This window comes from Mycobacterium paraseoulense (assembly GCF_010731655.1).
GTDB lineage: Bacteria > Actinomycetota > Actinomycetes > Mycobacteriales > Mycobacteriaceae > Mycobacterium > Mycobacterium paraseoulense.
Genome location: NZ_AP022619.1, coordinates 5,711,447 through 5,767,812, shown reverse-complemented (window position 1 = coordinate 5,767,812; position 56,366 = coordinate 5,711,447). Strand labels below are relative to the sequence as shown.

At 68.4% G+C, this 56,366-nt stretch carries 56 protein-coding genes and 2 tRNA genes (2 of these 58 running past the window's edge); 23 read left to right on the top strand and 35 right to left on the bottom strand.

Features of this window, described 5'->3' with window-relative positions; genetic code table 11:
• On the top strand, positions 1–1,123 hold the 3' portion of the coding sequence (locus G6N51_RS27055; RefSeq protein ID WP_083174046.1) for an RNA degradosome polyphosphate kinase. The gene continues 1,067 nt to the left of window position 1, outside the view; 1,123 of the gene's 2,190 nt are visible here — the last part of the coding sequence; the start codon falls outside the window, past its left edge; it ends in the stop codon at positions 1,121–1,123.
• Between the two features lie 86 nt (positions 1,124–1,209).
• Positions 1,210–2,151, top strand: coding sequence for an 8-oxo-(d)GTP phosphatase MutT1 (gene mutT1 / locus G6N51_RS27050; protein WP_083174047.1), 942 nt, complete (start codon positions 1,210–1,212; stop codon positions 2,149–2,151).
• Between the two features lie 70 nt (positions 2,152–2,221).
• Here mutT1 and G6N51_RS27045 read toward each other — a convergent pair whose 3' ends face one another.
• The 3 genes from G6N51_RS27045 to leuC all read right to left on the bottom strand — a co-directional run bounded on the left by G6N51_RS27045 (position 2,222) and on the right by leuC (position 5,127).
• The gene (locus G6N51_RS27045) at positions 2,222–2,863 is read right to left on the bottom strand and encodes an HU family DNA-binding protein (protein ID WP_083174048.1); all 642 of its coding nucleotides are present in this window, start codon (positions 2,861–2,863) and stop codon (positions 2,222–2,224) included.
• A gap of 212 nt (positions 2,864–3,075) precedes the next feature.
• A complete protein-coding gene (gene leuD / locus G6N51_RS27040) occupies positions 3,076–3,672 on the bottom strand; it encodes a 3-isopropylmalate dehydratase small subunit (protein ID WP_083174049.1) in 597 nt (198 codons plus the stop codon).
• A 24-nt stretch (positions 3,673–3,696) separates the two neighbouring features.
• On the bottom strand, positions 3,697–5,127 hold the full coding sequence (leuC, locus tag G6N51_RS27035) for a 3-isopropylmalate dehydratase large subunit (protein WP_083174050.1): 1,431 nt from the start codon (positions 5,125–5,127) through the stop codon (positions 3,697–3,699).
• 88 nt (positions 5,128–5,215) lie between these two features.
• On the opposite strand from leuC, the gene G6N51_RS27030 reads away from it, so the two are divergent.
• Positions 5,216–5,917, top strand: coding sequence for an IclR family transcriptional regulator (locus G6N51_RS27030; protein ID WP_083174051.1), 702 nt, complete (start codon positions 5,216–5,218; stop codon positions 5,915–5,917).
• Positions 5,918–5,987: 70 nt separating this feature from the next.
• A complete protein-coding gene (locus tag G6N51_RS27025) occupies positions 5,988–6,500 on the top strand; it encodes a PPOX class F420-dependent oxidoreductase (protein ID WP_083174052.1) in 513 nt (170 codons plus the stop codon).
• 8 nt (positions 6,501–6,508) lie between these two features.
• Here the strand turns inward: G6N51_RS27025 and G6N51_RS27020 are convergent.
• The 4 genes from G6N51_RS27020 to G6N51_RS27005 form a co-directional block, all read right to left on the bottom strand.
• A tRNA-Glu gene (locus tag G6N51_RS27020) sits at positions 6,509–6,581 on the bottom strand.
• Positions 6,582–6,654: 73 nt separating this feature from the next.
• Positions 6,655–6,726, bottom strand: a tRNA-Gln gene (locus G6N51_RS27015).
• A 146-nt stretch (positions 6,727–6,872) separates the two neighbouring features.
• Positions 6,873–8,342, bottom strand: a complete 1,470-nt coding sequence (gene gltX / locus G6N51_RS27010) for a glutamate--tRNA ligase (RefSeq protein WP_083174053.1) — start codon at positions 8,340–8,342, stop codon at positions 6,873–6,875.
• On the bottom strand, positions 8,339–9,136 hold the full coding sequence (locus tag G6N51_RS27005; protein ID WP_083174054.1) for a fumarylacetoacetate hydrolase family protein: 798 nt from the start codon (positions 9,134–9,136) through the stop codon (positions 8,339–8,341). The genes gltX and G6N51_RS27005 overlap by 4 nt, the downstream gene beginning before the upstream one ends.
• Positions 9,137–9,340: 204 nt before the next feature.
• Here G6N51_RS27005 and G6N51_RS27000 point away from each other — a divergent pair, with 204 nt between their 5' ends.
• Positions 9,341–10,645: an MFS transporter gene (locus tag G6N51_RS27000; protein WP_083174055.1), complete on the top strand. Its 1,305-nt coding sequence runs from the start codon at positions 9,341–9,343 to the stop codon at positions 10,643–10,645.
• Here the strand turns inward: G6N51_RS27000 and G6N51_RS26995 are convergent.
• Positions 10,545–11,555: a 3-isopropylmalate dehydrogenase gene (locus G6N51_RS26995; RefSeq protein ID WP_083174056.1), complete on the bottom strand. Its 1,011-nt coding sequence runs from the start codon at positions 11,553–11,555 to the stop codon at positions 10,545–10,547. The genes G6N51_RS27000 and G6N51_RS26995 overlap by 101 nt on opposite strands.
• A 73-nt stretch (positions 11,556–11,628) precedes the next feature.
• A complete protein-coding gene (gene serA / locus G6N51_RS26990; RefSeq protein ID WP_083174057.1) occupies positions 11,629–13,215 on the bottom strand; it encodes a phosphoglycerate dehydrogenase in 1,587 nt (528 codons plus the stop codon).
• 109 nt (positions 13,216–13,324) lie between these two features.
• On the opposite strand from serA, the gene wrbA reads away from it, so the two are divergent.
• Positions 13,325–13,924 (top strand): NAD(P)H:quinone oxidoreductase, encoded by a 600-nt coding sequence (gene wrbA, locus G6N51_RS26985; protein WP_083174058.1) that lies wholly within the window; start codon positions 13,325–13,327, stop codon positions 13,922–13,924.
• Between the two features lie 12 nt (positions 13,925–13,936).
• On the opposite strand, the gene ilvC is transcribed toward wrbA, so the two are convergent.
• From ilvC to G6N51_RS26970, 3 genes are read right to left on the bottom strand one after another with little or no spacing between them, the layout of a single operon-like run.
• Positions 13,937–14,938 carry a ketol-acid reductoisomerase gene (gene ilvC, locus G6N51_RS26980; RefSeq protein WP_083174059.1) on the bottom strand — a complete coding sequence of 334 codons (1,002 nt, stop codon included), beginning with the start codon at positions 14,936–14,938 and terminating at the stop codon, positions 13,937–13,939.
• Between the two features lie 51 nt (positions 14,939–14,989).
• Entirely contained in the window at positions 14,990–15,490 is a 501-nt protein-coding gene (gene ilvN, locus G6N51_RS26975; protein ID WP_083174060.1) for an acetolactate synthase small subunit, read from the bottom strand.
• Positions 15,490–17,292 carry an acetolactate synthase large subunit gene (locus G6N51_RS26970; protein WP_232078593.1) on the bottom strand — a complete coding sequence of 601 codons (1,803 nt, stop codon included), beginning with the start codon at positions 17,290–17,292 and terminating at the stop codon, positions 15,490–15,492. Before G6N51_RS26970 ends, ilvN begins: the two co-directional genes overlap by 1 nt.
• Before the next feature lie 375 nt (positions 17,293–17,667).
• Here G6N51_RS26970 and G6N51_RS26965 point away from each other — a divergent pair, with 375 nt between their 5' ends.
• Positions 17,668–18,024, top strand: coding sequence for a PH domain-containing protein (locus G6N51_RS26965; RefSeq protein ID WP_083174062.1), 357 nt, complete (start codon positions 17,668–17,670; stop codon positions 18,022–18,024).
• A 3-nt stretch (positions 18,025–18,027) separates the two neighbouring features.
• Here G6N51_RS26965 and G6N51_RS26960 read toward each other — a convergent pair whose 3' ends face one another.
• Positions 18,028–18,888 (bottom strand): DoxX family protein, encoded by an 861-nt coding sequence (locus G6N51_RS26960; RefSeq protein ID WP_083174063.1) that lies wholly within the window; start codon positions 18,886–18,888, stop codon positions 18,028–18,030.
• Positions 18,889–19,149: 261 nt separating this feature from the next.
• Between G6N51_RS26960 and G6N51_RS26955 the strand changes: the two genes are divergently transcribed.
• Positions 19,150–20,271 carry a PQQ-dependent sugar dehydrogenase gene (locus G6N51_RS26955; protein WP_083174064.1) on the top strand — a complete coding sequence of 374 codons (1,122 nt, stop codon included), beginning with the start codon at positions 19,150–19,152 and terminating at the stop codon, positions 20,269–20,271.
• A gap of 16 nt (positions 20,272–20,287) precedes the next feature.
• Here G6N51_RS26955 and gatB read toward each other — a convergent pair whose 3' ends face one another.
• From gatB to gatC, 5 genes are all read right to left on the bottom strand, one after another.
• A complete protein-coding gene (gene gatB, locus G6N51_RS26950; RefSeq protein WP_083174065.1) occupies positions 20,288–21,799 on the bottom strand; it encodes an Asp-tRNA(Asn)/Glu-tRNA(Gln) amidotransferase subunit GatB in 1,512 nt (503 codons plus the stop codon).
• 33 nt (positions 21,800–21,832) lie between these two features.
• Positions 21,833–23,044 (bottom strand): MinD/ParA family ATP-binding protein, encoded by a 1,212-nt coding sequence (locus G6N51_RS26945; protein ID WP_174814346.1) that lies wholly within the window; start codon positions 23,042–23,044, stop codon positions 21,833–21,835.
• A 158-nt stretch (positions 23,045–23,202) separates the two neighbouring features.
• Positions 23,203–24,234, bottom strand: coding sequence for an ATP-dependent 6-phosphofructokinase (locus G6N51_RS26940; RefSeq protein ID WP_083174165.1), 1,032 nt, complete (start codon positions 24,232–24,234; stop codon positions 23,203–23,205).
• 45 nt (positions 24,235–24,279) lie between these two features.
• Complete coding sequence (gene gatA / locus G6N51_RS26935; protein WP_083174166.1) at positions 24,280–25,761, bottom strand: Asp-tRNA(Asn)/Glu-tRNA(Gln) amidotransferase subunit GatA; 1,482 nt, start codon at positions 25,759–25,761, stop codon at positions 24,280–24,282.
• Positions 25,758–26,057 (bottom strand): Asp-tRNA(Asn)/Glu-tRNA(Gln) amidotransferase subunit GatC, encoded by a 300-nt coding sequence (gene gatC, locus G6N51_RS26930; RefSeq protein ID WP_083174167.1) that lies wholly within the window; start codon positions 26,055–26,057, stop codon positions 25,758–25,760. The genes gatA and gatC overlap by 4 nt, the downstream gene beginning before the upstream one ends.
• A 117-nt stretch (positions 26,058–26,174) precedes the next feature.
• Here gatC and G6N51_RS26925 point away from each other — a divergent pair, with 117 nt between their 5' ends.
• On the top strand, positions 26,175–26,831 hold the full coding sequence (locus G6N51_RS26925) for an ACT domain-containing protein (protein ID WP_142275164.1): 657 nt from the start codon (positions 26,175–26,177) through the stop codon (positions 26,829–26,831).
• Here the strand turns inward: G6N51_RS26925 and G6N51_RS26920 are convergent, their stop codons facing one another.
• The 7 genes from G6N51_RS26920 to G6N51_RS26890 form a co-directional block, all read right to left on the bottom strand.
• A complete protein-coding gene (locus tag G6N51_RS26920) occupies positions 26,832–29,729 on the bottom strand; it encodes an MMPL/RND family transporter (RefSeq protein ID WP_083174169.1) in 2,898 nt (965 codons plus the stop codon).
• Complete coding sequence (locus G6N51_RS26915) at positions 29,726–30,172, bottom strand: MmpS family transport accessory protein (protein WP_197747128.1); 447 nt, start codon at positions 30,170–30,172, stop codon at positions 29,726–29,728. The genes G6N51_RS26920 and G6N51_RS26915 overlap by 4 nt, the downstream gene beginning before the upstream one ends.
• A gap of 170 nt (positions 30,173–30,342) precedes the next feature.
• Positions 30,343–30,951, bottom strand: a complete 609-nt coding sequence (locus G6N51_RS26910; RefSeq protein ID WP_142275165.1) for a TetR/AcrR family transcriptional regulator — start codon at positions 30,949–30,951, stop codon at positions 30,343–30,345.
• A 50-nt stretch (positions 30,952–31,001) separates the two neighbouring features.
• Entirely contained in the window at positions 31,002–33,083 is a 2,082-nt protein-coding gene (gene ligA, locus G6N51_RS26905) for an NAD-dependent DNA ligase LigA (RefSeq protein ID WP_083174172.1), read from the bottom strand.
• 38 nt (positions 33,084–33,121) lie between these two features.
• Entirely contained in the window at positions 33,122–33,445 is a 324-nt protein-coding gene (locus tag G6N51_RS26900) for an ArsR/SmtB family transcription factor (protein WP_083174173.1), read from the bottom strand.
• Positions 33,442–33,924: an SRPBCC family protein gene (locus G6N51_RS26895; protein ID WP_083174174.1), complete on the bottom strand. Its 483-nt coding sequence runs from the start codon at positions 33,922–33,924 to the stop codon at positions 33,442–33,444. The genes G6N51_RS26900 and G6N51_RS26895 overlap by 4 nt, the downstream gene beginning before the upstream one ends.
• A gap of 67 nt (positions 33,925–33,991) precedes the next feature.
• Positions 33,992–35,017, bottom strand: coding sequence for a uroporphyrinogen decarboxylase/cobalamine-independent methonine synthase family protein (locus tag G6N51_RS26890; RefSeq protein ID WP_083174175.1), 1,026 nt, complete (start codon positions 35,015–35,017; stop codon positions 33,992–33,994).
• A gap of 106 nt (positions 35,018–35,123) precedes the next feature.
• On the opposite strand from G6N51_RS26890, the gene G6N51_RS26885 reads away from it, so the two are divergent.
• Complete coding sequence (locus G6N51_RS26885; RefSeq protein WP_083174176.1) at positions 35,124–35,759, top strand: sensor domain-containing protein; 636 nt, start codon at positions 35,124–35,126, stop codon at positions 35,757–35,759.
• Here G6N51_RS26885 and mnmA read toward each other — a convergent pair.
• The 4 genes from mnmA to G6N51_RS26865 all read right to left on the bottom strand — a co-directional run bounded on the left by mnmA (position 35,756) and on the right by G6N51_RS26865 (position 39,869).
• Positions 35,756–36,832 (bottom strand): tRNA 2-thiouridine(34) synthase MnmA, encoded by a 1,077-nt coding sequence (gene mnmA / locus G6N51_RS26880; RefSeq protein ID WP_083174177.1) that lies wholly within the window; start codon positions 36,830–36,832, stop codon positions 35,756–35,758. The two genes, G6N51_RS26885 and mnmA, sit on opposite strands and share 4 nt — an antisense overlap.
• Positions 36,833–38,011, bottom strand: coding sequence for a cysteine desulfurase family protein (locus tag G6N51_RS26875; protein WP_083174268.1), 1,179 nt, complete (start codon positions 38,009–38,011; stop codon positions 36,833–36,835).
• A gap of 152 nt (positions 38,012–38,163) precedes the next feature.
• Positions 38,164–39,012, bottom strand: coding sequence for a lysophospholipid acyltransferase family protein (locus tag G6N51_RS26870; RefSeq protein ID WP_083174178.1), 849 nt, complete (start codon positions 39,010–39,012; stop codon positions 38,164–38,166).
• Positions 39,009–39,869, bottom strand: a complete 861-nt coding sequence (locus tag G6N51_RS26865) for a GNAT family N-acetyltransferase (protein ID WP_083174179.1) — start codon at positions 39,867–39,869, stop codon at positions 39,009–39,011. Before G6N51_RS26865 ends, G6N51_RS26870 begins: the two co-directional genes overlap by 4 nt.
• Before the next feature lie 136 nt (positions 39,870–40,005).
• Here G6N51_RS26865 and G6N51_RS26860 point away from each other — a divergent pair, with 136 nt between their 5' ends.
• A complete protein-coding gene (locus G6N51_RS26860; protein ID WP_232078491.1) occupies positions 40,006–40,401 on the top strand; it encodes an SRPBCC family protein in 396 nt (131 codons plus the stop codon).
• Between the two features lie 68 nt (positions 40,402–40,469).
• Here G6N51_RS26860 and G6N51_RS26855 read toward each other — a convergent pair whose 3' ends face one another.
• Together G6N51_RS26855 and G6N51_RS26850 are read right to left on the bottom strand one after the other, a co-directional pair.
• Entirely contained in the window at positions 40,470–41,426 is a 957-nt protein-coding gene (locus tag G6N51_RS26855; protein WP_083174180.1) for an electron transfer flavoprotein subunit alpha/FixB family protein, read from the bottom strand.
• A 39-nt stretch (positions 41,427–41,465) separates the two neighbouring features.
• A complete protein-coding gene (locus G6N51_RS26850; RefSeq protein WP_083174181.1) occupies positions 41,466–42,257 on the bottom strand; it encodes an electron transfer flavoprotein subunit beta/FixA family protein in 792 nt (263 codons plus the stop codon).
• A gap of 229 nt (positions 42,258–42,486) precedes the next feature.
• Here G6N51_RS26850 and G6N51_RS26845 point away from each other — a divergent pair, with 229 nt between their 5' ends.
• The 5 genes from G6N51_RS26845 (at position 42,487) to G6N51_RS26825 (ending at position 48,550) form a co-directional block, all read left to right on the top strand.
• Positions 42,487–43,296, top strand: coding sequence for a class I SAM-dependent methyltransferase (locus G6N51_RS26845; RefSeq protein ID WP_083174182.1), 810 nt, complete (start codon positions 42,487–42,489; stop codon positions 43,294–43,296).
• 26 nt (positions 43,297–43,322) lie between these two features.
• On the top strand, positions 43,323–44,873 hold the full coding sequence (locus G6N51_RS26840) for a 1,4-alpha-glucan branching protein domain-containing protein (protein WP_142275169.1): 1,551 nt from the start codon (positions 43,323–43,325) through the stop codon (positions 44,871–44,873).
• A gap of 13 nt (positions 44,874–44,886) precedes the next feature.
• Positions 44,887–46,131 (top strand): glycosyltransferase family 4 protein, encoded by a 1,245-nt coding sequence (locus tag G6N51_RS26835; RefSeq protein WP_083174273.1) that lies wholly within the window; start codon positions 44,887–44,889, stop codon positions 46,129–46,131.
• A gap of 8 nt (positions 46,132–46,139) precedes the next feature.
• The gene (locus G6N51_RS26830) at positions 46,140–47,495 is read left to right on the top strand and encodes a TIGR01777 family oxidoreductase (RefSeq protein ID WP_083174184.1); all 1,356 of its coding nucleotides are present in this window, start codon (positions 46,140–46,142) and stop codon (positions 47,493–47,495) included.
• Between the two features lie 119 nt (positions 47,496–47,614).
• Entirely contained in the window at positions 47,615–48,550 is a 936-nt protein-coding gene (locus tag G6N51_RS26825) for a hypothetical protein (RefSeq protein ID WP_083174185.1), read from the top strand.
• On the opposite strand, the gene G6N51_RS26820 is transcribed toward G6N51_RS26825, so the two are convergent.
• The 4 genes from G6N51_RS26820 to G6N51_RS26805 form a co-directional block, all read right to left on the bottom strand.
• Complete coding sequence (locus G6N51_RS26820) at positions 48,505–48,654, bottom strand: hypothetical protein (RefSeq protein ID WP_158086252.1); 150 nt, start codon at positions 48,652–48,654, stop codon at positions 48,505–48,507. The genes G6N51_RS26825 and G6N51_RS26820 overlap by 46 nt on opposite strands.
• An 8-nt stretch (positions 48,655–48,662) precedes the next feature.
• On the bottom strand, positions 48,663–49,340 hold the full coding sequence (locus tag G6N51_RS26815; protein ID WP_083174186.1) for a phosphodiesterase: 678 nt from the start codon (positions 49,338–49,340) through the stop codon (positions 48,663–48,665).
• A 101-nt stretch (positions 49,341–49,441) separates the two neighbouring features.
• Entirely contained in the window at positions 49,442–50,167 is a 726-nt protein-coding gene (locus tag G6N51_RS26810; RefSeq protein WP_083174188.1) for an Rv1815 family serine proteinase, read from the bottom strand.
• A 140-nt stretch (positions 50,168–50,307) separates the two neighbouring features.
• Positions 50,308–50,802 carry a MarR family winged helix-turn-helix transcriptional regulator gene (locus G6N51_RS26805; RefSeq protein WP_083174191.1) on the bottom strand — a complete coding sequence of 165 codons (495 nt, stop codon included), beginning with the start codon at positions 50,800–50,802 and terminating at the stop codon, positions 50,308–50,310.
• Between the two features lie 342 nt (positions 50,803–51,144).
• Here G6N51_RS26805 and G6N51_RS26800 point away from each other — a divergent pair, with 342 nt between their 5' ends.
• The 7 genes in view from G6N51_RS26800 to G6N51_RS26770 are tightly spaced (at most 27 nt apart) and all read left to right on the top strand, a layout consistent with a single transcriptional unit that may run on beyond the window.
• Positions 51,145–52,266 (top strand): polyprenyl synthetase family protein, encoded by a 1,122-nt coding sequence (locus G6N51_RS26800; protein WP_083174276.1) that lies wholly within the window; start codon positions 51,145–51,147, stop codon positions 52,264–52,266.
• Positions 52,267–52,293: 27 nt separating this feature from the next.
• Positions 52,294–53,826: a phytoene desaturase family protein gene (gene crtI / locus G6N51_RS26795; protein ID WP_083174194.1), complete on the top strand. Its 1,533-nt coding sequence runs from the start codon at positions 52,294–52,296 to the stop codon at positions 53,824–53,826.
• A complete protein-coding gene (locus G6N51_RS26790) occupies positions 53,823–54,779 on the top strand; it encodes a phytoene/squalene synthase family protein (RefSeq protein WP_083174197.1) in 957 nt (318 codons plus the stop codon). Before crtI ends, G6N51_RS26790 begins: the two co-directional genes overlap by 4 nt.
• Entirely contained in the window at positions 54,776–55,099 is a 324-nt protein-coding gene (locus G6N51_RS26785) for a lycopene cyclase domain-containing protein (RefSeq protein WP_083174200.1), read from the top strand. The genes G6N51_RS26790 and G6N51_RS26785 overlap by 4 nt, the downstream gene beginning before the upstream one ends.
• Entirely contained in the window at positions 55,096–55,407 is a 312-nt protein-coding gene (locus G6N51_RS26780; protein WP_083174203.1) for a lycopene cyclase domain-containing protein, read from the top strand. The genes G6N51_RS26785 and G6N51_RS26780 overlap by 4 nt, the downstream gene beginning before the upstream one ends.
• Positions 55,394–56,119 carry a class I SAM-dependent methyltransferase gene (locus G6N51_RS26775; RefSeq protein WP_083174206.1) on the top strand — a complete coding sequence of 242 codons (726 nt, stop codon included), beginning with the start codon at positions 55,394–55,396 and terminating at the stop codon, positions 56,117–56,119. The genes G6N51_RS26780 and G6N51_RS26775 overlap by 14 nt, the downstream gene beginning before the upstream one ends.
• Positions 56,116–56,366, top strand: partial view of an NAD(P)/FAD-dependent oxidoreductase gene (locus tag G6N51_RS26770; RefSeq protein ID WP_083174209.1) — the 5' portion only. The gene runs 1,285 nt beyond the window's last position; the window shows 251 of its 1,536 coding nt (coding positions 1–251); its start codon is at positions 56,116–56,118; its stop codon lies beyond the right edge, outside the window. The genes G6N51_RS26775 and G6N51_RS26770 overlap by 4 nt, the downstream gene beginning before the upstream one ends.

Sequence of the window (56,366 nt, the reverse complement as noted above, 5' to 3'; positions counted from 1 at the left end):
CAAAGACCCGGCGTTCGTCCCGGCGACCAGTCCCGCGTTCGTCGACCGCGAGACGCCCAGGAGCATCTTCTCGACGCTGCGCGAAGGCGATGTGCTGCTTCATCATCCGTATGAGTCGTTCTCCACCAGCGTGCAGCGATTCATCGAGCAGGCCGCCGCCGATCCCAACGTGCTGGCGATCAAGCAGACGCTGTACCGCACCTCCGGTGACTCGCCGATCGTTCGGGCGCTCATCAACGCCGCCGAAGCCGGCAAACAGGTGGTGGCAATGGTGGAGATCAAGGCGCGCTTCGACGAGCAGGCCAACATTCGCTGGGCGCGCGCGCTGGAGCAGGCGGGCGTGCATGTGGTGTACGGGTACGTCGGACTCAAGACCCACTGCAAGACCCTCCTGGTGGTCCGCCGGGAGGGTTCTACGATCCGGCGCTACTGCCACATCGGGACCGGGAACTACAACGGGAAGACGGCACGACTGTACGAGGACGTCGGCCTGCTGACGGCCTCTCCCGAGATCGGGGCCGACCTGACCGACCTGTTCAATTCGCTGACCGGCTACTCGCGCAAGGTCTCCTACCGCAACCTGCTGGTCGCCCCGCACTCAATTCGCACCGGCATCATCGAACGCGTCGAGCGCGAGATCGCCGCGCACCGCGAACACGGCGGCGGCCGGATCCGCCTCAAGATGAACGCCCTCGTCGACGAACAGGTCATCGACGCGCTGTATCGCGCGTCCCGGGCGGATGTGCGGGTGGAGGTGGTGGTGCGCGGGATCTGTGCGCTGCGCCCCGGCGCGGAAGGGTTCTCGGAGAACATCGCGGTCCGTTCCATCCTCGGCCGCTTCCTGGAACATTCCCGCATCATGCATTTCAATCGCATCAACGAATTCTGGATCGGCAGCGCGGACATGATGCACCGCAACCTCGATCGTCGCGTCGAGGCGCTGGTTCAGGTGAAGGATCCGAGGCTGACCTCATACCTGGACGACTTGTTCGAGTCCGCGCTGGATCCGTCCACCCGATGCTGGGAACTGGGACCCGACGGGCAGTGGATCGCCTCGCCGCAGGACGGCCACAGCGTGCGCGATCACCAGGTGTCGTTGATGGAGCGGCACCGCAATCCGTAGCCCCCTGCGTGGTGATTTACGGTTGTCTTCCCGGCCGCACCGAAACCGTGCGCGCGGCCAGACCGAATTGACCTGCAGGAGTTGACTTGCCGACCAAGAGCTCGTCCACCGCTCGGCGTCCGGGAAGCCGTATCGTGTATGCCGCCGGTGCGGTCCTGTGGCGACCGACCGATTCGTCCAACCCCGGCCTCGAGATAGCGGTGATCCACCGTCCCCGCTATGACGACTGGTCACTGCCGAAGGGAAAAGTGGACCCGGGCGAGACGGCGCCCGTCGCCGCGGTGCGGGAAGTCTGCGAGGAGACGGGTCACCACTCCCTCCTGGGCAGGCGGCTCGACATGGTGAGCTACCCGATCGAGGCAGGCGTCAAGAAGGTCTACTACTGGGCGGCCCGCAGCACTTGCGGGGACTTCACCCCCGGCAACGAGGTCGACGAATTGGTGTGGCTGCCGGTGCCGGACGCGCTGAAGAAGCTCACCTATTCGCATGACCGAAAAATGTTGCGCCACTTCATGAAACATCCCGCTGACACGCATACCGTGTTGGTGGTCCGGCACGGCACCGCGGGCCGGAAATCCCGCTTCAAAGGCGACGACACCCAGCGGCCGCTGGACAAGCGAGGCCGTGCGCAAGCCGAGGCGCTGGTTCCGCAGCTGCTGGCCTTCGGCGCCACCGACGTGTACGCGGCCGACCGACTGCGCTGCCACCAGACGGTCGAACCGCTGGCCGCCGAATTGGGCGTGGCCATACACAATGAGCCGGCCCTCACCGAGGAGGCCTACGCCAAGAGCCCGAAACGCGCCCGGCACCGGATGCTGGCCATCGCCGAGCAGCAAGGGACACCGGTCATTTGCACACAGGGCAAGGTGATCCCGGACCTGATCGCCTGGTGGTGCGAACGCGACGGGGTGCGTCCCGACAAGTCGCGCAACCACAAGGGCAGCGCCTGGGTGCTGTCACTGTCGGGCGGCCGACTGGTGGCGGCCGACCACATCGGCGGCCCGCTGGCCGCCAACGTGCGGGCATAACACGCGAATACCCTTCGGGTGCATCGCTGCGACCCGAAGGGTTTTCGCGTCGAGAGCGCGACTGCTGCCGTTAACGGCGACCGCGACGCGCGGTGGCCTTCTTGGCGGGAGCCTTGCTGGCCGGCCTCTTTGCCGCGGCCTTCTTGGCGGGAGCCTTGGTAGCGGCCTTCTTCGCCGCGACCTTCTTGGCGGGGGCCTTGGTCACGGCCTTCTTCGCCGGAGCCTTGGTCGCCGCCTTCTTGGCGGGAGCCTTCTTCGCCGCGACCTTCTTCACCGGAGCCTTGGTCGCCGCCTTCTTGGCCGGAGCCGCCTTCTTGGCGGGGGCCTTCTTCGCCGCGGCCTTCTTGGCGGGAGCCTTCTTGGCGGCGGTCTTCTTGGCCGCGCCGGTTGCCACTACACCACGCTTCACTGCAGGTCCTTCCGACGGGAGACGCTGTGCGCCAGACACAACCGCTTTGAATTGAGCACCGGGACGGAACGCCGGGACGGAGGTCGGCTTCACCTTCACCGTCTCGCCGGTACGCGGGTTGCGGGCCACCCGAGCCGCGCGGCGCCGTTGCTCGAACACACCGAACCCGGTGATGGTGACGCTGTCGCCCTTGTGCACCGCACGCACAATGGTGTCGACGACGTTCTCGACGGCGGCGGTCGCCTGCCGTCGGTCGGTGTTCAATTTCTGTGTGAGCACATCAATGAGCTCTGCCTTATTCATCCAATCCCTCCGACGCTAGTGGTCCTCGATTTGAACCGACTAGTGGACACGGTAAACCCTCACCCAGCAAATTTCCAAGAGCCACGCGCAATTTCAGGGTCGGACATTCGGCGGTTTCGCAATCCGGTTGCCGCCCTTGACCGGTGGCGCCACCTGGAAATGGGCCCGGTTTAGTTAGGTGAGCGAGAAGAAATTCCGGCCTTCCCGACCGTTCAGGAGGCGGGCAGAGTGCGCGGTTTCCACTGCGGATAGGCGGCCTCGTATGATTCGATTTTGTCGAGTTTCCGCAGCGTAAGGGCTATATCGTCGAGCCCTTCGAGGAGCCGCCAGGCCGTGTGGTCGTCAATCTTGAACGGCAACACCGCCGTTCCCGCGGTGATATTTCGATCTTGAAGATTGGCAGTGATTTCCAGTCCCGGACTCTGCTCGATGAGCTTCCAAAGCAGTTCCACGCCGTCTTGGGAGACTTCGGCCGCCAGGAGCCCCGCCTTGCCGGCGTTGCCCCGGAAGATGTCACCGAATCGAGATGAGATGACCACCCGGAACCCGTAGTCCATGAGTGCCCACACGGCGTGCTCGCGCGACGAGCCGGTGCCGAAATCGGGCCCGGCGACCAGAACCGACCCCCGGTCAAAGGGACTGAGGTTGAGGATGAATGAGGGATCCGAGCGCCAGCTGGCGAACAACCCGTCCTCGAAACCGGTGCGGGTGACCCGCTTCAAATACACCGCCGGAATGATCTGGTCGGTGTCGACATTGGACCGCCGCAACGGCACGCCGATACCGGTGTGCGTGTGAAATGCTTCCATGGTCGTCCGTTCTTCTCGATTACGTCAGTTCAAATCGGCCGGGGCGGACAATGTGCCGCGAACTGCGGTCGCGGCGGCGACGGCCGGAGACACCAAGTGCGTGCGGCCGCCTTTCCCCTGGCGCCCTTCGAAGTTGCGGTTGGACGTCGCCGCGCACCGTTCCCCCGGCGCCAGCTGGTCCGGATTCATGCCCAGGCACATCGAGCAGCCCGCCTGTCGCCATTCGGCACCCGCTGCGGTGAAAACCTCGCCGAGCCCTTCGGCTTCGGCCTGCGCACGCACCCGCATGGACCCGGGGACCACGAGCATGCGCATGCCGGGGGCCAGCTTGCGGCCGCGCAGCACGTCGGCGACCACCCGCAGGTCTTCGATACGACCGTTGGTACAAGAGCCCACAAAAACGGTGTCGACCGCGATGTCGCGCATCGGAGTCCCCGGCCGAAGGTCCATGTAAGCCAACGCTTTCTCGGCGGCCTGCCGCTCGGCGTCGCCGCTCATCAGCTCCGGGTCGGGCACGGCCGCCGCCAGCGGCACGCCCTGCCCGGGATTCGTTCCCCACGTCACGAACGGGCTCAACGACGTCGCGTCGAGGTGGACCTCGGTGTCGAAGGCGGCGCCGGGGTCGGTGTGCAGCTGCTGCCAATAGTGCATCGCCGCGTCCCATTGCGCCCCCTGCGGCGCGTGCGGCTTGTCACGCAGGAATTCATAGGTGGTGGCGTCCGGGGCTACCATGCCCGCCCGGGCGCCGGCCTCGATGCTCATGTTGCAGATCGTCATGCGGCCTTCCATCGACAGCGATTCGATGGCGCTGCCGCGGTATTCGATGACGTGCCCCTGCCCTCCGCCGGTGCCGATCTTGGCGATCAACGCGAGGATGATGTCCTTGGCCGTCACGCCGGCGGGCAGTTCGCCGTCGACGTTGACCGCCATCGTCTTGAACGGCCGCAGCGGCAGCGTCTGGGTGGCCAGCACGTGCTCCACCTCGGAGGTGCCGATGCCCATCGCCAGCGCCCCGAACGCGCCGTGCGTCGACGTGTGACTATCACCACAGACGATCGTCATTCCCGGTTGGGTGAGACCCAATTGCGGCCCTACGACATGCACGATGCCCTGCTCGATATCGCCCATCGGATAAAGGCGGACACCGAATTCGGCGCAGTTCCGGCGCAACGTCTCGACCTGGATGCGCGACACCGGGTCGGCGATCGGCTTGTCGATGTCGACGGTGGGCACGTTGTGGTCTTCGGTGGCCAGCGTCAGATCGGGCCGTCGCACCGGCCGGCCCGCCAGGCGCAGCCCGTCGAAGGCCTGCGGGCTGGTGACCTCGTGCACCAGATGCAGATCGATGTAGATCAGGTCGGGCGCCCCGCCTTGTTCGGGGTCATCCGCCCCGCGATCCACAACGTGGTCGTCCCACACCTTTTCGGCCAGGGTGCGCGGCTTGCCGGATCCCATCTGAAACCTCGCCTCGATTCGCCTCGTGCGCGGCTCGCCGACAGACCATGGGCTGTGATCTCATAATGCGAGACGCTAGTATCTTCTTGTGAGACAGCATAGCGGCATCGGCGTCCTCGACAAAGCCATGGGTGTCCTGCAGACGATCGCCCAATCCCCCTGCGGATTGGCCGAACTGTGCGAGCGAACCGGATTGCCCAGGGCGACCGCCTACCGGCTGGCCGCCGCGCTCGAAGTCCATCGCCTGCTGGCCCGCGACGACGAGGGGCGTTGGCTACTGGGTCCGGCCGTCACCGAGCTCGCCGCCCATGTCAACGACCCGCTGCTGACCGCCAGCGCGGGGGTGCTGCCCCTGTTGCGCGAGACCACCGGTGAGAGCGTGCAGCTCTACCGCCGCGAGGGCACCACACGGGTCTGCGTGGCCGCCCTGGAACCGGCTGCGGGCCTTCGCGATACGGTTCCGGTCGGGGCCAGGCTGCCGATGACGGCGGGTTCGGGCGCCAAGGTGCTGCTGGCCCACAGCGACGCCGCGACTCAAAAAGCGGTGTTGCCGACCGCGAAGTTCACCGAGCGCACCCTTGCCGAGGTGCGGCGCCGCGGCTGGGCACAAAGCGTCGCCGAGCGCGAGCCCGGGGTGGCGAGCGTGTCGGTTCCCGTGCGCGACGGTCGCGGTGCCGTCGTCGCCGCCATCTCGGTGTCGGGTCCCGTCGACCGGATCGGTCGGCGCCCGGGAGCGCGCTGGGCCGCGGACCTGATCTCCGCGGCCGAAGCGCTCACCCGCCGGCTCTGAACGTCGCGCGCGAACAGCTCGCGGCCACCAGCGCACCGGCTTTCCGGCGTGGCCTGACAGACTGACCGCCATGGGAACCAATCAGCGCGCGAGCATCGTCATGTCCCCCGACGAGATCGCCGACTTCGTCGTCAAGAGCCGCACCGGGACGCTGGCCACCATCGGCCCCGACGGGCAGCCGCATCTGACCGCGATGTGGTACGCCGTCGTGGACGGTGAAATCTGGCTGGAGACGAAGGCCAAGTCGCAGAAGGCGGTCAACCTCAAACGTGATCCGCGGGTGAGCTTCCTGATCGAGGACGGCGACACCTACGACACGTTGCGCGGAGTGTCGTTCGAGGGCGTCGCGGAGATCGTCGACGATCCCGACGTCTCGCACCGGGTCGGGGTCAGCGTGTTCGAGCGCTACACCGGTCCCTACAGCGACGAGATGAAGCCCTTCGTCGAGCAGATGATGAACAAGCGCGTCTGCGTGCGCATCGTCGCCCGGCGCTCGCGCTCGTGGGACCATCGCAAACTCGGCTTGCCGGCCATGCCGGTGGGTGGGTCCACGGCACCGGCCGCGTTGGGAACCGGTCAATAGTGGTTTTGTAGCCCCGATGGGATTCGAACCCACGCTACCGCCGTGAGAGGGCGGCGTCCTAGGCCGCTAGACGACGGGGCCAGACACGATCCGAGGTGTCAGCATAGCTCACACGTCAGAAGCCCACCTAATCGCTTGAGGTGGCGAGATTTTGCTGGGGTACCAGGACTCGAACCTAGAATGGCTGAACCAGAATCAGCTGTGTTGCCAATTACACCATACCCCATCGGCTGCCTAAAACCGCTGGTCAACGGTCATCCCGAGCCGCATCACGCCGCCCGGAGGACCGCCACCGCCAGCCGTTGCCGGCCTTTGTGAGCCGCAGTGCAGACTACCAAAGACTGCGCACACAATCCGCACGCGAGTCTCGGTCTAGCCGGCGACCGTTTCTCGTGCGGCCCGTAGCCGGAGCAAGCTGCGGTCAGGGCCCAACAGCTCCAGCGATTCGAACAACGGCGGGCTGACCGTCGTTCCCGTGGCGGCAACCCTGATCGGGCCGAAGGCCTTGCGCGGTTTGAGGCCCAGGTTGTCGATGAGCGCGGCCTTGAGGGCGGACTCGATATCGGCAGTGGTCCAGCCGGTCACGCCGTCGAGCGCGGCCAGCGCGGCGTCCAGCACCGCGGCCGCGTCCGCGCCGAGCTCCTTGGCGGCGGCCTTGGGATCGATCGCGTATTCGTCGTCGTTGAGGAACTTCAGCAGGTCCCACGCGTCGGCGAGCACGACGATGCGGGTCTGGACCAAGTCGGCCGCGGTGGCGAACGCGGCGTCATCCAACCCGAGCCGATGTCCGTGGGCGTCGAGGTAGTCGCGCAGCCGGCCCGCGAAGTCCGCCGATTCGAGCATTCGGATGTGCTCGGCGTTGAGCGCGTCGGCCTTCTTCTGATCGAACCGAGCCGGGTTGGAGTTGACGTCGACCACGTCGAAGGCGGCCACCATCTCGTCGAGACTGAACAGGTCATGGTCGTCGGCGATCGCCCAGCCCAGCAGCGCAAGGTAATTGAGCAGCCCCTCGGGGATGAAGCCACGGTCGCGGTGGGCGAACAGGTTGGACTGCGGGTCGCGCTTGGAGAGTTTCTTGGTGCCCTCCCCCAATACCGTTGGCAGGTGGGCGAACTCCGGGACCCGCTCGGCGACGCCGACCCGGATCAGCGACTGGTACAGCGCGAGCTGGCGCGGAGTTGACGGCAGCAGGTCCTCGCCGCGCAACACGTGTGTGATTCTCATCAACGCGTCATCGACCGGGTTGACCAAGGTGTACAACGGGTCTCCGTTGGCGCGGGTCAACGCGAAGTCCGGCACGGAGCCCGCGACGAAGGTGGTGGCTCCGCGCACCAGGTCGCTCCAGCCGAGGTCTTCGTCGGGCATCCGCAGCCGCACCACCGGCTTGCGGCCCTCCGCGAGGAATGCGGCGCGCTGGGCGTCGGTCAGGTGCCGGTCGAAGTTGTCGTATCCCAGTTTGGGGTTGCGGCCCGCCGCGATATGGCGCGCCTCAACCTCTTCCGGGGTCGAGAAGGCGTAGTAGGCCTCGCCCGCTTCGAGCAGCTTGGCGACGACGTCGCGGTAGATCTCCTTGCGCTGCGACTGCCGGTAGGGGCCGTAAGGTCCGCCGACCTCGGGCCCCTCGTCCCAGTCGAGGCCAAGCCAGCGCAGCGCGTCGAGCAGCGCCAGATAGCTTTCCTCGCTGTCGCGTTCGGCGTCGGTGTCCTCGATGCGAAAGACGAAGGTGCCACCGGTGTGCCGGGCATAGGCCCAGTTGAACAACGCGGTGCGGACCATGCCGACGTGCGGGGTGCCCGTGGGAGACGGGCAGAACCGGACCCGGACTTTCGTTTCGGCTGTCACGACTTTCCCTTACGGACCACGGGATTGGTGAGCGTGCCGATCCCTTCGATGGTGATGGACACGGTGTCGCCGTCCTCGATCGGGCCGACGCCCGCCGGCGTTCCGGTGAGGATGAGGTCGCCTGGCAGCAGGGTCATCACTGCCGAGATCCATTCGACGATGGCGCCGACGTCGTGGATCATCAGCGAGGTACGGCTGTGTTGCTTGACTTCGCCGTTGACCTCGGTTCGTATCTCGAGGTCCGCCGGGTCGACGTCGGTGACGATCCACGGCCCCACCGGGCAGAAGGTGTCGTGCCCTTTCGCCCGAGTCCATTGGCCGTCCGACTTCTGTTGGTCCCGGGCCGACACGTCGTTTCCGATGGTGTAGCCGAGGATGCTGTCGGCGGCCTGGGCGGCCGAGACGTCCTTGCAGGGCCGGCCGATGACCGCGGCCAGTTCGCCCTCGAAATGCACGGGTGATGCGTTGGCGGGCAATCTGATCGGCACATTCGGGCCGACGATGGCGGTGTTGGGTTTGAGGAAGATGATCGGGTCCGGCGCCGCCGGGCCGGTGAGATCGGTCATCTCGGCGATGTGGTCGGCGTAGTTCTTGCCGATGCACACCACCTTGCTGGCCAGTATCGGAGCCAGTAGCCGCACATCGGCCAGCGGCCAGGAACGGCCGGTGAAGTTCGGCGTGCCGAAGGGATGCTCGGCGATCTCGCGGGCGACCATCGCGGTGGGATCGGCGAGTTCGCCCTCGATGCTGACGAAGGCGACACCGTCCGGGCTGGCGATTCGACCAAGGCGCATTCCATTGAGCCTAGTGACGGTCGCGAGCGCGGCGAAGCCGGGCGCGGCGGGCCGTCACCCAAACCCCCTCACGGTCGCGAGCGCGGCGAAGCCGGGCGCGGCGGGCCGTCACCCAAACCCCCGCGACGGTCGCGAGCGCGGCGAAGCCGGGCGCGGCGGCACGAGTATTACCAGCGGCTCCACCGGCCTGTGCAAGCATGGGGGATGCGAACGGGGCCGGCCACCGCGCGCACGCTGGGCGCGGGCGCCCGCTGGTCCGTCATGGGCATATCGCTGGTGGCCACGGCGAGTTCGTTCCTGTTCATCAACGGCATCGCGTTCCTCATTCCCTCGCTACAAACGGCGCGCGGCATCCCACTCGACGAAGCCGGTCTGTTGTCGTCGATGCCCAGCTGGGGCATGGTGGTCACGCTGGTGCTGTGGGGTTACGTGCTGGACCGCGTGGGCGAGCGCGTGGTCATGACAGCGGGTTTGGCGCTCACCGCAGTGGCGGCGTACGCCGCGGCGTCGGCGCATTCGATGGTGCTGATGGCCGTCTATTTGTTTCTCGGGGGCATGGCCGCGGCCAGTTGCAATACCGCCAGCGGTCGGTTGGTGTCGGCGTGGTTTCCGCCGCAACAGCGCGGTGTGGCCATGGGTGTCCGGCAAACCGCGCAGCCCCTCGGAATCGCCGTGGGAGCGCTGGTGATTCCCGAGCTGGCCGAGCACGGGCCGGGTGCGGGGCTGAAGTTCGCGGCCTTGGCGTGCGCGTTGGGAGCGGTGGCGAGCGCGGTCGGCATCATCGACCCGCCCCGCAAGCCGCGGGAGAAGGCCAGCGACAACGAACTCGCCAGCCCGTACCGAGGGTCGTTGGTGCTGTGGCGAATTCACACGGTGGCGGGGCTGATGATGGTTCCGCAGACGGTGACCGTCACGTTCATGCTGGTGTGGCTGATCAGGAATCTGCACTGGTCGGTGGCGGCCGCCGGCAGCCTGGTCACCCTTTCGCAGGTGCTCGGCGCGATCGGCCGGGTCCTCGTGGGCCGCTGGTCTGACCGCGTCGGCTCGCGAATGCGACCGGTCCGCGTCATCGCGGCCGCCGCCGCGGTCACCCTGTTCCTCTTGTCGTGGGCCGACTTTCTGAACTCGATGTATCAAGCGCCGCTGATGGTCGCCATCTCGGTGATCGCCATGCTCGACAACGGTTTGGAGGCCACGGCCGTCACCGAATTCGCCGGGCCGTTCTGGAGCGGGCGTGCCCTGGGCATTCAGAACACCACCCAGCGGGTGCTGGCGGCCGCCGCGCCGCCGCTGTTCGGCGCCCTGATCACCGCCGCGAAATACCCCAACGCGTGGATATTGTGTGGACTCTTCCCGGCGGTCGCGGTGCCGATGGTGCCGGCGCGGTTGCTCCCACCCGGGTTGGAACCTACAGCCCGGCGGCAATCCGTTCGCCGACTTCGCTGGTGGCGGGCCGTTCGTTCCCGCGCGTTGCCAGGTAGGCCTCGACAGCCCGATCCACCCGCCTAGCGGCATCGTCCTCGCCGAGATGGGCGAGCAACAACGACACCGACATGATCGCCGCGGTCGGATCGGCGATGCCCTGACCGGCGATGTCCGGCGCGCTGCCGTGCACCGGCTCGAACATCGACGGGTTGGTCCGGGTGGCGTCGATGTTTCCGCTGGCCGCCAAGCCAATTCCGCCACACACCGCCGCCGCCAAGTCGGTGATGATGTCGCCGAAGAGGTTGTCGGTGACGATCACGTCGAAGCGTCCGGGGTCGGTGACCATGAAAATGGTGGCGGCGTCGATGTGTTGATACGCGACCTCGACGTCGGGGTAGTCCTCCCCGACTTCGGCCACGATCCGCGACCACAGCTTCCCGGCGAAGGTCAGCACGTTGGTCTTGTGCACCAGCGTCAGGTGTTTGCGCCGGCGCTGGGCGCGCTCGAAGGCGTCGGCCACCACGCGGCGCACGCCGAAGGCGGTGTTCAGGCTCACCTCGGTCGCCACCTCGTGCGGCGTCCCGGCGCGGATCGCGCCGCCGGTACCGGTGTAGGGGCCTTCGGTCCCCTCGCGGACCACCAGGAAATCGATGTGGGGGTTTCCGGCGAGCGGGCTGCTCACACCGGGGTACAGCCGCCCCGGTCGCAGGTTGACGTGGTGATCGAGCTCAAAACGCAGGCGCAGCAACAGGCCCCGCTCCAGCACGCCGCTGGGTACCGACGGGTCGCCGATCGCCCCGAGCAGAATGGCGTCGTGCTGGCGCAGCTCGGCCAGCACCGTTTCCGGCAGCAGCTCACCGCTGGCGTGAAAACGCCGCGCACCCAGGTCGTAATCGGTCTTCTCGACGCCGGGCAACACCGCGTCAAGGACTTTGAGCGCCTCGGCCGTCACTTCCGGCCCGATACCGTCGCCGCCGATAACCGCCAACTTCATGAGCGTCGCTCCTGCTCATCGCTTCGCCCCGCGCAAGCGGGTGGTGCCCCCACTGCATCGTCGCCGGCGCACTTCACGAGAGATCTACCACCTCAAGCTTGTTGGCGCCTACCGCGGCACCGATCGCCGACCGGACCTCGCTCGGAACGTCCTGGTCCAGGCGCAGCAGGATCGTCGCACCGGGGCCCTCGGCATCCTCGGACAGTTGAGCCGCCTGGATGTTCACGCCCGCCGAACCGAGCAGGGTGCCGATCTTGCCCAGCGCCCCGGGCGCATCGACGTAGTTGATCACCAGGTTGGTGCCCCGGGCCCGCAGATCGAAATTGCGGCCGTTGATCTGAACGATCTTTTCCACCAACTGCGGACCGGACAGCGTGCCGGCCACGTTCACGGCGCTGCCGTCGGGGGCGACGGCGCGCACGTCGACGACGCTGCGGTGGTTCGGGCTCTCCGAGGCCGTGATGAGCTCGGCGGTGACGCCGCGCTCCTCGGCCAGCGCCGGCGCGTTGACGAAAGTCACCGGGCCCTCGACCACCGCCGAGAACAGGCCGCGCAGGGCCGAAAGCTTCAGCACCTCAACGTCTTCGGAGGCCAGTTCGCCGCGCACCTGCACCGACAAAGACACCGGCGGCCCGGCGGACAACGAGGCGGCCAGCACCCCGAGCTTGCGCACCAGGTCCAGCCAGGGCGCCACCTCTTCGTTGACCACGCCGCCGCCGACGTTGACGGCGTCGGGAACGAATTCCCCGGCGAGCGCGAGCTTCACGCTTTCGGCCACGTCGGTGCCCGCGCGGTCCTGCGCCTCGGCGGTGGACGCGCCCAGATGCGGCGTGACCACCACTTGCGGCAGCTCGAACAGCGGGCTGTCGGTGCACGGCTCCTTGGCGAAGACGTCGATACCCGCCGCGCGGACGTGTCCGCTGCTCACCGCTTCCGCCAACGCGGCCTCGTCGACCAGGCCGCCGCGGGCGGCGTTGACGATGATGACGCCCGGCTTGGTCTTGGCCAGCGCCTCCTTGCCGATCAGGCCCGCCGTCTCGGGCGTCTTGGGCAGGTGCACCGAGATGAAGTCGGCGCGGACGAGGAGGTCGTCAAGGGGCAGCAGCTCGATGCCCAACTGGGCGGCCCGGGCGGGCGAGACATACGGGTCGTAGGCGACGAGATGGGTGCCGAAGGCCGTCAACCGTTGGGCGACCAGCTGGCCGATCCGGCCCAGCCCCACCACGCCGACCGTCTTGCCGAAGATCTCAGTGCCGTTGAACGACGAGCGCTTCCAGGCGTGCTCGCGCAGCGAGGCATCGGCCGCCGGGATCTGCCGGGCGGCGGCCAGCAGCAGCGCCAACGCGTGCTCGGCGGCGCTGTGGATGTTCGAGGTGGGCGCGTTCACCACCAGCACGCCGCGCTCGGTCGCGGCGTCCACGTCGACGTTGTCCAGGCCCACCCCGGCCCGGGCGACGATCTTCAGCTTGGGGGCGGCCGCCAGCACCTCGGCGTCGACCGTGGTGGCCGAGCGCACCAGCAGCGCGTCGGCTTCCGGCACCGCGGCCAGCAGCTTCTCCCGGTCCGGCCCGTCGACCCAGCGCACTTCGACCTGGTCTCCCAGGGCGGCGACGGTCGATTGGGCGAGTTTGTCGGCGATCAATACAACAGGCAGATTCACCCGGCCAGCCTAACGGCTGCCTTCTACGGCCATTGACGGGCTCACCACTGCGCTAACCTGCGCCGACGCAGGTTTGGGAGGGGGCTCGTCGCGGTCCTACGATGCGCTGGTGACCAAACTCGCGATCATCTACTATTCGGCCACCGGTCATGGCACCGCGATGGCGCAGCGCGTCGCCACCACGGCCGAGTCCGCGGGCGCCGAAGTCCGCCTGCGGCACGTCGCCGAAACCCGCGACCCCGAATCGTTCGCCCAGAACCCGGCCTGGACCGCGAATTACGAAGCGACCAAGGACCTTCCGGCGGCGACGGGCGAGGACATCGTCTGGGCCGACGCGGTGATCTTCGGCTCACCGACCCGCTTCGGCTCTCCCGCTGCGCAATTGCGCACCTTCCTCGACTCGCTCGGCGGACTGTGGGCCGAAGGCAAGCTCGCGGACAGGGTCTACGCGGCCTTCACGTCGTCCAACACCCTGCACGGCGGCCAGGAGACCACGCTGCTGTCGCTCTACATCACGCTGATGCATTTCGGCGGCATCATCGTGCCGCCGGGATACACCGACCCGGGCAAGTTCGTCGACGGCAATCCGTACGGGGTGAGCCTGGTCTCCACCCACGACAACATCCACGAGTTCGACGAGGTGACCGGCAACGCCTTGGATCACCTGGCCCGCCGCGTGGTTCTGACGGCCGACCGGCTGGGTTCTTGACTCGAGGGCGAGCTACGCCGTCTCGGTGATCGGTCGGTCGACCCAGCTCATCAGGTCGCGCAACTTCTTGCCGGTCACCTCGATGGGGTGCTCGGCGTTCTCCTTGCGCAGTCGCTCGAGCTCCTTGTTGCCGCCCTCGACGTTGGCGACCAACTTCTTGACGAATTCGCCGTTCTGGATGTCGCGCAGGATCTCCCGCATCCGCTCCTTGGTGCCGGCGTCGATGACGCGCGGACCCGAGAGATACCCGCCGAACTCCGCGGTGTCGGACACCGAGTAGTTCATCCGGGCGATGCCGCCCTCGTACATCAGGTCGACGATGAGCTTGAGTTCGTGCAGCACCTCGAAGTACGCCATCTCCGGCGGGTAGCCCGCCTCGACCATGACGTCGAAACCTGCCTTTACCAATTCCTCTGTGCCACCGCACAACACGGCCTGCTCACCGAACAGGTCGGTCTCGGTCTCGTCCTTGAAGGTGGTCTTGATGACGCCGGCGCGGGTGCCGCCGATGCCCTTGGCGTAGGAGAGCGCCAGCGCCTCACCGTTGCCGGTCGGGTCCTGATCCACCGCGATCAGGCAGGGCACGCCCTTGCCATCGACGAACTGGCGGCGCACCAGGTGGCCGGGGCCCTTCGGGGCGACCATCGCGACCGTGACGTCGGCGGGCGGCTTGATGAGTCCGAAGTGGATGTTGAGTCCGTGCCCGAAGAACAGTGCGTCACCGGGCTTGAGGTTGGGCTCGATGTCGTTCTTGAAGATGTCCGCCTGCGCGGTGTCGGGCGCCAACAACATGATCACGTCGGCCCACTTGGCCACCTCGGCGGGGGTGTCGACCTCCAGGCCCTGCTCTTCGACCTTGGCCCGCGACTTCGAACCCTCCTGCAGGCCGACGCGCACCTGCACGCCGGAGTCGCGCAGGCTCAGCGAGTGCGCGTGGCCCTGGCTGCCGTAACCGATCACGCCGACCTTGCGGCCCTGGATGATCGACAGGTCTGCGTCGTCGTCGTAGAACATCTCTAATGCCTCGGATGGCACTTCTCATCTCCTTCGTGTTGCAGCTGAAACTTACTTGGCCGTGGTGATGCCGCGCGGACCGCGGGACAACGACACCACTCCCGATTGGACGATCTCGCGGATGCCGAACGGTTCCAGGACCCGCAGCAGCGCTTCGATCTTGCCGCGGTCGCCGGTCGCTTCGATCGTCAGCGCCTCCGGCGACACGTCGATCACCTTGGCGCGGAACAGGTTCACCGCTTCGATCACCTGGCTGCGGCTGCCCGCGTCGGCGCGCACCTTGATCAGCGCCAACTCTCGCGACACCGCTGCCCCGTCGTCCAGCTCGACGATCTTGATGACGTTGATCAGCTTGTTGAGCTGCTTGGTGATCTGCTCGAGCGGGGTCTCCTCCGCGCTGACCACAATGGTCATGCGCGACATGTCCTTTTGCTCGGTGGCGCCGACGGCCAGCGACTCGATGTTGAAACCGCGCCGGGAGAACAGCGCCGCCACGCGGGCGAGCACACCGGGTTTGTCCTCCACCAGCACCGACAAAGTGTGCGTGTGCATCAGGCGTGCCCTTCGCTCTCGTCGTCGAACAGCGGGCGAATCCCGCGGGCGGCCTGAATCTCGTCGTTGCTGGTGCCGGCGGCCACCATCGGCCATACCTGCGCGTCCGCGCCGACGATGAAGTCGATCACCACCGGACGGTCGGTGATCGCGCGGGCCGCGTTGATCACGTCCTCGACGTCTTCCTCACGCTCGCAACGCATTCCGACGCACCCCAGCGCCTCCGCCAGCTTCACGAAGTCCGGGATGCGATGCGAATGCGTGGCCAGGTCGGTCTGCGAGTACCGCTCCTCGTAGAACAGCGTCTGCCACTGGCGCACCATGCCCAGGTTGCCGTTGTTGATCAGCGCAACCTTGATCGGCACGCCCTCGATGGCGCAGGTGGCCAACTCCTGGTTGGTCATCTGAAAGCAGCCGTCGCCGTCGATAGCCCACACCTCGGCGTCCGGGCGGGCCATCTTGGCCCCCATCGCCGCGGGGATGGCAAACCCCATGGTGCCCAGCCCGCCGGAATTGATCCAGGTGCGCGGGTTCTCATACGAGATGAATTGCGCCGCCCACATCTGGTGCTGGCCCACCCCGGCGACGTATACCGCGTCCGGGCCGGCGATCTGGCCGAGCTTCTCGATGACGTATTCCGGGCCGAGGCTGCCGTCGCTCTGCGGGTCGTAACTCAGCGGATAGGTCGACTGAACGCTGTCCAGATAGGCCCACCATTCGGTCATGTCGACGTTGCCCGGAATGTCGTAGTGCCGCAGCATCGCGATCAGGTCGGTGATGACGGCCTTGACGTCGCCGACGATCGGCACGTCGGCGTGGCGGTTCTTGCCGATCTCGGCCGGGTCGATGTCGGCGTGAATGACCTTGGCCTCCGGCGCGAAGGTGTCCAGTTTCCCGGTCACCCGGTCGTCGAAGCGGGTGCCCAGCGCAATCAGCAGGTCGCTGCGTTGCAGTGCCGCCACCGCGGCGACCGTGCCGTGCATGCCGGGCATGCCCAGGTGCTGGCGATGGCTGTCGGGGAACGCGCCGCGCGCCATCAGCGTGGTGACGACGGGGATTCCGGTCAGCTCGGCCAGCTCGCGCAGCTGCTCGGTCGCCTCGCCACGGATGACGCCGCCGCCGACGTAGAGCACCGGTTTGCGGGCGTCCGCGATGAGCTTGGCGGCCTCGCGGATCTGCCTGTTGTGCGGTTTGGTGTTCGGCTTGTAACCGGGCAGGTCCATTCGCGGCGGCCAGTGGAACGTGCACTGCCCCTGCAACACGTCTTTGGGGATGTCGACGAGCACCGCACCGGGACGACCCGAGGCGGCGATGTGGAAGGCCTCGGCAAGCACCTGCGGGATCTCGTCGCCCGAGCGAACCAGGAAGTTGTGCTTGGTGATCGGCATCGTGATGCCCGAGATGTCGGCTTCCTGGAAGGCGTCGGTGCCGATCAGCGTGCGACCGACCTGGCCGGTGATGGCGACGACGGGCACCGAGTCCATCTGGGCGTCGGCCAGCGGTGTGACGAGATTGGTGGCGCCGGGACCCGACGTCGCCATGCACACACCCACCTTTCCGGTGGCGTGGGCGTAGCCGCTGGCCGCGTGTCCGGCGCCCTGCTCGTGCCGAACCAGCACGTGGCGAAGCTTTTTCGAGTCGAACAGCGGGTCGTAAACCGGCAACACGGCGCCGCCGGGGATACCGAAGATGACCTCGACATCGAGCTCCTCCAGCGACCGGATCACCGACTGGGCACCGGTAAGCTTCTCGGGCCCAACGCGTTTCGGCTTGGCGGTCGAGGATTTCGCGGCCGGCTTGATCGCGTCGGAGGCGACGTCGGCGGCACGCTGCGGCTGTGTGGCGTGCTGCCTGGTGGGTGCGCTCAAGGTCTTTGTTCCTTATTCACTCTGGGAGTCTCGCTGGGGCAACAAAAAACCCCCGACAGCTCATCTGCTGCACGAGGGTTGCGCGTTGGTCTGGATAGCTTCAAATGCCGAGAGGCTAGTCAGGCACCAACGCGCCGACTAATTACTACGAGCATCCCGGGCTGTCCGGCGGTATCCATAACGTCCGACGGTAGCCTTCGCACAGCTCAGCAGTCAAATCCGGCCCCCCGTGGTCTCGGGGATCCCCTCGCCCAGGCCGGGTGAAATGATGGTCGGGTGGCTACCGGTTCGTCTTCGGACACACCCGTCGTGATCAAGGTCTCCCCGATCGCTCACCTGGCCGTCGCATTCTTCACCCTGGGGTTGCTGATACCGGTGATGCTGTGGCCGCCGTCGGCGCCGCTGCTGGTCGTTCCCGTGCTGCTGTCGGCATTGATCGTCCGCCTACGCACCGTCGCCGACGATCGCGGGGTGACCGTCCGGACACTGCTGGGCAGCCGGACGGTGGAATGGGACGACATCGACGGGCTCCGCTTCCACCGGGGTTCCTGGGCCCGCGCTCACCTCAAGAGCGGCGCGGAGTTGCGCTTGCCCGCGGTGACGTTCGCGACGCTGCCGCAGCTGACCGAGGCGAGCTCCGGGCGGGTCCCCAACCCCTATCAGTGAGGGTCAGGCGATCGGGTTGACGCCGTTGAGCAGCACCCACACCGCGATCCCCGCGGCGATGCCGGCCAGCAGCGCGACGAACGACCCGATGAAGGGCCGATGGGCCCAGCCCCGCCGCGCGTCGAGACCGTAGCGGCCGGGCCCACAGAGGATGACCGCGACGGCCAGGAGGATCAGGGTGATTTGGTATTCGTGCCCGTCCGGCAGGAAGTACGTGAAGGTGTGGGGATGCGGCCGGGCGGTGATGGTGGCCAGCATGCCGTTGATCAGAAACGCCAGGGCGCCGGCCGCGGCCACCGGGGTGAACAGCCCCAGCACCAGGAGCACACCCGCGACGAGCTCGCCGCCGGCGCTGACGTAGGCGAGGATGTCGGCGTGCTGGTAGCCGACGTCGGACAGTGAGTTCTTGAACCCACCGACTCCGGAGCCGCCCCACCAGCCGAACAGCTTCTGCAGTCCGTGCGCGGCCAGCACAACTCCGAGGCCGACGCGCAGAACCAGCAAACCCAGATGCTGGGTTCCGCGCCGCCCGACCTCGTGCAGCCGGCCGTGGTGGTCGTCGGCGTCGATCTCGGCGGGCTCGACGGCCGCGTGCCGCGCGGGCTGCGGCTGCACATACGGCAGGGGCTCCTGCTGATCGAGCACGTGGTAACCCGTCGCACTGGCACCGCCCGCTGCGGCGTGGTCGCCCATGTAGGGGATGACGGTGGTGGTTCCGGTGGAGGGGTTGAAGTCGCCGGGGTAACCGACGGGCGTCAAGTCATCTTCGGGGTCGACCACGCGCGCCGTGGCGGGACGTCCCGGGGTCGGTTCCGGGGATTCGCCCGGGCGCTGCCAATGTCCGTCATTCGATTGACTGGTCACGGGTGTCAGGGTAAGGGCATTTCGCGCTGAATTTGGGATTTGAACGGCGCTTTTCGCCAGGCAATCGGTGGTTTGCCCGTCAAATGGGCCCAGATTGACCCGAAACTACCTTGCTCGCGGGTTCGGCGAGTCCCCAACGGCGGAATTCCGGCCCCCCGAGGCGGCGCGCGCCGACGCGAAAGGTGTTCCGATGGTGCCGCACCCGGCGGGCGGGCGCATGCGTGTGGCGGGGGCGGCCGCTCTGTCCGTAGCCTGTCGGTCATGCGACTACGGCACTCGGTTCGGTGCGGCTTCGCCGCGCTTTGCGCGGTGGTGCTGGTCGCGAGCGGGTGCGCGCGGTTCAACGACGCCCAGTCGCAGCCCTTCACCACCAATCCGGAACTCAAGCCCCAGCCCAGCTCGACGCCTCCCCCGCCGCCGCCGTTGCCGCCCACGCCATTCCCCAAGGCGTGCCCGGCTCCCGGGGTGATGCAGGGCTGCCTCGAGAGCACCAGCGGACTGATCATGGGGCCGGACAGCAAAACCGCGCTGGTCGCCGAGCGGACCACCGGCGCGGTCAAGGAGATCTCGGTCAGCGCCGAGCCGAAGGTGAAGACGGTCATCCCGGTCGACCCGTCCGGGGACGGCGGTTTGATGGACATCGTGCTGTCGCCGACCTACACGCAGGACCGGCTGATGTACGCCTACATCAGCACGCCGACCGACAACCGGGTGATCCGGGTGGCCGACGGCGACATCCCCAAGGACATCCTCACCGGCATCCCCAAAGGCGCCACCGGAAACACCGGCGCGTTGATCTTCACCAGCCCCACCACGCTGGTCGTGATGACCGGCGACGCGGGCAACCCCGCGTCGGCCGCCGACCCCAAATCGCTGGCGGGCAAGGTCCTTCGCATCGAGCAGCCGACCACCATCGGTCAGGCGCCGCCGACGACGGCGCTGTCGGGAGTCGGCTCGGGCGGCGGCCTGTGCATCGACCCCGTGGACGGCTCGCTCTACGTCGCCGACCGCACGCCGACCGCGGATCGATTGCAGCGCATCACCAAGACCTCGGAGGTCTCCACGGTGTGGACCTGGCCGGACAAGCCCGGCGTGGCCGGCTGTGCCGCAATGGACGGGACCGTCCTGGTCAACCTGATCAACACCAAACTGACGGTCGCCGTGCGGCTGGCGCCGGCGACGGGTGCGGTCACCGGTGAACCCGACGTGGTCCGCAAGGACACGCACGCCCACGCCTGGGCGCTGCGGATGTCGCCGGACGGAAACGTCTGGGGCGCAACCGTCAACAAGACCGCCGGGGACGCCGAGAAGCTGGACGACGTCGTGTTCCCGCTCTTCCCGCAGGGCGGCGGGTTCCCGCGCAACAACGACGACAAGACCTAGCGGAAGCCGGTCTTCGTCAACTCTGGCCGCAGGCCGCCAAAACCAGCTCGCGCACCCGGGCGGCATCGGCCTGCCCTCGCGTCGCCTTCATCACCGCGCCGACGATCGCGCCCGCCGCGGCCACCTTGCCGCCCCGGATCTTCTCCGCCACATCGGGATTGGCGGCCAGCGCCTCGTCGACCGCGGCCTGGGTCACCGAATCGTCGCGCACCAGCTCGAGGCCGCGGGACGCCATCACCTGCTCGGGCTCGCCCTCGCCGGCCAGCACCCCCTCCACGACCTGGCGGGCCAGCTTGTTGGAGAGCTTCCCCTCGTCGACCAGCGCGATCACCGCGGCCACCTGTGCCGGGCTGATGGCCAGTTCGTCCAGTCCGACGTTCGCCTCGTTGGCCTTCTGCACCAAGAAGTTGCCCCACCAGGCGCGCGCCGACTCGCTGGCCGCGCCGTGCTTGACGGTCTCGATGACCAGTTCCACCGCGCCGGCGTTGACCAGGTCGCGCATCACCTCGTCGGAAACACCCCACTCCTGCTGAATCCGCTTGCGGCTCAGCCACGGTAGCTCCGGGATGGTCTGGCGCAGCTGCTCGACCAGTTCACGGCTGGGCGCGACCGGTTCCAGGTCGGGCTCGGGGAAATAGCGGTAGTCCTGGGCGGTCTCCTTGGCCCGACCCGGGCTCGTATACCCCGCCTCGTGAAAGTGTCTGGTCTCCTGGATAATTCGTCCACCGGACGCCAGGACCGCTCCCTGCCGCTGCATTTCGTAGCGCACGGCGACCTCGACGCTCTTCAGCGAGTTGACGTTCTTGGTCTCGGTGCGCGTCCCGAACTCGGTCGTTCCCGTCGGCATCAGCGACACGTTGGAATCGCAACGCATCGAACCCTGGTCCATCCGTACATCGGATACACCCAAGGCGCGCAACAGGTCTCGCAATGCCGTGACATAGGCGCGAGCGATCTGCGGTGCGCGGGCGCCAGCACCCACGATCGGCTTGGTCACGATCTCGATCAACGGCACGCCGGCGCGGTTGTAGTCGAGCAGCGACGTCGTCGCGCCGTGGATGCGGCCGGTCTCGCTCCCCAGGTGGGTCAGCTTGCCGGTGTCCTCCTCCATGTGCGCGCGCTCGACCTCGACCCGCCAGGTGGTGCCGTCTTCCAGCGGCGCGTCCAGGTACCCGTTGATGGCGATCGGCTCGTCGTACTGGGATATCTGATAGTTCTTCGGCATGTCCGGGTAGAAGTAGTTCTTCCGGGCGAACCGGCACCAGGGCACGATCTCGCAGTTCAGCGCCAGCCCGATCCGGATGGCCGACTCGACCGCCGTGCGGTTGAGAACCGGCAGCGAACCGGGCAACCCGAGGCACACGGGGCATACCTGGGTGTTGGGTTCGGCGCCGAAGGCGGTGGAGCAGCCGCAGAACATCTTGGTGACGGTCGACAGTTCGACGTGTACCTCGAGGCCCAGTACCGGGTCGAAGCGCGCGATGACGTCGTCGTAGTCCATGAGATCGGCGCTGGCAGCAACACTCATGCCGTCGATCGTAGACGGCGGCGCCGGGCGGTATCAGGGCCAGTGCGGCGAGCGCGGTCGCGGGAACCGGTCGCGGTCCTCGCCTCTGCCGGGGAACATGTCGGCCAGTACGGCCGCCATCTCGAGGTAGCTGCGCCGGCTCTCCTTGCTCAGTCGGTCCAGCTCGATCTGCTTGCCGTTATGTATGTGCCGGTCGAACGGCAACACCACCGTGCCGGCGACGCGCGCCGACAATCGCTCGAGCTCCTTGGCGGCGACCAGCTCCACCTTCGCCGGCTCGACGTGGTTGATCGCAAGTATCGTCGACCGCACCAACACTTGATATCCGTTGTTGCCCAACCAGTCCAGCGTGGTGGCGGTCTTTCGTATCGCATCGATCGAGGTGCTCGTCACCACGACCAGCGCCCGCAACTCCGGCAGGACCGCTTCCATCACACCCGAATTCAGCGCCTTGGCGCAGTCCACCAGCACCACGGAATAGTGGTTTCGCAAAAGCGAGAACGCCTTGACCACGTCGTGTCGCTCGAGCCGCCAGTCGGTGTGCGCGTAATCCGGTAGTCCGAGCACTTCCAGACCGAAATTGTTCATGTAGGTGTGCGCGCGGACATCCTCATAACTGGTGATCGCCTTGCCGGAGAGCAGGTCGGCCATGCCCAGGGGGTTGGGACGGCCATGCCGCTCGGGGAGGTCGCCGGCGTCGATGTCGACGGCGATGACCCGGTCGTGGCGCACCTCGGCAAACGTCGACCCCAACGCCTCCACCACCGCGGTCTTGCCGACGCCGCCTTTGAGGTTGAGGACGGCAACGGGGAACGCGCCGCCCAGCGCCGCACGGATGCGGTTGCGCAGTTCTTCCTTGTACCGCGCGTCCTTGCCGGGGCCCACATCGACGCCGGTCACGCGGTGGACCACGTCACGCCAGCTGAACCCCGAGGAACTCTCGCGCCCCTGCTGGTCAAGCCCGTCGAGGGCCATCCCGCCCGGCAGTCGCGGCGGTCGAGGCGGGGACGGGGATCGCCTCACCGGCGCCGGCGCGGGCGTGGGTGGGCTCGAGGGCGGGGGCGGCCGGAACGGCGGCCGGCGGATAGCCGGGTCCTGGCGCTGGGGCCGGGCCACCGTCGCGGCCGACGGATCGGCATCGATGCGCCGGCCGGGCGAACGCGGCGGGACGACCGGCGGGCCCGGTGGCCGCGCCGACGTCGCGGGGCGCTGAACGACTCCGCGAATCGAATCGCGGTTGCTCACCCCCCCGGTATAACCACTGGGAACCGGTCCGGAAACCACGAATCTGCCCCGACCGGTCCGCAGCTGGTCAAAGGGTGCGCAGATTCAGCCCCTGGTCGGCCAGGAGTCGGATTGGGGCCAGATCGGCGTCACCCGTCGTTTGCCGAATCCACCGGGAGTTAACCGAAGAAGGCGGCGGCGTCGTCGTAGCGGCTTTCGGGCACCAGTTTGAGCTGGCGCACGGCGTCGGCCAGCGCCACCCGGCCGATGTCCTGCCCGCGCAGCGACACCATCTGACCATATTCCCCCGCGTGCGCGGCATCGGCCGCGTTGACACCGAACCGGGTGGCCAGCACCCGGTCGTAGGCCGTCGGGGTCCCGCCGCGCTGGACGTGGCCGAGCACGGTCACCCGGACGTCCTTGTTGATCCGCTTCTCCACCTCGGCACCCAGTTGGGCCGCGACACCGGTGAACTTTTCGTGACCGAACTCGTCAATTCCGCCTTCGCGCAACGAGATCGAGCCCGGGATGGGTTTCGCACCCTCGGCGACCACACAGATGAAGTGCGAATCCCCGCGCTGGAAGCGCCGTTTGACCAGCCGGCACACCTCCTCGACGTCGAAGGGCTGCTCGGGGATCAGCGTCATGTGCGCGCCGGAGGCCAGGCCGGAGTTCAGCGCGATCCAGCCGGCGTGTCGGCCCATCACTTCCACGAGCATCACCCGCTGGTGTGATTCGGCGGTACTGTGCAACCGGTCGATCGCTTCGGTGGCCACCGTCAGCGCGGTGTCGTGACCGAAAGTCACATCGGTGCAATCGATGTCGTTATCGATGGTCTTCGGCACCCCGACGACGGGAACGTTCTCGTCCGACAGCCAGTGCGCGGCGGTCAGGGTGCCTTCCCCGCCGATCGGGATGAGCACGTCGATGCCGTTGTCGTCCAGGGTTTGCTTGATCTGGTCCAGCCCGGCGCGCAGCTTGTCCGGATGTACCCGGGCGGTGCCCAGCATCGTGCCGCCCTTGGCCAGCAGCCGGTCGTTGCGGTCGTCATTGTGCAGTTGAATGCGCCGGTTCTCCAGCAATCCGCGCCACCCGTCCTGGAAGCCGACCACCGACGAGCCGTACCGGGCGTCGCAGGTGCGCACCACCGCCCGGATGACGGCGTTCAGCCCCGGGCAGTCGCCACCTCCGGTGAGAACTCCGATCCGCATGCCCTTATCTTGCCCTGCGGAAGGCCCGCCGCGCCTCGCAGACGCCTAGATCGCGCTCGGCAGCGGTCCGCGCGCGGCCTCGTAGGCGGCGCCCACCCGGTACAGGCGGTCATCGGCCAGCGCGGGCGCCATGATCTGCAGGCCGACCGGGAGGCCGTCATCGGGCGAGAGCCCCGAGGGCACCGACATGCCGCAGTGCCCGGCGAGGTTCAGCGGCAGCGTGCACAGGTCGAACAGGTACATCGCCAGCGGGTCGTCCACCTTCTCACCCAGGCCGAAGGCGGTGGTCGGAGTCGCGGGCGACACCACCACGTCGACGGACTCGTACGCCCTGTCGAGGTCGCGGGCGATCAGGGTGCGCACCTTCTGCGCCTGGTTGTAATAGGCGTCGTAGTAACCCGCCGACAGTGCGTAGGTGCCGATCATGATGCGCCGCTTGACTTCCGGCCCGAAACCGGCGGCGCGGGTCAGCGCCATCACCTCCTCGGCGCTGTGCGTCCCGTCGTCACCGACGCGCAGCCCGTAGCGCATCGCGTCGAAGCGGGCCAGGTTGCTCGACACCTCCGACGGCAGGATCAGGTAGTAGGCGGCCAGCGCGTATTCGAAGTGCGGGCAGTCGACTTCGCTCACCTGGGCGCCCAGTTCGGTCAGCCGCTTCACCGCGGCCTCGAACGAGGCCAGCACGCCCGGCTGGTAGCCGTCGCCGCGCAGCTGCTTGACGACTCCGACGCGCACGCCGTTGAGGTCGCCGGCCGCGCCGGCTTTGGCGGCGCCGACGACGTCGGGAATGGCCGCTTCGACGGAGGTGGAGTCGCGGTGATCGTGCCCGGCGATGACCTGGTGCAGCAGCGCGGTGTCCAGCACGGTCCGCGCACACGGGCCGCCCTGGTCCAGCGACGACGCGCACGCCACCAGGCCGTAGCGCGACACGGTGCCGTAGGTCGGTTTGACACCGACAGTCGCGGTCAGCGCCGCCGGCTGCCGGATGGAGCCGCCGGTGTCGGATCCGATGGCCAGCGGCGCCTGGAACGCGGCCAGCGCCGCCGCGCTGCCTCCCCCGGAACCGCCGGGCACGCGGTCGAGGTTCCACGGGTTGCGGGTGGGGCCGTAGGCGGAGTTCTCCGTCGACGAACCCATCGCGAACTCGTCCATGTTGGTCTTGCCCAGGATCGGGATGCCCGCGGCGCGCAACCGCGTGGTGACGGTGGCGTCGTAGGGGGAACGCCAGCCCTCGAGGATCTTGGAGCCGCAGGTGGTGGGCATGTCGACGGTGGTGAAGACATCTTTGAGCGCCAGCGGCACCCCCGCCAGCGGCGACGGCAGCCGTTCCCCCGCGGCCACCGCCTCGTCGACGACGGCCGCCGCGGCCAGCGCCTCGTCGGCGGCGACGTGCAGGAAGGCGTGGTACCGGTCGTCGGTCTCCGCGATCTGGTCCAGGCACGCCCGGGTGACCTCGACCGACGACAGCTCCCCGGCGGCGATCCCGGCGGCCAGGGTGGCGGCGTCGGACCGGATGATCTCGTTCACTCGCTGTCCCCCAGGATCTGGGGCACCGCGAAGCGGCCGTCGGCGGCCTCCGGCGCCTCGGCCAGCGCCTCGGCCTGGGTGAGGCAGGGTGTCGGCTGGTCCGGGCGGGTGACGTTCACGTCCTTCAGTGGGTTGCCGGTCGCTTCGACGCCGGTGACGTCGACGGCCTGCACCTGGCTGACGTGGGTCAGGATGGCGTCGAGTTGACCAGCGAAGCTGTCCAGCTCGCCGTCGGTCAACGCCAGGCGGGACAGCCGGGCCAGGTGCGCCACCTCGTCGCGGGAGATTTGAGACACGACAGGAAAGCCTAACGCGCTCGTCCGGGCGACCTCCGGCCGCTCGGGCCCGGCGAGCGTGGCCCGCCATTCCGAGCCGAAATGCCGTCGACACATCGCTGTGTAACAGTGTTGGCCGTGCCGTCGTATCTGTTGCGCATCGAGCTGGCCGACCGCCCCGGCAGCCTGGGCTCGCTGGCAGTCGCGCTCGGTTCGGTGGGAGCCGACATCTTGTCCCTCGACGTGGTGGAGCGCAGCTCGGGGTACGCGATCGACGACCTCGTGATCGAGCTGCCGCCGGGGGCGATGCCGGACACGCTGATCACCGCCGCGGAAGCGCTATCCGGTGTGCGGGTGGACAGCGTGCGTCCGCACACCGGGTTGCTGGAAGCGCATCGCGAGCTGGAACTGCTCGACCACGTCGCCGCGGCCGTCGACAACGCGTCCCGGTTACAGGTCTTGGCCAACGAGGCGCCCAGGGTGCTGCGCGTCAGCTGGTGCACCGTGCTGCGCGGCTCGGGCGATGAGCTGCAGCGCCTGGCCTCCAGCCCGGGCGCGCCGGAGACGCGGGCGGATTCCGCACCGTGGCTGCCCATCCACCGCGCCGCGACGCTGGACAGCACCGGCGACTGGGTACCGCAGGCGTGGCGCGAGATGGACACCACGATGGTCGCGGCCCCGCTGGGCGATCCGCACACGGCGGTGGTGCTGGGCCGCCCGGGCCCCGAATTCCGGCCGTCGGAGGTGGCTCGCCTGGGTTACCTGGCCGGGATCGTTGCCACCATGCTGCGCTAGCTAGTGCGCTTTCGCCGCCACCACGGGGTCGTCGTCTTCCCACAGCAGGAGCTGGCGGACCGCGGGGCGCGGCCCATACGGCCGCAGCATGGTGCTGGCCGGACGGGGACGAATGTGCTGCGGCCACCAGAACCACCGACCCAGAATCCTTGCGACGGAAGGGGTCATGAATGAACGCACGATCAGCGTGTCGAACAGCAAGCCGAGGCCGATCGTGGTGCCGATCTGACCGAGAACCTGGAATCCGCTGAAGACGAACGCGCACATGGTGACGGCGAAGACGATGCCGGCCGAGGTGACCACCGATCCGGAGCCCGCCATCGCCCGGATGATGCCGGTGTTCACACCGGCATGGATTTCTTCCTTGAACCGCGAGATCAACAGCAGGTTGTAGTCGGACCCGACCGCCAGCAGCAGGATCACAGCAAGCGCGAGCACGACCCAATACAACTGGATGCCGAAGAGGTACTGCCACACCAGAACTGACAACCCGAACGAAGCTCCCAGCGACAGGGCCACGGTGCCCACGATGACAAGCGCGGCGATCAGGCTGCGCGTGATGATCATCATGATCAGCAGGATGAGACTCAGTGCGGCGAACGCCACGATCATCAGGTCATACTTGGCGCCATCCTGGATGTCCTTGTACGTCGAGGCGGTCCCACCGAGATAGATCCCCGCGCCCGCCATCGGCGTCCCCTTCAGGGCCTCGTGCGCAGCCTTGGCCATCGGATCGATGTGCGAAATGCCCTCGGGCGTCGCGGGATCGCCTTCGTGGGTGACGATCATGCGGGCGGCCTTACCGTCGGGCGAGAGGAACAGTTTGAGCCCACGCTTGAAGTCGGGGTTGTTGAAGACCTCGGGCGGCAGGTAGAACGTGTCGTCGTTCTTCGCGGCGTCGAAGGCCCGCCCCAGGGCCGTGGCGTTGTCGATCGCGGCCGCGGTCTGTGCGTAAATGCCGGACAGCGTGGCGTAATTGGCGAGCGTCAGATCCCGATTGGTCTGCTGACTGTCGATCTGCGGCGGTATCAGCGCCACCAGTTTCGGCTGCAGCGCGTCGAGCTTGTCCAGCGAAGCCGTGAGGCTTTCGAACTTCTCGGTGAGTTGGTCGATGCCGTCGAGCGCGTCGAAGAGTGATCGGAACGCGAAGCAGACGGGAATGTCGTAACAGTGCCTCTCCCAATAGAAGTAGCTGCGGACGGGCCGGAAGAAGTCGTCGAAGTTCGCGATCTTGTCGCGCAGATCCTGGATCGTGCCGAGGGTGTCATGAAAGCTTTGCGTCTCGTCGTGGGTGGTGCCGGCGAGCTGCTGCTGCAACACGTACTGCTGCCTCAGGATGTTGATGGTTTTGTTCAGTTCGTTGGCCTGCTTGAGGGCATCCTCGGCCCGATCTCGTTGGTACGTCAGGTTTTCCTGCTGCGCCGCGCTGGAATTGCTGACCACGAACGCGAGTGAACTGTGGACGAGCGGGGTGCCCAGGGGGCGGGTGATGGTCTGCACCTGCGCGACGCCGGGAACGTGAAACACCGCCTTGGCCACCTTGTCCAGGATGAGCATGCTTTCCGGGTTACGCATGTCGTGGTCGGTTTCGACCATCAGCAATTCGGGCTCCAGCCGGGCCCGCGAGAAATGCTTCTCGGCGGCGGTGTACCCGACGTTGGCCGGCGCGCTCGCGGGCATGTAGGGACGGGTGTCGTAACTGGTCTTGTATCCGGGCAAGGCGATGAGCCCGACCAGTGCCAGCGCGCAGGCCGCGGCGAGAACCGCACCCGGCCAGCGGACGATGGCCGTCCCGATCCGCCGCCATCCGCGGGTTCTGATCGCGCGCTTGGGCTCGAAGACGCCTACCTTGGAGCCCAAGGTGAGGATCGCCGGCCCCAGGGTGAGCGCGGCGAAAAGTGCGACGAGAATGCCCAACGCCGCTGGTATGCCCAGGCTCTGAAAGTACGGCAGCCGGGTGAAGCTCAGGCAGGCGACCGCGCCGGCCACGGTGAGCCCGGACCCCAAGACGATGTGCGTCGTGCCGTGATACATGGTGTAGAAAGCTTTTTCGCGGTCCTCGCCGGTCCCGCGCGCTTCCTGGTAGCGGCCCACGAAGAAGATCGCGTAGTCGGTGCCCGCGGCGACCACCAACAGCGTCAACAGGTTCGTCGCATAGGTCGACAACCCGATGACTCCGGCGTTACCGAGAAACGCGACCAGGCCCCGTGCGGCCGACATCTCGATCAGGACCGTGGCGAGCACCAGCAGGGTGGTCAGCACCGACCGGTAAACGAAGAACAGCATCAGGGCGATCACCCCGATGGTGATCGTGGTGACCTTCGCGGTCCCCTTGCTGCCGACGTCGAACTGATCGGAGATCAGGGGCGCCGCGCCGGTCACATAGGCCTTGACGCCGGGCGGCGGCTTCAGCCGCTCGACAATGTCGCGGATCGCGCCGACGCCCTCGTTGGCCAGCGCGGAACCCTGATTGCCCGCGAGGTTCACCTGGACATAAGCGGCCTTGCCGTCGCTGCTCTGCGATCCCGCCGCGGTCAGGGTGTCGCCCCAGTAGTCCTGGACATGCTCGACGTGCTTCTTGTCCTGCTCGAGTCTGCGGACCATCTCGTCATAGAAACGGTGCGCGTCCGCACCGAGCGGCTTGTCGCCTTCCAGCACGATCATGGCCGAGCTGTCGGTGTCGAACTCGTGGAACTTCTCACCGATGCGCTTGATTGCCTTGAGCGACGGGGCGTCGGGCGAGTTCAGCGCCACATTGTGCGTCTTGCCAACCTCTTCCAACTGCGGCACCGCGATGTTGGTGATCGCGGCCAGCGCCACCCAGAACAGCAGGATGGGCAGTGCCAGCCTGCGGATGGTGCGCGGGACGCCGGCCCGCGGCTTTTCGTGGTTGCTCATCCCGACTTGTCCAGGCAGAAGGTGTAGGCGTCGACTTTGTTGACGGTGCGTTGGTCTTTCACTTCGCCGTTGACGGTGATGCGGCAGCCGAGGGTATCCCCGTTGCCCTGCGCGACGACGTTGCCGAGGACGGCCGGCTCCGTCGTGGTGATGGTGAACGACCACGGCAGCGCGGCGTCCTTGACTTGCTGCGGCTGGGCGTTGACGTCAAGGTAATTGATGGTTGCGGTCGCCCCGGGCGCGCCGAAGACTTCGAGCACCACCCGTTTGGGGTTGAACGGGACGATTTCGTTGGCCAGGCCGCCGTTGGCCGACGTGTTGTCGTTCGAGCCGAAGATTCCGTGCAGGCGGTAAATCGCGAATCCGGCGAGCGCGACAACCAGCACCGCGACCAGCACCATCCACCGTCGCCTTACCAGGGCGCCCACCGAAATCCCTTTCACCCGTTCACCTTTCGATCATCGGGCGATACGACACCCTCGGTGCGAGGGTCGCTGCCGACCCGCCTAGGCACGATCGACAGGTATGACAGTACGGTACGGGACCGTACTGTACAAGAGACGCGCGCGTACACATTCCGCGAAAGTTGGCTTGCCCACCGCTGGCCTCGCCGTCACCCGGTGGTTCTGGTCAACCCAGGGATCAGGAACCCGTCGACGAGGGCTTCGACGGTACGGCGGGTGGGCGGCCGGCCAGGAATGATGGACCGGAAGATGAGATACCCGGGCAACAAATCCCACAGCTCGTCGGTGATGGCATCCGCGCTGATCTCACCGCGGTCGACGGCCTGCCGAAGCACATGCTGAATCAACGCCTTACGTTGTTTGAGGAATTGCTCCTGTAAGGCGTCGTTGAGCGCTGAGTGCCGCGGCACCTCGACCATCACCGCGCGGATCGTGCTCGCGTGCCGGCCGCCCTCCTGGCAGATCGTCTCCCCCAGCCGCAGGAGGTCGCCGCGCAGCGTGCCCGTATTCGGCACCACCGCGACCTGGCGGACGCCCTCGATGAAGGCGGCCAGCACCAATTCGGCCTTGGAGGGCCAGCGCCGATACACCGTGGCCTTGCTGGCATGGGCGGCGCCGGCAACGGCGTCAACGGTCAGCTGGTCGTAGCCGTGTTGTTGCAGCAGCTGCAAGGTCACCGCCAAGATCTCGGCCTCGCGGGGTGACCACGGTGACGCCTGCGTGCACCGGTCCGCCGTCTGGGTCATAGCGCCCACCATAGAGCCGCTCGGGCGGTGCGGCCCAATTTCGGCTGAAGCCGTTATCGGGCTCAGTCCGTTGGAGTTTTCGGTGGACCCTCGGCCAGCAGCTTGCGAAACCCGTCCTCGTCGAGGACCGGGACGCCGAGCTCGACCGCCTTGTCGTACTTGGAGCCCGGTGCGTCACCGGCGACGACGTAGTCGGTCTTCTTCGACACCGAACCCGCGGCCTTGCCCCCGCGCGCGATGATCGCCTCCTTGGCGTCGTCGCGCGAAAAACCCGCCAGCGAGCCGGTGACGACAACCGTCAGCCCTTCCAGGGTGCGACGCACACTGGCGTCGCGTTCGTCGGCCATCCGCACCCCGGCGGCCCGCCACTTGTCGACGATCGCGCGGTGCCAGTCGACGGTGAACCACTCGGTGAGCGCGGCGGCGATGGTCGGTCCGACGCCCTCGACCGCGGCCAGCCGCTCGGTGGACGCCGCCATGATCGCGTCCAGGCTGCCGAATTCGGTGGCCAGGGCGCGCGCTGCCGTCGGTCCGACATGCCGGATCGACAGCGCCACCAGCACGCGCCACAGCGTCACCTTCTTGGCCTTGTCCAGGTTGTCCAGCAGCCGCCTGCCGTTGGCGGACAACGTGCCGGCCTTGGTCCGGAAGAGGTCGGTGCGCAGCAGGTCGTCCTCGGTGAGGGTGAACAGATCACCCTCGTCGGCGATCACCCCGGCCTTCAGCAGCGCGATGGCCGCCTCATAACCGAGCCCCTCGATGTCGAGCGCCCCGCGACCGGCGACGTGAAAGACCCGCTCCCGCAGCTGCGCCGGGCACGACCGCGCATTGGGACACCGGATGTCGGCGTCGCCCTCCTTGGCCGGGGCCAGCGGGGTACCGCACTCGGGACACGTTGTGGGCATGACGAATTCGCGTTCGGAGCCGTCCCGCAGATCGACGACGGGACCGAGCACCTCGGGGATGACGTCACCGGCCTTGCGGATCATCACCGTGTCGCCGATCAGCACCCCCTTGCGCTGGACCTCGCTGGCGTTGTGCAGGGTGGCCAGCCCCACGGTCGACCCGGCCACCTTCACCGGCGTCATGAAGGCGAACGGCGTGACGCGCCCGGTGCGCCCGACGTTGACTCGGATATCGAGCAGCTTGGTCTGCGCCTCCTGGGGGGGATACTTGTACGCGACCGCCCAGCGGGGCGCCCTCGACGTCGTCCCCAGCCGGCGCTGCAGCGCGAAGTCGTCGACCTTGACCACCACGCCGTCGATTTCGTGGTCAATCTCGTAGCGGTGCTCGCCCCAATACCCGATCCGGTCCTCCACCGCGGCAAGGCCCTGCACGCGCGCCGTCTGCTCGGCCACCGGCAACCCCCAGGCCTTGAGCGCCGTGTAGGCCTCGTGCAGGGTCTTGGGCGCGAACCCGTCGGTGCGGCCGATGCCGTGGCAGATCATCCGCAGCTTGCGCCGAGCTGTGACCGCCGGGTTCTTCTGGCGCAGCGAACCGGCCGCGCTGTTACGCGGATTGGCGAAAGGCGCCTTGCCGTCCTCGACCAGGCTGGCGTTGAGCGCCTCGAAATCGGCGAGCATGAAGAAGACCTCACCACGCACCTCGAGCACGCTGGGAATCGGCAGATCCACACTCGCAGCGAGCCGCTCGGGCACATCGTCGATGGTGCGCGCGTTGAGCGTGACGTCCTCGCCGACCCGGCCATCGCCTCGGGTGGCGGCGCGCTCCAGCCGGCCGTCGCGATACACCAGCGACAACGCCACCCCGTCGATCTTGAGTTCACACAGGTAGTGGGGATCGCGGCCGATCTCGGCCTCGACGCGGTTGCTCCAGGCGACCAGCTCGTCGCGGTCGAAGACGTCGTCGAGGCTCAGCATCCGCTCGAGGTGTTCGGCCTCGGTGAAGTCGGTGGCAAACCCGGCGCCACCGACCAGCTGGGTCGGGGAGTCGGGGACGCGCAGCTCCGGATACCGATCCTCGAGTGCGAGCAGCTCGTTGAACAACGTGTCGAACTCGGCGTCGGCGACGATCGGCGCGTCCTTGATGTAGTAGCGGAACTGGTGTTCACGTACTTCGTCGGCCAGGTCCTGCCAGTGCCGCCGCACCTCCGGCGACACCGGATCAGCGTCTGCTGGGCTCACCCCCGCAGGCTATCCGAGGCCGCCGACACCACGCCCCGTCAGTCCTCCACGTATGCCCGCAGTCGATCCACCGCCGCGTCCCACCGGTGCGACAGCGCGGTGAGATAGTCGCTGGCCCGGGCCAAGGGTTCTGTCCGCATGGTCCAGACACGCTCGCGGCCCCGCCGGGTGCTGGTCACCAGTCCGGCCGATTCCAGCAGCTGCAGGTGCTTGCTGGCCGCCTGCCGAGTGACCGGAATGACGCTGGTGATCTGCGATGTCGAACTGGGTCCCCGATCGCAGAGCCGCACGATGATGCGCAGCCGGTTCGGGTCTCCAAGCGCGTCGAAGAGGGGGGCGGCCACAGCTGTAGGGGCGCTCACACCAGGGCGTCCTCGGTGTACCTGCGCACGAGACCCGCCTGGATCGCCCAACCTTCGGCGTTTGCCTCGAATGAGGAGGATCGGCGCGCTTCGGGAAGATCCTCGAATCCGGATTCGGTGATGGTCAGCAGGACCCCGTCGGGCGTTTCCGACAAGGTGAACTCGACCAGCGTGGTCGGTTCCTGGTCGTAATCGACACCGGGGTCGACGCCGAAGGGGTGCCACCGGTAGGCGAGCCGCCGCTGCGGCTCGACGGCGACGATCTGCCAGGTGCTCTCCACGCCGGCGTGGGGCTCCTGCCGCTTGGCCACCTCGGCGTCGACCGTGGTCGGACTGATCGCCGCGGTGACCGACGTCCCGGCGACAAACGGCCCGTCGAAGCGGGCGCCGAACCAGCGGCCGAACTCGTCGGCCTCGCTGATGGCCCGCCATACCCGCTCCAGCGGCGCATGGAGCAACACGCGCTTCTCAACCTTCATATGCAACCTCCCGGTTGCCTATGAGTCCACCAGGTGACCGGAAGAAAAGCAACCATTCGGTTGCCTATCAGATTGCCCCGGGGTCCTCCGCGAAAGCCTCGGCCGCCTTGCGGGCCAGCCCGATCGCCAGGCGCGCCCATTCGGGCGTCGCGCCGGCCAGACCGCACGCGGGGGTGACGCCGACGCGGTCGCGCAGTCCCGAACGACCGAAGCCCAGGCGATCCGTCACCGCGACCAGCGCGGCCGCCACCTCTTCCGCCGACGGCCGCCGCTCCGGAGCGCTGCAGGGCACCACCCCCAACGCGATCGTGCGGCCCGATTCGACGAACCCGCCGATGCCGTCGAGGTCCGCCGCGACCAATGTGCTCGCATCCACCGATACCGCGTTAATTGTGCTGTCCTGCAGCAGGTTCCATGGCAGATCCGGGGCGCAGCTGTGTAGCAGCACCTCGCCCCCCACCGTGGCGACGCAGGTGTCGAGCAGGGTGAGGGCCACCGCTTCGTCGAGGGGCGCCACCGGGCTCAGCGCCGTCACACCGGCCAGGCGCCCGCCCAACGCCTTCGGCAGCGACGGCTCATCGAACTGCACCACCACCGGCGTCTCGAGCCGGCGGGCCAGGGCCGCGCGGTGGGCGGCGACCCCTTCGGCCAGCGAGGCCGCCAGATCGCGCACGGCGCCGGAGTCGGTGATCGCCCGGTGGCCGTTGGCCAGTTCGAGCTCGGCGGACAGCGTGATCGGTCCGGGAGCCTGCACCTTGACCACGCGGTCACCACCGCGCAGTCCGGCCACCTCCCAGGCCTCTTCCAACGCGTCCATGTCCTCGTCGAGGAGGCTGGCGGCGCGCCGGGTGACCGCGCCGGGCCGAGCGGCGATCCGATAGCCCCGCGGGACGAGGTCGATGGCCACGTCGATCAGCAGCGCGCCCGCCCGCCCGAGCATGTCGGCGCCCACTCCCCGGGCGGGCAGCTCGACGATGTGGGACAGCCCGCCGGCCAACTCCCCGACGACGACCTCGGCGGCCTCCCGCGCCTTGATCCCCGGCCACGACCCTATGCCGCTGGCCGTCGCGAAGGAATGCGGGAAAACACTCACCCGCCCAACCGTATTCGACGTCGCCCCGCACGCCGTTGGCCAGGGGTGCCTGCCCGGGCACCGCACAGGTAGGTTCAACGCAAGAAGGGTGCGAAAAGTGTCGCGGATGGCGAGATCAGCGCGGCCGCTGCTGCTGTGTGCGGTAGTGGTGCTGGCTGCGGCGTGCACCCGGGTGGTGGACGGTGCGGCGGTGGCCGGATTCGGTTCCCCGCGCCGGGCCGTGCAGGGCGTGAACGTCGACACGATCTTGTTGGACCAGGCGCGGATGCGCGCGATCACCGGCGCCGGCGAGCACCTGACGATCATCCCCTCCATGGACGGCACCAGCCCGGTGGACATCGACGCGCTCGCCGACACCACGCCGCGCGAATGCCGGTTCATCTACGCCGAGACGGCGACGTTCGGGCCCGATGTCGAAGAGTTCCACAAGACGACCTTTCAAGACCCGCCCGATGGCGCGCTCATCTCCGAGGGCGCCGCGGCGTACCGGGACACCGACACCGCACACCGGGCGTTCGAAGCGTTGGTCAGCACGGTCGGGGATTGCGCGAACGGCTCGGGGGGCCAGCAATACGTCGGCGACTGGAAGGCCGACGCCGGCTCGCTGCATCTGCGGCCGGGCGGCTGCGGCCGCGACTATCGGCTGCGGTCGGTGGCCATCGTGGAGGTCACCTTCTGCGGCTTCGCGCAATCGGTGTCCGACATCGTGATGACGAATATCGTCGCGAACGTACCGGCCTAGCGCGCGGTGCCCGCGATGGTGGCGCTGCCGAGCACCTCGTCACCATCCGGGTCGGGCCGGTACAGCACCAGCGTCTGGCCGCGCGCGACGCCGCGCAGCGGGGCGCGCAACCGCACGAGCAGCTCGTCGCCGACCAATTCGGCCACCGCGCCCGCTGTTTCACCGTGCGCGCGCACCTGGACCTCGCACTCGACGGGGCCGGACGGCGGCCGCCCGGCGGTGAACACCGGTTCGCGCCCGCGCAACTCGCGCACTTCGAGGTCCGCCGCGTTCCCCACCCGAACCGTGGCGGTGTCGGCGTCGATGGCCGTCACGTAGCGGGGGCGGCCGTCGGGCCCCGGACCGGCGATGCCCAGACCCTTGCGTTGGCCGATGGTGAAACCGTGCACCCCGTCGTGCTCGGCGAGCACGGCGCCGTCGGCGCCGACGACGGTGCCCCGGCGGACCGCGATCCGCTCGCCCAGAAAGGCCCGGGTATTGCCCGACGGGATGAAGCAGATGTCGTGGCTGTCCGGCTTCTCGGCGACTGCGAGCCCGCGCCGGGCGGCTTCGGCACGAATCCGCGCCTTGGGAGCGTCCCCGATCGGGAACGTGGCGTGACGCAGCTGCTCGGCGGTCAGCACGGCGAGCACGTAGGACTGGTCCTTGTCATGATCGACCGCGCGGCGCAGCCGCCCGCCGGACAGCCTGGCGTAGTGGCCGGTGGCCACGGTGTCGAAGCCCAGCGCAACGGCTTTCGCCGACAGTGCCGAGAACTTGATCCGCTGATTGCAGCGCACGCACGGGTTGGGTGTTTCGCCACGCGCGTACGACGACACGAAATCGTCGATCACGTCTGCCTGGAACCTCTCGGCGAAATCCCAGACGTAGAACGGGATTCCGAGCACATCGGCGACGCGGCTGGCGTCCGAGGCGTCTTCTTTCGAGCAGCACCCCCGCGAGCCGGTGCGCAGCGTGCCGGGCGCGGTCGACAACGCCAGGTGCACGCCCACGACGTCGTGCCCGGCGTCGACCATGCGGGCGGCGGCGACCGACGAGTCGACACCACCGCTCATCGCGGCGAGGACCTTCACTTAGGGAGCCCCCGCAGAGGCCAGTGCGGCCCGGCGGGCGCGGTCCACCGCGGCGGGCAGCACCTGCAGCACCGCGTCCACGTCTTCGTCGACGCTGGTGTGCCCCAAGGACATTCGCAGTGATCCGCGGGCACTGGTCGGGTCGGTGCCCATCGCGAGCAACACATGCGACGGTTGCGCGACGCCCGCGGTGCACGCCGACCCGGTCGAACATTCGATTCCGTTGGCGTCCAACAACATCAACAGCGCGTCGCCTTCGCAGCCGCGGAACGTGAAGTGCGCGTTGCCGGGCAACCGCAGCGGGTCGCGGGAACCGTTGAGGCTGACGTCCTCGATGCCGGCCAGCACCCCTTCGATCAGCCGGTCCCGTAGCGCCCGCAGCCGGGCGCCGTTCGCCTCGATCCCGTCCACCGCGATCCGGGCGGCGGCCGCCATTCCGACCGCGCCGGCGACGTCGGCAGTGCCGGAACGGATGTCACGCTCTTGTCCACCGCCATGTGCCAGCGGCACACACGTCACGTCGCGACGCACCAGCAAAGCGCCCACACCGGGAGGACCACCGAACTTGTGGGCGGCCACGCTCATCGCCGAGAGCCCGCTGGCGGTGAAGTCCACCGGCAACTGCCCCACGGCCTGCACCGCGTCGCTGTGCATCGGGACGTCGAATTCGGCCGCGACGTCGGCGAGCTCGGCTGCCGGCATGACGGTGCCGACCTCGTTGTTCGCCCACATCACCGACACCAGCGCGACATCGTCGTGGCGCCGCAAAGCCTCGCGCAGCGCGGCCGCCGACACCGAGCCGTCGGCGGCGGTCGGCAACCAGGTCACCTCGGCGCCTTCGTGTTCGACGAGCCAGTTGATCGAGTCCAGGACGGCGTGGTGTTCCACCTCGCTGGTGATGATGCGCCGGTGGCGCGGCTGGGCGTCGCGGCGGGCCCAATAGATGCCCTTGACGGCCAGGTTGTCGCTTTCGGTACCGCCGCCGGTGAAGATGACCTCGGACGGGCGGGCGCCCAGCCTGTCGGCGATCAGCTCGCGGGATTCCTCGAGGCGCCGCCGGGCCGTCCGGCCGCTGGTGTGCAGCGAAGAGGCGTTGCCGACGGTGCCCAGCACCCCCGTCATCGCCTCGACGGCGGCGGGGTGCATCGGCGTGGTAGCGGCGTGATCGAGGTAGACCATGACGCGCCCCAGGATACCGGCAGGTGAAAGTGCCCTTCGGCCCAGTGGCGATCGCAAGCGCGGCGTAGCCGGGCGCAGCGGGTCGCCACCTTCGGCCCAGTGGCGATCGCAAGCGCGGCGTAGCCGGGCGCAGCGGGTCGCCACGAATTCGGCTAGGAGGCCACCAGCAGGGGGCCGTGACCCGCGGGCCGGGCCGCTCGCGCGCCCACCACCGACTGGCAGCGACGCGCCAGCGCTCGCCGATCCGTCCCCGGGAGCTGCAGGGATTCGACGTGTACCCGCGCGTGCGTCCGTCGCACGGTCAGCAACCGGCGGATGGATCCCACGAGTGTCTCGTCACCGACGAAGGCCGGAACGGTCGAGACGCTGCCGTCGGCGTGGTGGTAGGTGAGCCGAAGGGGCTGCACCGGTCGGCTGGCGTCGATCGCGGCCTGGAACATCGCGGGATAGAACGCCCCGCCGTCCCGACCACACCAGGTGGTGCCCTCCGGGAAGCACACGACAGTCTGCCCGCCGCTCAGCCGGCGGGCCACCGTGTCCACCACCGCGGGCAGCCGGCGCAGACTGGCCCGCTCGATCGGGATGATCTTCAGGATGCGGGCCAAGATCCCGGTCGCGGGCCCGGTGAACATGTCGGCCCGGGCGACGAACGACCCGGGCAAGACCGAGCCGATGGCGAAGACGTCGAGCCAGGACATGTGTGGGCTGACCACCAAAACCCCACGGAGATTGCGAATCGGGCTGCCGGTGACCGTGATTCGGATGCCAAGGCAGCGCAACACCATTCGGCAGTAGATGCGCTGCACCCGCGTCCGGCCCGGCAGGGGCACCGCCAGCAGCGCCACTCCCGGCGCCAGCAGCAGCGCCAGCATGAGGCGAAGCGTTACCCGCAGCGCCACCAACAGCGGCCGCGAAGCTGCCGCGTCGCCGACGCGCACACAACCGGCGTCACAGGTTGCGCGCGGCAGCCAGGAGTGGGCACCGGCCGCGGGGGCGTTCATCGGTCGCCGCCGGCCATCTGCGAGGCCGCCGATACGGACCGAAGGCGTTTCAGATATCGGGTATCGGCGCGCCCCTTGTCGAGCAGGACGCAGAAGTCGCCGACCCCGAAGTCGGGGTCGTGCGCGGGCTCGCCGCACACCTGGGCGCCCAGCCGCAGGTAACCGCGCATCAGCGCCGGGACCGACGGGCGGGCGGGCGGCGGGATGTCGTCGAGGCCCTTGCCGTCCACCATCACCGGACGGTGCGGGCGCACCCGGTACTCCGGTGGCGCGGCATGCCGGCTCAGGATGAAGTCGCGGACGCCGCGCAGTTGACGGCCCGGGGCCCGATTCTCCGGGTCGTCGGAATCGCCGCTGACCGGCACCGACACGCAGCCGGTCACGTAGTCGTAGCCGTAGCGGTCCAGGTAGGCCAGGATGCCCGCCCACATCAGCAACACGACGCCGCCGTTGCGGTGGCCTTCGCGCACCACCGCACGTCCCATCTCCACCAGCGACGGCCTGAGCGGGTCGAAGGCGCGGATGTCGAACTCCGTCGCGGTGTAGAGGCCCCCGGCCGCGATGGCGCCCGCCGGCGCCAGCATGCGGTAGCAACCCACCAGTTCGCCGGTGCTGTCGTCGCGGACCAGGAGATGGTCGCAGTGCTCGTCGAACCTGTCGACGTCGCGTCGTTCGTGGTTGTTCGTCGGCAGTGCGAAGCCGGGCGTGCTGGAAAAGACGTCGTACCGGAGCCGCTGCGCCGCCTCGATCATGCCGGCGTCGGTGGACAGCAATAGTGAGTAGTGCGGCCCTGCGGGCGACGCCGTCGTCGCACCTTCGGGCTTGTCGCTGGGAATCAGGACAGAAGCAATGCTCATGTCCACCAAACTTGCGTAGTCGATGAGCGAGTCGGCATCGTGGCTGTGACGTGTTCGTGCACGTCAGGTGACGAAATGTGGTTGCGACCAGGCCCGGGTCCGCGGCTTTTCGCGATCGCGGCGCGCGATTTCGGGTATGCGGACCGGCATGATGCTCACCACCGACCGCGCGATCGCGGCGCCGCCGTCGGCGGTGTGGGAGTTGTTGGTCGATCTGGACGCCTGGCCGAAGTGGGGTCCCACGATCCGGGGGGCCCGGCTCGACGACCCTTACACCGAATTGGGTTTGCACGCGACGGGCACAGTTCAGACGTCGCTGCTCGTCACGGTCCCGTTCGTCGTCACCGAATTCGAGCCGGGCCGTGTCTGGGCCTGGAAGGTCGCCGGCATCCCGGCGACGCGGCACTGGGTGGACCCGGTGGGGCGTGCCGCGCGAGCGGGCATGGGCGTTCCGTGGTGGGCCGCGCCCTATGTGACGGTGTGCGCGATCGCGCTGCGGCGCATCGACGCGCTGCTGACCGCGGGCGGCTAGGCCGTTGGGCCCGTGGTGCGCAAGAGCCCCCGGCACCGGGGTGCCGGGGGCTGCTCAGGCCCGGGGACTCAGCCCTTGCGTGTCTTGACGGCGTCGGTCAACTGCGGAGCGACCTTGAACAGGTCGCCCACCACGCCGTAGTCGGCGATCTCGAAGATGGGCGCCTCTTCGTCCTTGTTCACCGCGACGATGGTCTTCGACGTCTGCATGCCGGCGCGGTGCTGGATGGCTCCGGAGATGCCCAGCGCGATGTAGAGCTGGGGCGACACCGTCTTGCCGGTCTGCCCGACCTGGAACTGGCCCGGGTAGTAGCCGGAGTCGACCGCCGCGCGCGACGCCCCGACGGCGCCGCCGAGCGAGTCGGCCAGCGCCTCGACCACGCTGAAGTTCTCGGCGCTGCCCACGCCGCGGCCACCGGACACCACGATCGTGGCCTCGGTGAGTTCCGGCCGGTCGCCGGCGACCGCCGGCTCGCGGGCGGTGATCTTGGTGGCGTTCTCGGCGGGCGCGGGCACCTCGACGGTGACCTGCTCGCCGGCCCCGGCCTGCGGCTCCGCGTCGATGGCGCCACCCCGGACGGTGATGACCGGGGTGTCACCGTTGGCCTGCGACTCGACGGTGAACGCGCCACCGAAGATGGAGTGCACCGCCTTGTTGCCTTCCTGGACGCCGACCACGTCGACCAGCAGGCCGGATCCGATCCGGGCCGCGAGCCGGCCCGCGACCTCTTTGCCGTCGGCGTTGGCCGACAGCAGCACCGCGGCGGGCGCGTTCGACTCGGCCAGCGAGGCCAGCACGTCGACGACGGGAGTGATCAGGTAGTTCTCGGCGTCGTCGGACTCGGCGACGTAAATCTTGGCGGCGCCCGCCTCCTTCAACCCGTCGACCAGGGGTGCGGCCGTCCCGGGCTTGCCGACCACGACGGCGGCCGGCTCGCCCAGCGCGCGGGCGGCGGTGATCAGTTCGGAGGTGACTTTCTTCAGTGCGCCTTCGGCGTGCTCAACGAGCACCAAAACTTCAGCCATGGTTTCTTCGCTCTTCTCGTCTGTGGGATGGGTGCTCGTCTAGATGATCTTCTGGGCGACCAGGTACTGGGAGATCTGGTTACCGCCCTCGCCCTCGTCGGTGACCTTCTCACCCGCGGTCTTCGGCGGCTTCGGCGTCGACGACAGCACCTTCGACCCGGCGTTCTCGAGGCCGACCTCGTCGCTTTCGACCCCGATCTCGGCGAGGGTCAGCACCGTCACCTCTTTCTTCTTCGCGGCCATGATGCCCTTGAAGGACGGGAAGCGGGGCTCGTTGATCTTCTCGGTGACACTCACGACCGCCGGCAACGACGCCTCGAGCGTGAACACGCCGTCGTCGGTCTCGCGCTCGCCGGTGACCTTGCCACCCTCGATCGACAGCTTGCGCAGGTGCGTCAGCTGCGGAAGGCCCAGGTACTCGGCGATGATGGCCGGCACCGCGCCGCCGGAGCCGTCGGTGGATTCGTTACCGGCGATGACGAGCTCGGTGCCCTCGATGGTGCCCAGCGCACGCGCCAGGGCCCACGCGGTCTGCACCACGCAGGAACCGCGCATACCGTCGTCCTTGAGGTGAACGGCCTTGTCGGCGCCCATCGACAGCGCCTTGCGGATCGCCTCGGTGGCACGCTCGGGGCCCGCGGTCAGCACGGTCACCGAACCGTCGCCCCCCTCCCGCTCGCGGATCTGCAGGGCCTCTTCGACGGCGCGTTCGTTGATCTCGTCCAGTACCGCGTCGGCGGCCTCGCGGTCCAGCGTGAAATCGCCGTCGTTCAGCTTGCGTTCCGACCAGGTGTCTGGGACCTGCTTGATCAGGACCACGATGTTCGTCATGAGTGTGGTTCGTCCTCCTCGACGGAGTCTCGCAGCAATCGACCACGAGACTTTCAATACGCGTTTCGCAGCGCACGGTCGTGTTACTACGGGGTAACTTTGTGCAGCCTGCATTCACACCATAGCGGGTCGTACTGCACGTTCTTGCGGCGTGCCTACCCTGCGTGAGCGGAGGCAGCCCCCGCTCCCGGTTCGCGAATTCGACACTTCGCGTTAGCCTGCCTATGCGATGAGCGCAACCGTCCCCGACGTACCCCGGCACAGCCCCGGCGATCCCCCGCCGGCGGCTGATCCCGTACTGACGCTGACGGGCGAGCGCACCATCCCCGATCTGGACGTCGAGAACTACTGGTTTCGCCGCCACCAGGTCGTTTACCAGCGACTCGCCGGGCGCTGCGCGGGCCGCGAGGTGCTCGAGGCCGGCTGCGGCGAGGGGTACGGCGCCGACCTGATCGCCGGCGTCGCCCGTCGTGTCGTGGCCGTGGATTACGACGAGGCCGCCGTCGCCCACGTGCGCGCCCGCTACCCCCGGGTGGAGGTCATGCGGGCGAACTTGGCCGAGCTGCCGCTGCCCGCCGCGTCGGTCGATATTGTGGTCAACTTCCAAGTCATCGAGCATCTGTGGGATCAGGCACAATTCGTGGCCGAATGCGCGCGGGTGCTGCGCCGCGGCGGGTCGCTGATGGTGTCCACACCGAACCGGATCACCTTCTCCCCCGGCCGCGACACCCCGATCAATCCGTTCCACACCCGCGAACTCAACGCCGACGAGCTGACCGAGTTGTTGCTCGGCGCCGGCTTCCGCGAGGTTTCGGTCAGCGGGTTGTTCCACGGTCCGCGACTGCGGGAGCTGGACGCCCGCCACGGCGGCTCCATCATCGACGCGCAGATCGAGCTCGCGATGGCCGGCGCGCCCTGGCCACCCGAGCTGGCCGCCGACGTCGCCGCGGTGACCACCGACGACTTCGACATCGTCGACAGCGGCCGCCGTGACATCGACGACAGCCTGGATCTGATCGCAATCGCGGTAGCGCCGTGAGCAATTCACGCGACCGGGTGCCCGGTATGTTCACCCTGGTCCTGCACACCCACCTGCCGTGGCTGGCCCATCACGGCCGGTGGCCGGTCGGCGAGGAGTGGCTCTACCAATCCTGGGCGGCGGCCTACCTGCCGCTGATGCGGGTGCTGACCACGCTGGCCGACGAGGACCGCCACCGGTTGGTCACCCTGGGTGTCACCCCGGTGGTGAACGCCCAGCTCGACGATCCGTACTGCCTCGATGGCATGCACCACTGGCTGGCCAACTGGCGGCTGCGGGCGGCCGAGGCCGCCAGCGTGCGGTCCGCGCCCCGCTCGAAGTCGGCGAGTTTTTCGTCATGCACGCCGGACGCCTTGCGCGCCTTGGGGATTCGGGAATGCGCCGAGGCAGATCGGGCGCTGGACGAGTTCGCCACCCAATGGCGGCACGGCGGCAGCCCGCTGTTGCGGCGCCTGATCGACGCCGGCACGGTGGAGTTGCTCGGCGGCCCGCTGGCCCACCCGTTCCAGCCGCTGCTCGCGCCGCGGCTCCGCGACTTCGCCCTGAGCGAGGGGCTGGCCGACCCCGAGCAGCGGATGGCGCACCGCCCGAGCGGCATCTGGGCACCCGAATGCGCTTACGCCCCCGGCATGGAGCACGGCTACGCCGCCGCGGGTGTCACCCACTTCATGGTCGACGGCCCGTCCCTGCACGGCGACACCGCGCTGGGTCGCCCCGTCGGCGACACCGACGTGGTCGCGTTCGGCCGCGACCTGCAGGTCAGCTACCGGGTCTGGTCACCGAAATCCGGTTACCCCGGCCACGCCGCGTACCGCGACTTCCACACCTATGACCACCTCACCGGGCTGAAGCCGGCGCGGGTGACCGGTCGCAACGTGCCGTCGGAGGCCAAGGCGCCCTACGACCCCGAGCGCGCCGACCATGCGGTCGACATCCACGTCGCCGACTTCGTCGACGTCGTCCGCGACCGGCTGACGAGCGAATCCGAGCGGATCGGTCGGCCCGCCCACGTGGTCGCCGCCTTCGACACCGAACTGTTCGGCCACTGGTGGTACGAGGGCCCCACGTGGCTGCAGCGGGTGCTGCGCGCCCTGCCCTCCGCGGGTGTGCGGGTGGGCACGCTGAGCGACGCCATCGCCGACGGTTTCGTCGGGCACGCAGTGGCGTTGCCGCCCAGTTCCTGGGGCTCGGGCAAGGACTGGCAGGTGTGGGCCGGCGACAAGGTGGCCGATCTCGTCCAGCTCAACGCGGAAGTGGTCGACATGGCGCTGAGCACCGTCGACAAGGCATTGTCGGAGCGGGCGTCGCTGGACGGGCCGCTCCCCCGCGACCACGTTGCCGACCAGATCCTGCGCGAGACCCTGCTCACGGTCTCCAGCGACTGGCCGTTCATGGTGAGCAAGGACTCGGCCGCCGACTACGCGCGCTACCGCGCCCATCTGCACGCCCACGCCACCCGCGAGATCGCCGGGGCGCTGGCGTCCGGCCGGCGGGACACCGCCGGGCGGCTCGCCGACGGATGGAACCGCGCCGACGGACTGTTCGGCGCGCTGGACGCGCGCAGGCTCCCCCGATGAGGTGGCTGGCCGCGTGAAAATCCTGATGGTGTCGTGGGAGTACCCACCGGTGGTGATCGGCGGGCTCGGCCGGCACGTGCATCACCTGTCCACCGCGCTGGCGGCGGCCGGTCACGAGGTCGTGGTGCTGTCCCGCCGCCCCTCGGGCACCGACCCCAGCACGCACCCGTCGTCCGACGAGGTCGTCGACGGCGTCCGGGTCATCTCGGCGGCGCAAGACCCACATGAATTCTCCTTCGGCGCCGACATGATGGCGTGGACGCTGGCGATGGGCCATTCCATGATCCGCGCCGGGCTGGCGCTGAAGAAGCGAGGCAGCAACCGGTCGTGGCGTCCCGACGTCGTGCACGCGCACGACTGGCTGGTGGCCCATCCCGCGATCACGCTCGCCCAGTTCTATGACGTGCCAATGGTTTCCACGATCCACGCTACCGAGGCCGGGCGGCACTCCGGTTGGGTATCCGGCGCGATCAGCCGTCAGGTGCACGCCGTCGAGTCGTGGTTGGTACGCGAATCCGATTCGCTGATCACGTGTTCGGCATCGATGGCCGACGAGATCACCGAACTGTTCGGTCCCGGGCTGGCCGGAATCACCGTCATTCGCAACGGAATCGACGCCGCCCGCTGGCCGTTCGCCGAACGTCGGCCGCGCACCGGGCCCGCTGAACTGCTCTACCTCGGGCGGCTGGAATACGAGAAGGGCGTGCACGAAGTCATCGCCGCCCTGCCGCGGATCAGGCGCACCCACCCGGGGACCACGCTGACCATCGCCGGCGAGGGCACCCAGCAGGAGTGGCTCGTTGAGCAGGCCCGAAAGCATAGGGTGCTCAAGGCAACTCGGTTCGTGGGGCACCTGGGCCATGCCGAGCTGCTCGCGGTCCTGCACCGGGCCGACGCCGCGGTGCTGCCCAGCCACTACGAGCCGTTCGGGATCGTCGCGCTGGAGGCCGCCGCGGCGGGCACGCCGCTCGTGACATCGAACATCGGGGGCCTCGGCGAGGCGGTGATCAACGGACAGACCGGGGTGTCGTGCGCGCCCCGCGACGTCGCCGGACTGGCCGAGGCCGTGCGGGGTGTGCTCGACGATCCGAGCGCCGCCCAGCGGCGCGCCCGCGCCGCCCGCGAGCGGCTCACCTCGGCCTTCGACTGGAAGACCGTCGCCGGCGAGACGGCGCAGGTGTATCTGGCCGCCAAACGCGGCGAGCGGCAGCCCCAGCCGCGAATGCCCGTCGTCGAGCATGCCTTGCCGAACCGCTAACCTGCAGTATGGGGCTTGAATATTCGAGCGTGGTCGACGCGCCGATCGCCGATGTCTTTGCCTGGCACGCCCGACCGGGCGCGTTCGCCCGGCTCTCGCCGCCGTGGCAGCCCATGCGGCTGGTCAGCGAGGCGGCCTCCCTGAAGGACGGGCGGGCGACGCTCGCGCTGCCGGGCGGTCTGCGCTGGGTCGCCGTGCACGAGGCGGGAGGATACGACCCGCCGCGCCGCTTCGTCGATGCCATCGGTGGTGACGGGCTGGCCACGCTGCCGGTGCGAATGGCGGTGCGCTGGCGACACACCCACGATTTCGAAGACGCCGGCGGCGGACGGACCAGGGTCATCGACCGGGTCGACACGCCGGTGCCCGCGTCGTTGCTGCGCCCCATGTTCACCTACCGGCACCGTCAGCTGGCCGACGATCTGGCCGCCCACCGGCTGGCCGCCGCGAACGGCCTGGCGCCGGCGACGGTCGCCGTCACCGGGGCGTCGGGGTTGGTGGGCTCGGCGTTGACGGCGTTTCTGAGCACCGGCGGCCACCGCGTCATCCGGTTGGTCCGCGGCTCCCCGCGTGGCGACGACGAGCGAGAGTGGAATCCCGACGACCCCGCCCCGGGACTGTTCGACGGGGTAGACGCGGTCATCCATCTGGCGGGCGCCTCGATCGCCGGCCGGTTCACCGAGAAGCACCGCAACGCCATCCGGGAGAGCAGGATCGGGCCGACCCGCCGGCTCGCCGAGGCGCTGGGACGCACGTCGCACCGCCCGGCGGTACTCGTCTCGGCTTCGGCGATCGGATATTACGGATCCGACCGCGGCGACGACATCCTCACCGAGGACAGCGACCGCGGCGACGGTTTCCTCGCGGAGGTGGTGGCCGACTGGGAGGAGGCGACCGCACCAGCGGAGCAGTCCGGGGTGCGCGTGGTACGGGTGCGCACCGGGATCGTGCAATCCCCTCGGGGCGGCACATTGAAGCTGATGCGCCCGCTCTTCAGCGCCGGGCTGGGCGGCCGGCTGGGCAACGGCCGGCAATGGCTCTCGTGGATCGGCATCGACGACCTGGTCGACGTCTATCACCGCTCGCTGTGGGACCAAGCGCTGTCGGGACCGGTCAATGCCGTTGCCCCGCAGCCGGTTCGCAACAGCGAGTACACCGCAACGCTGGCACGCGTCATGCACCGGCCCGCGGTGTTGCCGGTACCGTCGCTGGGGCCCCGCGTCTTGCTCGGCGAGCAGGGCGCACGCGAACTCGCGTGCGCCAGCCAGCGGGTCGTTCCGGACAAGCTGAGCGCGGCCGGGCACCGGTTCCGCCAACCGGACCTCGACCAGGCCCTGCGCCACCTGCTCGGCCACGCCCACTGACCTGCACCGCTGGTGGTATTCGGGACCGATGAGGCCCCATTTAACTAACTTAATGGTTCAATCCGTTAATAATCTCAGGCGCCCTGGTCGGGCGTGCCCGTCAGGGCGGCGCGGTCCTGATGGGCGTCGTCGCGGTGGCCACGATCATGCTGGCCCCCCGCCAGGCCCGAGCCGAATCGGCCGAAGCGGACAGCACGACCGATGTCGCGTGCGCGACCGCAAGCCAGGCGGTGCCGACCACCTGGTATCTGCCCAGCACGCCGCCCCTCGGACTGGTCTGGCTACAGCACGGCTTCGTCGAAGGCAAGAAGGTGTGGTCCACCTTCGCCGCCGAGGTGGCCGCCGGCGGCTATCTCGTGATGGCCACCACGCTGCCCACCCTCAGCGCCTTCGGATGCACCGTGGAGCACCTGATCGACAACAGGGCCTTCCTCGACAACATCGCCGATGTCTTTGCGCACAAAGGCGACCCGGATGGCGCGTTGGCGAAGTCCTTCGCGACGGCGGCGGCCGACGTCGGCCGACCGGTGACGCCGCTACCCGAGAAGATGGTCTTCGTGGGGCATTCGGCAGGTGCCGAAGCCGTCGAATACGTCGCCGAGCGTCTGCACACCGCCCACCCGGCGGCCTTCACCCAACTGCGCGGCCTCGTCAGCGAAGACGGCGTGAAGTCGTTCATCGGTTCCAACACCGACGACGCGCTGGCGGGCCTGGCAGGCACCGCCCTGCCCATCTACGCGACGGCCTCGCCACACCTGCTGTGCAACTTCTTCCAACGCGGCACCAAGGCGATCGAACGGTACCTGTCGGACCGCCCGTTTCACGGGGTGAAGATCACGACCGGCGCCCACGGCGACGCGCTCGGCCCCTCGTCACCTGGGTACGAAAACCTGGTGTGCGGCCGTCCGAAACCGGACAACGTCGCGGCGGTCTGGGGACTGACACGCGGCTGGATCGCCGACATGTTCGCGGGAACGACCACACCCGAGTTCTATCCCGGCGGAGGCTATTACACCGAACTGTTGACCGCCGGCACCATCACCACGCTGCCCTGACGAATCACGGCGATGTGGTACGGGTGGCCGTCCTCGGCGAGCTTGCGCAGCAACGTCGTTCCCACGTCGCCGCTGGACCCGGTGACGACGGTTCGCCTGCGCACGGCGGCTCCTAGTCCGCGTCTCTGCCGTGACGGCTGCGCCGATACGCGCGGGCGCGCAGATCGGCGAGCCACCGCGGATGCAGGCTGACGCCGGGGGCCGTGTTGACGACGGGATCGAACGACACGTCCGGTGCCCGTTCGGGGTCGAGGGCGCCGGTCAACGTGAGCCGGCCCAGCGGAGTGAAATCACCTCTGCCGCAGGCCTGATCGAGCGACACGGCGATCGGGTCGTGCTGGAGCCGCTCGCGGACGCTGTCCAGCGAGAGGCCCGGTCCGTCCAGCTCGCTCTCGATTCGGGCTCTGAGCCACCAATTGGCGCCCCGATAGTGCAGCGGCATCAATGTGTTCAGCGTCTGACCGCTCCACGAAATGGCCGGCCGCAGCGCCAGCGCGCGGGACAACACACCCGAGCCCGAAGAGACGACCAGGATGTCCCATGGCCCCGCTGCCTGCGGCGGCGTAACCCGGAACGCGAGCCCGACGAAGTCGGGCAGGGCCCCCGGGGTGCCGCCGGCCTTCGACACCCGCGCGACAACCTCGGACGACGAGATGGGCAGCCCCTCGCCCGCCGGCGCGGTGCGTTCGATGAAGCCTTCGGCCAACACCCCGATGGGATGAAACAACCGTTTGCCCCGGATGGCCGCGCCCCACTGGAAGGGCAACGCAACAAGATCGGAAACGCTCACCGGCGGCGGATTCCCGTTTGCTCACGAGGGAAACACGCCGAAGTCCCCGCGGCCCGCTCCAGGCCTTGCGTCAGCCGCGCAGCAGTGGCGCGACCCGGCGTTCACGCGGCCAACCGCCGGCCGATCATTCGTCCTTCGCCGGGCGGTTGTCGCTGCTGATCCTGCGTGCGCCCGTCGATGTAGACCTGCTGCATCACCGCCTGCCACGACTCCATCTCGGGTGCAGATCCCCAGATGCCCTCGAACAGCCCCACGATCAGCGCCCCGTTGTCGTCTGTCAGCACATAAACGGGGCCGCCGAAGTCGCGGCTGTCCGCCGCCAGGTCGGCCATGGTGAAACGACCATTGCTGACCGAGGCGATCGAGCCGCACCGCTGGCCGCCCGCTCGGCGGAATTGGCACACCGGCAGGCCGGGCTGCGCCTGCAGACCGGGCGCCGACCTCAACTGCCGCCCCGTCGGCAGCACGTCCGAGGCCGTGACGGCGGGGCCGAGCGCGATGACTTCGTATTCGACGGGCTGCATCGCGCCATTCGCCGCCGCGTCGTCGGCGGCCTGGCGCCGGGCCAGCACCACCGTTCCCACCAGGTTCCCGTCATGGTCGGTGACGTCCGGCTCCCCGTTGCCACACTGGCCACTGGTCACCGCCACCCGCAACCGGGGCTCCACCAGAGCGACCATGCACACCGTGGCGCCCTGACGAATCTCCATACCGGGAAACACCGTGACGCCGGGGCTGGCCTGCGCCGGGCTCGGGGTGCCGACGACCATCACCGTGATCGCCAGTGCGAGCGCCACCGGACCGCGCCGGCAGCTGACCGCTTCCATTGGGCCGCACCACCCCTCACGTCCGTCCGAGGGATTTTGTCGGACAATCTGATGAACCGGGTGTACCCAGCGGCAACGTCGCCAAACCGGCCTTAGACCCCGTCGGGCGTCGGCGCGACGGCGCATGGCGGGATCGCCGATCACTGTGCGGGACCATCCAGGTCGCCCTGAAAGCGTTGCATCGCGCGGATCTGCGCCGCCAGCACCCGATGGGCGGCGACCAGGTCGGCGTCGGGTAGCTCCTCGAGGGCGACACGGGTGTGGGCGGCCAGCGGGCTGAAGAACGACCGGGCGGTGGCCAGGCCGGATTCGCCGTGACACAGGATGACCTTGCGGCGATCGTCGGGATGTGAATCACGGCGAATGTGGCCGGAATCGATCAATCGGTCGACCAGATAGGTGATGGCCGAACCGGACAGCCCCATCCGCTGACTGAGGTCACCTGAGCTCATCGGCCGGCCCGCGGTTTCTGCGACCATGATGTACATCAATGCCCGGAAATCATTGGGCCGCAATCGATGTGACACCGCGAACTGGCGGCCGATCTGGTCGGATTCGGCCGCGATCTCCCGCAGATCGGCCGAGATCAGCGACTCCAGCGCATCTCGGTGCCCGCGCTGTTGATCGACGTCCATAACGAAGTGAGCATATCCCCAAATCGGGCGGTCATTCAGTTGGTTAATGGTTAATTGATTGAACTGCGTACGCGACTGCGTCGTTGTCACGGGCGTGAGGAGACGACGGACCGCGGCAGTTGATCGCCGATCCACCCGATAGGACTGGCCAAACGCGATGAATTTCAGTAAATTAATGTTTAAGTTATTGAAGCTAGTGGAACCTCGGAGCGGGTTCGGCGGGCGCGGGTCTACCGCCCATCGGCGCGGTCTTGCGCGTCCGAGCAGCGGTCAAGACCCCGCGTGTTCGAGCCGTTCTAACCCGGGAACGCCAAGCCGTCCAGGAGGGAGCGCGTGGCCGAGATGGGTGCTTTGTCGTTGACATCCGCCACCGAGTCGCCCGTCATCGCGGCGGAATGGACCCGCACAGCGAACGCCACCGAGTGGCGCACGCGCATAAGGCACGGAGTTCTCGCCCACCTCGCCGGCTTCATCGCGCCGCGCCGCGCCGAGTTGGGCGACACGCGCATCGATGCTGCAGGCGACATCTTGGCGGCGTTCGTCTCCGGAGGCAAATGCCTGCGGTCAACTTTCGTGTACCTGGGGTGGCTCTGCGGTGCCGCGCCCGACGAGGCGGCATTGCGGGCGGCCGCCAGTTTCGAGTTGCTGCATGTGTTTGCGCTGCTGCAGGACGACGTCATGGACAGTTCGACCGAACGGCGCGGGCGCCCGTCGGCGCACCTGCAATTCGCCCAGTGGCACCGCGAGCGCGGGCTTTCCGGCTCCTCGCGGCGCTTCGGCGAATCGGCCGCCATCCTGCTCGGTGACCTCTGCCTGATCTGGTCCGAGCAGATGCTGCGCGAAAGCGGGATCGAACCCAGGCGGTTGCAGCAGGCGTGGCCGCGCTATGACACGATGCGCACCGAGCTCGCGGTCGGTCAGTTCGCGGACCTGACCAACGATGTCCGGCACATGCCTTCGCTGGAGGAAGTGCTGGACGTGGCACGGCGCAAGTCGGGCAACTACACCGTGCGGCGACCGTTGGAGATCGGCGCGGCGATGGCCGACTGCGACGACCGAACGTTGACACAGCTCGGCCGGTACGGCGCCGCCGTCGGAGAGGCGTTCCAGCTTCGCGACGACGTGCTCGGTGTCTTGGGCTCGCCGGCTACCACCGGGAAGCCTTGTGCCGGGGATCTTTTGGAACGCAAGGCAACGAGCCTCGTGGTGACCGCGCACCAGCTGGCCGACCCGCCGACCCGCGCCGAGATGACCGAATTGATGAACGGCGACGCCATGGATGCCTGCGCCCTCGACCGGTGGAAAGCGTTGATCCTCGAGACCGGGGCCGTCGACATGATCGAGGAGATGATCAGCGACCGGGTCGCGGCCGCACGCGAGCACCTCGGCGACGCCGCGATCGAGGACCACGTCCGTGTCGCGCTGGACGAAATGGCGGCCGCATGCACGGATCGTGCCGAATGAGTGCCACGAGTTTGGGAGCATGTTGACATGCGGACCATCGAAGGACGCAGCGAGCACGTGGTGGTGATCGGCGCCGGGCTGGCGGGGCTGTCCGCCGCGTTGCATCTGGCCGGCCGGGGGCGCGCCGTGACCGTGGTCGAGCGCGAGCCATGGCCGGGCGGACGCGCCGGTCGGCTCGACATCGACGGCTATCGCATCGACACCGGGCCGACGGTGCTGACGATGCCGGACATCATCGACGAGACGTTCGCGGCGGTGGGCCGCAGCCGGTCGGGCCGGCTGGAGCTGCTGCCGCTCGAGCCGGCCTACCGGGCGGTGTTCGCCGACGGGAGCGCGCTCGACGTGCACACCGACCCCGATCGCATGGCCACCGCCATCGAAGAGTTCGCCGGCTTCGGGCAGGCGGCGGGCTACCGGCGGTTACGCGAGTGGCTGACACGGTTGTACCGGATCGAGTTCGACGGGTTCATCGCCGCCAATTTCGATTCCCCGCTGTCGTTGCTCACTCCGCAACTGGCGCGACTGGCCGCGATCGGCGGGTTCCGCAAATGGGATCGCATGGTCAAACGCCACCTCAGCGACACTCGCTTACAGCGCGTCTTCACGTTTCAATCGCTCTACGCCGGCGTGGCCCCGCGCGACGCCCTTGCCGTGTACGCGGTCATCGCCTACATGGACACCATCGCGGGAGTGTTCTTTCCGCGCGGCGGCGTTCGCGCGCTTCCCGATGCGCTCGCCTCGGCGGCCGCCGAGGCGGGGGTCCAATTCCGTTACAACGCCACGGTGACCGGGCTCGACCGCTCCGGCGGGCGGGTCAAAGCCGTGCGAACGGATCGCCTGGACCCCATCGCCTGCGACGCTGTGGTGCTGACCACCGAATTGCCGCAGTCCTACGCATTATTGGGCCGCACGCCGCGTCGGCCCCTGCGGCTGCGCCCGGCACCGTCGGCGGTCGTGGCTCATCTCGGCTGTCGCCGCGTCCCGTCCGACACGGCGCACCACACCATTTTGTTCGGTGATTCCTGGGATCGGACCTTCACCGACATCATCCGCGACGGACGGTTGATGCAGGACCCGTCGCTGCTGGTCACCCGCCCCACGGCGAGCGACCCGACCCTCGCCCCGGACGGTCGGGACCTGCTGTACGTGCTTGCCCCGGCGCCGAATCTGGATCGCGGGAACATCGACTGGGGCAGTGTCGGGCCCCGGTACGTCGACAACCTCATCGACGACGTGGCGGCCCGGATGCTTCCCGGGTTGCCCGACAACGCAACGGTTTTGGACGTGGTCACGCCGGCGGACTGGGCGCGTCAGGGCATGGCCGCCGGCAGCCCATTCGCGCTGGCCCACACCTTCGCGCAGACGGGTCCGTTCCGGCCGGCCAACATGGTGCGCGGCATCGACAACGCGGTCCTCGCCGGATCGTCGACCGTGCCCGGCGTCGGTGTCCCCACCACGCTGATCTCGGGCCGGCTCGCCGCCGACCGCATCACCGGCATCGGTGCCGGCCGAGCCAACCGGATGCCGACACATCACGACATGGGAGCCGGGCTGACATGATCCGCAGCGAGTTGGACGCGGCCGGAATCGACGATCCGCGGCTGCGCGAGGGATACCGTCGCTGCCGCGAGCTCAACGCCGCGCACGGCCGCACCTTTTTCTTGGCCACCCGGCTACTGGCACCCGACCAACGGCCGGCGATACACGCCCTCTACGGTTTCGCGCGCTATGCCGACGACATCCTCGATGACCTCGATCCGCAGCTGTGCACCGATATCCGCGCCGAACGGCTCCAGCAGTTGGCCGACAAGTTCTTCGCCGGTGGAGAACATCTCGACGATCCCGTGCTCGCGGCGGTCTCCCACACCGCGCGCCGGTACCGGATCGGCACCGAGCTGTTCGACGACTTCCTGGCATCCATGCGGATGGATCTCACGATCACCGACTATCCCGACCGCAAGGCGCTCAACCTCTACATGCGCGGATCCGCCGAAGCCATTGGGCTGCAGGTTCTTCCGGTGCTGGGAACCGCGGTGCCGGTCGAGGAGGCCGCGCCCTACGCCGCTGCGCTGGGCAGGGCGTTTCAGCTCACCAACTTCCTGCGCGATGTCGACGAAGACCTGCTGCGCGGCCGGGTCTACCTGCCGGCCGATGAACTCGCCGCCCACGGAGTGGATCGCGAGCTGTTGACCTGGTGTCACCGGAACCGCCGCACCGACCCGCGGGTCCGAACGGCGCTGGCCGCTCAACACGAAATCACCCGGGAGACTTACCGGTTCGCCGACGCCGGCATCGCGATGCTCAGTCCCCGCTCACAACCGTGCGTGGCGACGGCGGCGGCGTTGTATTCGGAGATCCTGGACCGCATCGAGGAAAGCGACTTTGCGGTGTTCAACCACCGGGCCACGGTCGGCAAGGCTCGACGACTGCAGGTCGCCGGCATCGGGCTGATACGGTCGTGGCGGGCGCGCATCAGTTCGCCCGGTGTTTCGGATCCTCCGGGGGCCGCATGACGGATCGCTGGCAATATCTGTTGGTCCTGGCGGGGTGCCTGGCGATCACCGCCCCCCTGGAGATGTTCGGTCCCGGCGTCTATCGGCAATGGCGCCGGCTTGCCAAGGCGGTCTTCCCCGTGGCGGTGGTGTTCCTGATCTGGGATGAGATCGCCATCGCCGCGCGCGTCTGGACCTACAACAGCGCCTACATCACCGGCCTGAGTATCCCGTTCCGGGTGCCGGTCGAAGAAGTGCTGTTCTTCGTCGTCATCCCGATATGCGCGCTGCTCACCTACAACGCCGTCAGCACCATCCTGGACAGGGTCAACCGCCGATGACCGGCCTGGGTTACACGGTTCCGGCCGTGGTGGCCGTATTGGCCGTTTGCGCACTGGAATTGGCGGTGCTGCGCACCGGGCTCTTCCGGCGGCCGGGCTACTGGCTGTCGATGCTGATCATTCTCGGCTTCCAGGTTCCGGTCGATGGCTGGCTGACCAAGCTCAGCTCCCCCATCGTCAGCTATGCCCCTCGCCAGATCACCGGCCTGCGCTTCCCGTTCGACATCCCGGTCGAGGATTTCTTGTTCGGCTTCGCGCTGGCCACCGCGGTATTGCTGGGATGGGAACACCAACGTGCGCGTCGGTGAGGCCGGGCCCACCCCCGGTCAGTTGTCCGCCGCGTTCGACGCGGGAGCGACGGCATACGACCGGCTCGTGGGCGCCAGCCCCGGCTACCACGAGCAACTGCTGCTCTCCGCCCGCCGCATGCGAATCCGCGAACGCGGCAGGGGCTTACGGCTGCTCGACGCGGGATGTGGCACCGGCGCCTCGACGGCCGCGCTGCTCGCCGTGGCCCCCGAGGCCAACATCGTCGCCGTCGACGCGTCGCGGGGCATGCTCGACGAGGCCGCCGCCAAGAATTGGCCCCCCTCGGTGCGATTCGTGCACACCCCCGTCGAGGACCTGGCCGAGCACGGCATCACCGGACCGTTCGACGGCATCCTGGCCGCCTACCTGATCCGCAACCTGGCCGACCCCGACGACCAACTGCGCAAGCTTCGGATGCTGCTGCGCCCCGGCGCCACCCTGGCCGTGCACGAATACTCGGTGCGCGACTCCCCCGCCGCCACCTGGATCTGGCACGCCGTGTGTTGGGGCATCATCATTCCGGCCGGGTGGTGGCGCACCCGGGACGCGGCGCTGTACCGCTACCTGTGGCGCAGCGTGCTGGAGTTCGACGGCGCGGCACGCTTCAGGGCCCGCCTCGCCGAGGCGGGCTTCACCGCGGTGCACAGCGAAACGATGCCCGGCTGGGAGGCCAACATCGTGCACACGTTCCTGGCGGACGCGCCGTCATGACATCCCGCCCCGCCGATCGCCGACGCGAAACACGGCCCGCCACATCCGGATTGCCGGATGCGAGCACGCTGCCGTCACGACCCCGGGTGGTTGTCGTGGGCGGCGGCATCGCCGGGCTGACGGCCGCCACCGGGCTGGCCGAACGCGGCGTCGCCGTCGAGGTGGTCGAGCGCGAGCACTACCTCGGTGGTCGGGTGGGCGGCTGGACCGAGCGCCACGACGGGGTCGACCTCGCGATGAACCGCGG

Bases quoted from the DNA above. Each gene is read 5' to 3' on its own strand.
- G6N51_RS26850 (WP_083174181.1), bottom strand. From the start codon at position 42,257: ATGACGAACATCGTGGTCCTGATCAAGCAGGTCCCAGACACCTGGTCG.
- G6N51_RS26940 (WP_083174165.1), bottom strand. From the start codon at position 24,234: ATGCGGATCGGAGTTCTCACCGGAGGTGGCGACTGCCCGGGGCTGAAC.
- G6N51_RS26870 (WP_083174178.1), bottom strand. From the start codon at position 39,012: ATGAACGCCCCCGCGGCCGGTGCCCACTCCTGGCTGCCGCGCGCAACC.
- G6N51_RS26845 (WP_083174182.1), top strand. From the start codon at position 42,487: ATGAGCGCAACCGTCCCCGACGTACCCCGGCACAGCCCCGGCGATCCC.
- G6N51_RS26840 (WP_142275169.1), top strand. From the start codon at position 43,323: ATGTTCACCCTGGTCCTGCACACCCACCTGCCGTGGCTGGCCCATCAC.
- G6N51_RS26955 (WP_083174064.1), top strand. From the start codon at position 19,150: ATGCGACTACGGCACTCGGTTCGGTGCGGCTTCGCCGCGCTTTGCGCG.
- G6N51_RS27005 (WP_083174054.1), bottom strand. From the start codon at position 9,136: ATGCGCCTTGGTCGAATCGCCAGCCCGGACGGTGTCGCCTTCGTCAGC.
- G6N51_RS26810 (WP_083174188.1), bottom strand. From the start codon at position 50,167: ATGGAAGCGGTCAGCTGCCGGCGCGGTCCGGTGGCGCTCGCACTGGCG.
- G6N51_RS26855 (WP_083174180.1), bottom strand. From the start codon at position 41,426: ATGGCTGAAGTTTTGGTGCTCGTTGAGCACGCCGAAGGCGCACTGAAG.
- G6N51_RS26790 (WP_083174197.1), top strand. From the start codon at position 53,823: ATGATCCGCAGCGAGTTGGACGCGGCCGGAATCGACGATCCGCGGCTG.
- leuC (WP_083174050.1), bottom strand. From the start codon at position 5,127: ATGGGATCCGGCAAGCCGCGCACCCTGGCCGAAAAGGTGTGGGACGAC.
- gatB (WP_083174065.1), bottom strand. From the start codon at position 21,799: ATGAGTGTTGCTGCCAGCGCCGATCTCATGGACTACGACGACGTCATC.
- G6N51_RS26805 (WP_083174191.1), bottom strand. From the start codon at position 50,802: ATGGACGTCGATCAACAGCGCGGGCACCGAGATGCGCTGGAGTCGCTG.
- G6N51_RS26865 (WP_083174179.1), bottom strand. From the start codon at position 39,869: ATGAGCATTGCTTCTGTCCTGATTCCCAGCGACAAGCCCGAAGGTGCG.
- G6N51_RS26785 (WP_083174200.1), top strand. From the start codon at position 54,776: ATGACGGATCGCTGGCAATATCTGTTGGTCCTGGCGGGGTGCCTGGCG.
- G6N51_RS27000 (WP_083174055.1), top strand. From the start codon at position 9,341: ATGCGAACGGGGCCGGCCACCGCGCGCACGCTGGGCGCGGGCGCCCGC.
- G6N51_RS26920 (WP_083174169.1), bottom strand. From the start codon at position 29,729: ATGAGCAACCACGAAAAGCCGCGGGCCGGCGTCCCGCGCACCATCCGC.
- G6N51_RS26830 (WP_083174184.1), top strand. From the start codon at position 46,140: ATGGGGCTTGAATATTCGAGCGTGGTCGACGCGCCGATCGCCGATGTC.
- G6N51_RS26800 (WP_083174276.1), top strand. From the start codon at position 51,145: ATGGGTGCTTTGTCGTTGACATCCGCCACCGAGTCGCCCGTCATCGCG.
- G6N51_RS26825 (WP_083174185.1), top strand. From the start codon at position 47,615: ATGGGCGTCGTCGCGGTGGCCACGATCATGCTGGCCCCCCGCCAGGCC.
- G6N51_RS26895 (WP_083174174.1), bottom strand. From the start codon at position 33,924: ATGAAGGTTGAGAAGCGCGTGTTGCTCCATGCGCCGCTGGAGCGGGTA.
- G6N51_RS26885 (WP_083174176.1), top strand. From the start codon at position 35,124: ATGGCGAGATCAGCGCGGCCGCTGCTGCTGTGTGCGGTAGTGGTGCTG.
- G6N51_RS26875 (WP_083174268.1), bottom strand. From the start codon at position 38,011: ATGGTCTACCTCGATCACGCCGCTACCACGCCGATGCACCCCGCCGCC.
- crtI (WP_083174194.1), top strand. From the start codon at position 52,294: ATGCGGACCATCGAAGGACGCAGCGAGCACGTGGTGGTGATCGGCGCC.
- G6N51_RS26860 (WP_232078491.1), top strand. From the start codon at position 40,006: ATGCGGACCGGCATGATGCTCACCACCGACCGCGCGATCGCGGCGCCG.
- G6N51_RS27045 (WP_083174048.1), bottom strand. From the start codon at position 2,863: ATGAATAAGGCAGAGCTCATTGATGTGCTCACACAGAAATTGAACACC.
- ilvC (WP_083174059.1), bottom strand. From the start codon at position 14,938: ATGTTCTACGACGACGACGCAGACCTGTCGATCATCCAGGGCCGCAAG.
- ilvN (WP_083174060.1), bottom strand. From the start codon at position 15,490: ATGCACACGCACACTTTGTCGGTGCTGGTGGAGGACAAACCCGGTGTG.
- G6N51_RS26910 (WP_142275165.1), bottom strand. From the start codon at position 30,951: ATGGTGGGCGCTATGACCCAGACGGCGGACCGGTGCACGCAGGCGTCA.
- leuD (WP_083174049.1), bottom strand. From the start codon at position 3,672: ATGGAAGCATTTCACACGCACACCGGTATCGGCGTGCCGTTGCGGCGG.
- G6N51_RS27025 (WP_083174052.1), top strand. From the start codon at position 5,988: ATGGGAACCAATCAGCGCGCGAGCATCGTCATGTCCCCCGACGAGATC.
- G6N51_RS26780 (WP_083174203.1), top strand. From the start codon at position 55,096: ATGACCGGCCTGGGTTACACGGTTCCGGCCGTGGTGGCCGTATTGGCC.
- G6N51_RS26995 (WP_083174056.1), bottom strand. From the start codon at position 11,555: ATGAAGTTGGCGGTTATCGGCGGCGACGGTATCGGGCCGGAAGTGACG.